Annotated in this window: 42 protein-coding genes (1 of these 42 cut by a window edge); 26 read left to right on the top strand and 16 right to left on the bottom strand. The window is 57.4% G+C overall.

Going from position 1 to position 44,572, the window contains the following annotated elements; translation table 11 throughout:
- Positions 1 to 158: 158 nt before the first annotated feature.
- The 8 genes from CLH62_RS20105 to CLH62_RS20070 all read right to left on the bottom strand — a co-directional run bounded on the left by CLH62_RS20105 (position 159) and on the right by CLH62_RS20070 (position 11,536).
- Positions 159 to 839 carry a sensor histidine kinase gene (locus CLH62_RS20105; protein WP_099619966.1) on the bottom strand — a complete coding sequence of 227 codons (681 nt, stop codon included), beginning with the start codon at positions 837 to 839 and terminating at the stop codon, positions 159 to 161.
- The gene (locus CLH62_RS20100; RefSeq protein ID WP_099619965.1) at positions 836 to 2,473 is read right to left on the bottom strand and encodes a tetratricopeptide repeat-containing response regulator; all 1,638 of its coding nucleotides are present in this window, start codon (positions 2,471 to 2,473) and stop codon (positions 836 to 838) included. The genes CLH62_RS20105 and CLH62_RS20100 overlap by 4 nt, the downstream gene beginning before the upstream one ends.
- Positions 2,470 to 5,988, bottom strand: coding sequence for a hybrid sensor histidine kinase/response regulator (locus CLH62_RS20095; RefSeq protein ID WP_099619964.1), 3,519 nt, complete (start codon positions 5,986 to 5,988; stop codon positions 2,470 to 2,472). The genes CLH62_RS20100 and CLH62_RS20095 overlap by 4 nt, the downstream gene beginning before the upstream one ends.
- 53 nt (positions 5,989 to 6,041) lie before the next feature.
- Positions 6,042 to 6,548, bottom strand: coding sequence for a hypothetical protein (locus CLH62_RS20090; RefSeq protein ID WP_099619963.1), 507 nt, complete (start codon positions 6,546 to 6,548; stop codon positions 6,042 to 6,044).
- A gap of 97 nt (positions 6,549 to 6,645) precedes the next feature.
- Positions 6,646 to 8,412 (bottom strand): sodium:solute symporter family protein, encoded by a 1,767-nt coding sequence (locus tag CLH62_RS20085; protein ID WP_099619962.1) that lies wholly within the window; start codon positions 8,410 to 8,412, stop codon positions 6,646 to 6,648.
- 6 nt (positions 8,413 to 8,418) lie between these two features.
- Positions 8,419 to 8,682, bottom strand: coding sequence for a DUF4212 domain-containing protein (locus CLH62_RS20080; protein WP_099619961.1), 264 nt, complete (start codon positions 8,680 to 8,682; stop codon positions 8,419 to 8,421).
- Between the two features lie 212 nt (positions 8,683 to 8,894).
- The gene (locus CLH62_RS20075) at positions 8,895 to 9,602 is read right to left on the bottom strand and encodes a 3'-5' exonuclease (protein WP_099619960.1); all 708 of its coding nucleotides are present in this window, start codon (positions 9,600 to 9,602) and stop codon (positions 8,895 to 8,897) included.
- A 17-nt stretch (positions 9,603 to 9,619) separates the two neighbouring features.
- On the bottom strand, positions 9,620 to 11,536 hold the full coding sequence (locus CLH62_RS20070) for a putative nucleotidyltransferase substrate binding domain-containing protein (protein WP_099619959.1): 1,917 nt from the start codon (positions 11,534 to 11,536) through the stop codon (positions 9,620 to 9,622).
- A 169-nt stretch (positions 11,537 to 11,705) separates the two neighbouring features.
- Here CLH62_RS20070 and smrA point away from each other — a divergent pair, with 169 nt between their 5' ends.
- The 9 genes from smrA to CLH62_RS20025 all read left to right on the top strand — a co-directional run bounded on the left by smrA (position 11,706) and on the right by CLH62_RS20025 (position 19,305).
- A complete protein-coding gene (gene smrA / locus CLH62_RS20065; RefSeq protein WP_099619973.1) occupies positions 11,706 to 12,287 on the top strand; it encodes a DNA endonuclease SmrA in 582 nt (193 codons plus the stop codon).
- 63 nt (positions 12,288 to 12,350) lie between these two features.
- Positions 12,351 to 12,542 (top strand): hypothetical protein, encoded by a 192-nt coding sequence (locus CLH62_RS20060; RefSeq protein ID WP_099619958.1) that lies wholly within the window; start codon positions 12,351 to 12,353, stop codon positions 12,540 to 12,542.
- Positions 12,543 to 12,619: 77 nt separating this feature from the next.
- Positions 12,620 to 13,093: a (2Fe-2S)-binding protein gene (locus CLH62_RS20055; RefSeq protein WP_099619957.1), complete on the top strand. Its 474-nt coding sequence runs from the start codon at positions 12,620 to 12,622 to the stop codon at positions 13,091 to 13,093.
- A 1-nt stretch (position 13,094) separates the two neighbouring features.
- Positions 13,095 to 15,299: a xanthine dehydrogenase family protein molybdopterin-binding subunit gene (locus tag CLH62_RS20050; RefSeq protein WP_099619956.1), complete on the top strand. Its 2,205-nt coding sequence runs from the start codon at positions 13,095 to 13,097 to the stop codon at positions 15,297 to 15,299.
- A 1-nt stretch (position 15,300) separates the two neighbouring features.
- A complete protein-coding gene (locus CLH62_RS20045; protein ID WP_228152912.1) occupies positions 15,301 to 16,290 on the top strand; it encodes an XdhC family protein in 990 nt (329 codons plus the stop codon).
- Between the two features lie 50 nt (positions 16,291 to 16,340).
- Positions 16,341 to 16,967, top strand: a complete 627-nt coding sequence (locus CLH62_RS20040; RefSeq protein WP_099619955.1) for a methylthioribulose 1-phosphate dehydratase — start codon at positions 16,341 to 16,343, stop codon at positions 16,965 to 16,967.
- Positions 16,964 to 17,524, top strand: a complete 561-nt coding sequence (locus tag CLH62_RS20035; protein ID WP_099619954.1) for a 1,2-dihydroxy-3-keto-5-methylthiopentene dioxygenase — start codon at positions 16,964 to 16,966, stop codon at positions 17,522 to 17,524. Before CLH62_RS20040 ends, CLH62_RS20035 begins: the two co-directional genes overlap by 4 nt.
- Positions 17,521 to 18,213, top strand: coding sequence for an acireductone synthase (gene mtnC, locus CLH62_RS20030; protein WP_099619953.1), 693 nt, complete (start codon positions 17,521 to 17,523; stop codon positions 18,211 to 18,213). The genes CLH62_RS20035 and mtnC overlap by 4 nt, the downstream gene beginning before the upstream one ends.
- 36 nt (positions 18,214 to 18,249) lie before the next feature.
- On the top strand, positions 18,250 to 19,305 hold the full coding sequence (locus tag CLH62_RS20025) for a DUF3080 domain-containing protein (protein WP_099619952.1): 1,056 nt from the start codon (positions 18,250 to 18,252) through the stop codon (positions 19,303 to 19,305).
- A gap of 6 nt (positions 19,306 to 19,311) precedes the next feature.
- Here the strand turns inward: CLH62_RS20025 and CLH62_RS20020 are convergent, their stop codons facing one another.
- Genes CLH62_RS20020 through arsC form a run of 4 tightly spaced genes read right to left on the bottom strand, consistent with a single transcriptional unit; the run spans position 19,312 to position 22,583 of the window.
- Complete coding sequence (locus CLH62_RS20020; RefSeq protein ID WP_099619951.1) at positions 19,312 to 21,129, bottom strand: type IV pilus assembly ATPase TfpB; 1,818 nt, start codon at positions 21,127 to 21,129, stop codon at positions 19,312 to 19,314.
- A 33-nt stretch (positions 21,130 to 21,162) separates the two neighbouring features.
- Positions 21,163 to 21,522, bottom strand: coding sequence for a DUF2069 domain-containing protein (locus CLH62_RS20015; RefSeq protein ID WP_099619950.1), 360 nt, complete (start codon positions 21,520 to 21,522; stop codon positions 21,163 to 21,165).
- Between the two features lie 58 nt (positions 21,523 to 21,580).
- Entirely contained in the window at positions 21,581 to 22,186 is a 606-nt protein-coding gene (gene wrbA / locus CLH62_RS20010; RefSeq protein WP_099619949.1) for an NAD(P)H:quinone oxidoreductase, read from the bottom strand.
- Between the two features lie 43 nt (positions 22,187 to 22,229).
- Positions 22,230 to 22,583 carry an arsenate reductase (glutaredoxin) gene (gene arsC / locus CLH62_RS20005; protein ID WP_099619948.1) on the bottom strand — a complete coding sequence of 118 codons (354 nt, stop codon included), beginning with the start codon at positions 22,581 to 22,583 and terminating at the stop codon, positions 22,230 to 22,232.
- 68 nt (positions 22,584 to 22,651) lie between these two features.
- Between arsC and CLH62_RS20000 the strand changes: the two genes are divergently transcribed.
- From CLH62_RS20000 to CLH62_RS19920, 17 genes are all read left to right on the top strand, one after another.
- Positions 22,652 to 23,119, top strand: coding sequence for a TlpA family protein disulfide reductase (locus CLH62_RS20000; protein WP_099619947.1), 468 nt, complete (start codon positions 22,652 to 22,654; stop codon positions 23,117 to 23,119).
- 46 nt (positions 23,120 to 23,165) lie between these two features.
- Entirely contained in the window at positions 23,166 to 26,648 is a 3,483-nt protein-coding gene (dnaE, locus tag CLH62_RS19995) for a DNA polymerase III subunit alpha (RefSeq protein ID WP_099619946.1), read from the top strand.
- Between the two features lie 141 nt (positions 26,649 to 26,789).
- Positions 26,790 to 27,743 carry an acetyl-CoA carboxylase carboxyl transferase subunit alpha gene (gene accA / locus CLH62_RS19990; protein WP_099619945.1) on the top strand — a complete coding sequence of 318 codons (954 nt, stop codon included), beginning with the start codon at positions 26,790 to 26,792 and terminating at the stop codon, positions 27,741 to 27,743.
- Positions 27,727 to 29,082: a tRNA lysidine(34) synthetase TilS gene (gene tilS / locus CLH62_RS19985; RefSeq protein ID WP_099619944.1), complete on the top strand. Its 1,356-nt coding sequence runs from the start codon at positions 27,727 to 27,729 to the stop codon at positions 29,080 to 29,082. Before accA ends, tilS begins: the two co-directional genes overlap by 17 nt.
- An 87-nt stretch (positions 29,083 to 29,169) precedes the next feature.
- Complete coding sequence (locus CLH62_RS19980) at positions 29,170 to 30,798, top strand: CTP synthase (protein ID WP_099619943.1); 1,629 nt, start codon at positions 29,170 to 29,172, stop codon at positions 30,796 to 30,798.
- A gap of 2 nt (positions 30,799 to 30,800) precedes the next feature.
- Positions 30,801 to 31,646 (top strand): 3-deoxy-8-phosphooctulonate synthase, encoded by an 846-nt coding sequence (kdsA, locus tag CLH62_RS19975; RefSeq protein ID WP_099619942.1) that lies wholly within the window; start codon positions 30,801 to 30,803, stop codon positions 31,644 to 31,646.
- 180 nt (positions 31,647 to 31,826) lie between these two features.
- On the top strand, positions 31,827 to 33,122 hold the full coding sequence (gene eno / locus CLH62_RS19970) for a phosphopyruvate hydratase (protein ID WP_099619941.1): 1,296 nt from the start codon (positions 31,827 to 31,829) through the stop codon (positions 33,120 to 33,122).
- 205 nt (positions 33,123 to 33,327) lie between these two features.
- Positions 33,328 to 33,600 carry a septum formation initiator family protein gene (locus tag CLH62_RS19965; protein WP_099619940.1) on the top strand — a complete coding sequence of 91 codons (273 nt, stop codon included), beginning with the start codon at positions 33,328 to 33,330 and terminating at the stop codon, positions 33,598 to 33,600.
- 6 nt (positions 33,601 to 33,606) lie between these two features.
- Complete coding sequence (ispD, locus tag CLH62_RS19960) at positions 33,607 to 34,308, top strand: 2-C-methyl-D-erythritol 4-phosphate cytidylyltransferase (protein ID WP_099619939.1); 702 nt, start codon at positions 33,607 to 33,609, stop codon at positions 34,306 to 34,308.
- Between the two features lie 25 nt (positions 34,309 to 34,333).
- The gene (gene ispF, locus CLH62_RS19955) at positions 34,334 to 34,813 is read left to right on the top strand and encodes a 2-C-methyl-D-erythritol 2,4-cyclodiphosphate synthase (protein ID WP_099619938.1); all 480 of its coding nucleotides are present in this window, start codon (positions 34,334 to 34,336) and stop codon (positions 34,811 to 34,813) included.
- On the top strand, positions 34,810 to 35,859 hold the full coding sequence (gene truD / locus CLH62_RS19950) for a tRNA pseudouridine(13) synthase TruD (RefSeq protein ID WP_099619937.1): 1,050 nt from the start codon (positions 34,810 to 34,812) through the stop codon (positions 35,857 to 35,859). The genes ispF and truD overlap by 4 nt, the downstream gene beginning before the upstream one ends.
- Before the next feature lie 11 nt (positions 35,860 to 35,870).
- Complete coding sequence (gene surE, locus CLH62_RS19945; RefSeq protein WP_099619936.1) at positions 35,871 to 36,629, top strand: 5'/3'-nucleotidase SurE; 759 nt, start codon at positions 35,871 to 35,873, stop codon at positions 36,627 to 36,629.
- Complete coding sequence (locus CLH62_RS19940) at positions 36,626 to 37,282, top strand: protein-L-isoaspartate(D-aspartate) O-methyltransferase (RefSeq protein WP_099619935.1); 657 nt, start codon at positions 36,626 to 36,628, stop codon at positions 37,280 to 37,282. Before surE ends, CLH62_RS19940 begins: the two co-directional genes overlap by 4 nt.
- A gap of 2 nt (positions 37,283 to 37,284) precedes the next feature.
- Positions 37,285 to 38,268 carry a polyprenyl-phosphate transporter gene (locus CLH62_RS19935; protein WP_099619934.1) on the top strand — a complete coding sequence of 328 codons (984 nt, stop codon included), beginning with the start codon at positions 37,285 to 37,287 and terminating at the stop codon, positions 38,266 to 38,268.
- A gap of 285 nt (positions 38,269 to 38,553) precedes the next feature.
- On the top strand, positions 38,554 to 39,369 hold the full coding sequence (locus CLH62_RS19930) for a peptidoglycan DD-metalloendopeptidase family protein (RefSeq protein ID WP_228152911.1): 816 nt from the start codon (positions 38,554 to 38,556) through the stop codon (positions 39,367 to 39,369).
- 199 nt (positions 39,370 to 39,568) lie between these two features.
- Entirely contained in the window at positions 39,569 to 40,564 is a 996-nt protein-coding gene (rpoS, locus tag CLH62_RS19925; RefSeq protein ID WP_099619933.1) for an RNA polymerase sigma factor RpoS, read from the top strand.
- A gap of 206 nt (positions 40,565 to 40,770) precedes the next feature.
- The gene (locus CLH62_RS19920) at positions 40,771 to 41,346 is read left to right on the top strand and encodes a chalcone isomerase family protein (RefSeq protein ID WP_099619932.1); all 576 of its coding nucleotides are present in this window, start codon (positions 40,771 to 40,773) and stop codon (positions 41,344 to 41,346) included.
- Between the two features lie 83 nt (positions 41,347 to 41,429).
- On the opposite strand, the gene nth is transcribed toward CLH62_RS19920, so the two are convergent.
- The 4 genes in view from nth to rsxD are tightly spaced (at most 43 nt apart) and all read right to left on the bottom strand, a layout consistent with a single transcriptional unit that may run on beyond the window.
- Complete coding sequence (gene nth / locus CLH62_RS19915) at positions 41,430 to 42,068, bottom strand: endonuclease III (protein ID WP_099619931.1); 639 nt, start codon at positions 42,066 to 42,068, stop codon at positions 41,430 to 41,432.
- A gap of 43 nt (positions 42,069 to 42,111) precedes the next feature.
- Positions 42,112 to 42,828 (bottom strand): electron transport complex subunit E, encoded by a 717-nt coding sequence (locus tag CLH62_RS19910; protein WP_099619930.1) that lies wholly within the window; start codon positions 42,826 to 42,828, stop codon positions 42,112 to 42,114.
- A 2-nt stretch (positions 42,829 to 42,830) separates the two neighbouring features.
- Positions 42,831 to 43,532, bottom strand: a complete 702-nt coding sequence (gene rsxG, locus CLH62_RS19905) for an electron transport complex subunit RsxG (RefSeq protein WP_099619929.1) — start codon at positions 43,530 to 43,532, stop codon at positions 42,831 to 42,833.
- A gap of 3 nt (positions 43,533 to 43,535) precedes the next feature.
- Positions 43,536 to 44,572, bottom strand: the 3' portion of a protein-coding gene (gene rsxD / locus CLH62_RS19900) for an electron transport complex subunit RsxD (protein ID WP_099619928.1). 13 nt of this gene lie beyond the right edge of the window; only the last 1,037 of its 1,050 coding nucleotides appear in the window; its start codon lies off the right edge, out of view; its stop codon occupies positions 43,536 to 43,538.

Raw genomic sequence — 44,572 nt, 5'->3', positions numbered from 1 at the left:
AGGCGTGCCACGCACGCCGCAGGACGCGGGAGCGCAGCGACGGCGGGGCCGAAGGCCGACAGGCCTGAGCAATGTAGGTCATCGTCAGGCGCCTAATACCGAAACCCCAGTATCAATCGATGCTGGGGTTTTTTATTGCCTGAAAAGGAGTGCTTATATCACGGCAGCCAGATCTCAAAAACACCCCCGCCAAAGCTGCCGCCATTGTGCAGTTTAATCGAACCGGTCTTCTCCCCTTCGCTGTGAAGCTTGGCAACGGAAGACGCAAAGAACAGACCGAGGCTGGTGCTGCCACTTTTGAAATCCAGGGATTTGAAACTCAGGGTGCCAGTGTGCTGCATGCTGTCCGGGTACCCCTCTCCGTCGTCTTCAACACCTATCACAAGATAGCCGTCCCTTTCGCCGGCGGTAAGGCGGATCTTACTCTTGGTGTAGCGTATGGCGTTATTGATGGTGTTATTGAGTGCGCCGGTCAAAAGATCCTCGTCAAAAAAGCCGTTAATCTCCTCAGCCTCTATCGAGAAATCAATTCCCAGACCATCGAGTAGCGGGGTGTGCCTGGCCAGGTGCTCGGAGAGGAAGTCGGGCACAAAGTGCTCCTCGATATGTGCCGACAGGTTGTTTTCTCCTAGCCGATAAATGCCCAGTAGCTGAACAAGGTCGTTATGCATGCGTTCGGCTTCGTACTGCAGGGTGTTGAATCGTGAAGATTCCCCCAGGGCTTTCTCATGTTCGGCTCGCAGTTCGTCCAGGGAATTCAGTAGCATGCCAAGGGAGTTCTTCATATCGTGAACAGCGGAAGCAAGCACCATTGAGAAATCGATATTCTGGTTGTTCATTCGGTAAGCCCCTTCAGCTTGCGTTGCAAGGCGATGTAGCGTCGGTGTTGGCGGTGTTGCTCTGGCAGGTTTGATAACCGGTCCAGGCAGGACTGGCAACGCCTGAGAAGGTCGGTTTTACCTGGGTTACCGTCGTATTCCTTCATCAGAACCTGCACCAGGTTCAGGTTCAGGGCGGCATGATCAGGAACGATTTCCAGAGCTTTGGTAAACGTGTCCGCCGCTTCATGCAGGTTCCCGGATTCAAACGCCCGGATGCCGTCGCGGTTAAGAGTGCGGGCCTTGATCTTCTGCCGGAAGCCAACCGGCTCGTCCAGGAGGCTTTCAATTTTCTGCAGAGTGTGGGGATCATCGCTGAAGCGTTCTGCCATTTCGGCCAGAAGCTGTTTCGCTTCCGCCTCATGGCTCATCCGGAACAGGGTTTTTGCATAATCCAGCCCGGTTTGGGCATCCAGAACTGCAGTGTTCTCGAGTTTTGATCGAATACTGTGGAGCATCTTTGCGGCTTGCTGATCCTGTTCCTGGCCGGCATATACGCGGCACTGAATGATCTGACTGCGCATAGTGATGCCTTCTTCATCCGCGAACCGCTTTTCCATTTTCTTCAGCACAGCCAGCGCTTCTTTGGCCCGCGCGGCGCCTTCTTCTTCCAGGTCGCCCTCACTGAGGTCTGACAGCGTTTGCCCGAGAGCAAGATAATGCTCAGAGTTGTCGTGAATTGAGTAGGTTCCGAGCTCAACGGTTCTGCGCCACGCATCCGACGCAGTGTCCATGTCCTGATTGGAGTCGGCCAGTTCCGCTAGATGCTTCTGTCTAAGCAGGGCATTAGGGGAGTGTTGTGAGGCTTGCTCCAGTATTTGCTGGGCCTTGGTCGGACGACCCTGTCGCTCCAGACCTTCCGCCAGGAGGTCATAGGCCTCCATATAGTCCGGATGTTTGGCGATAAGCTCACGAAGGCCATCAACTGCGGCGTCGAAGCTTCGTTTGGCAAGCAGAACTTTGCACCGGCCAAGCTTTGCCCATGAAAGCTCACGTTGGGCCAGCACATCGTCATAAACCTTGAGCGCGTGAGCCAGATCGCCCAGACGGAAATAGAGGTCTCCCAGGGTTTTCATCAACCAGGTTTTGTGGCGCGGCTGCCTGGGAAGCGACTGGAGGCACAGGGAGATGGCTTCCGGATAGTTCTCCCGGTCCATTTCCCGGTTAATGGGCATCAGCGCGTTACGCTGACTGATGAGACTGCCAAGCCTTTTCTCTAGCACTGCCCGGTTGATCGGCTTGGTCAGATAGGCATCGGGTTGATTTTCCCTTGCCCCCATGACCATTTCCTTGGATGTCTCCGCAGTGACCATCAGAAACAGGGAGGAGCGTTTCAGGAGCTTTTTATGGCGGAGCTCTTCCAGTATGTGCTGCCCGTTTTTACCTTCCCCAAGGTTGAAGTCACAGAGCACTACATCCACGTGGTTGTAGGTGCAGTATTGGATAGCCTGACTGGCATGGGCAACCAACTCGATTTTGTCTGCGCCGCAGCTGCGCAGCATCTGGCGTATGGACAACCGGAAGTTCTCGAAGTCGTCGATAATCAGGTATGTCAGTTTACCGAAAGGATTGAAATCGGCTTTTGAATCGGTCATGAGCGCTTCTGCTTGAGTAACTTGTTAACCAATGCGCGCAATGCAGCGGGTTTTACAGGCTTGTAGAGAATCTGGTAACCACGGTTCATGGCATCTTCCCGAACTTCGGGTGCCATATACCCTGTAATTAGTATCCCCGGGATGTCCTCGCTAAGCGCGTCACGGATACTATCCATGGCATCCAGACCATTCTTGTTATCATCAAGCTGGTAATCGGCAAGTATAATATCGGGTCTCTGGCCTTCCAGTTTTTCCATGGCGTCTTTAAGGCTTTCCGCGGCGGTCACGTCACACTTCCAGTTACCGAGCAGAGCCACCATGCCCTGAAGAATGGCAGGGTCATTGTCGATACACAGGAAGTGAAGGCCACCGAGGTTTGACACCCGTCGTGAGCTGGACGCCGATTTGGTGACAGCGGGTTCGCTCTGTTCCGGCGCGGCGACAGGGACGGTGATTCCGAATACGCTGCCACGGCCCTGAACCGAGTGTACGCTAACCGGATGGTTCAACATTCCACTGATCCGGTCGACGATGGCGAGTCCGAGCCCAAGCCCTTTCTTGTCACGGCCGTGCTGAAAGCGGCGGAATTCCTCGAAAATATGCGCCAACTGGTCTTCGGGTATCCCTGGCCCCGTGTCCCAGACTTCGATGCGGATATACCCTTTTAATCTTCGACAGCCGAGCAGAATCTTGCCCTCCGGTGTGTAGCGTATGGCATTGGACAGGAAGTTCTGGACCACACGGCGTAGCAACTTGGCATCCGATCGGATCCAGGCGCTGCTCGGCACAACGTGCAGTTTCAGGTCCTGATCCTTGGCGATGGCTGAAAAGTCGGTTGCAAGATGGCGCATGATCTCGTTGACCGGGAATACGCCGATGTCCGGCTCCAGGGCGCCTGCATCAAGCTTGGAGATATCAAGCAATGTGCTGATGATTTCTTCGGCGGCACCCAGGGAACTGTCAATATGGTCCACCAGCTCTTTCATTTCGGTGTCGTCGGCCTTTCCGGCCAAGGCAGAGGTAAACAGACGGGCCGCATTGAGGGGCTGCAACAGATCATGACTGGCGGATGCCAGAAACCGGGTCTTGCTCTGGTTCGCTTGTTCGGCAACGGATTTTGCTTTCAGCATCTGCTCGTTGATGACCTGAAGCTCTTGTGTACGCTCCTTTACCCGCTGCTCCAAGTAGATATTGGTTTCCTTCAGGGCCTGCTCGGTCCGCCGCATGGCGGTTATGTCCTGGAAGGTAGTGACATAGCCACCCCCGGGGATCGGGCTGCCATCTACCCGCAAGACGGTGCCATCCGGCCTCTGGCGCTCATAGGACATTGGACGCCCTTCCCGCATGCTGGTGCACCGGTCCGCGACCACTTCATCAATCCTGCGGGCTGAGAGGTTAGCGTTCGTCAGGTTATACCGCATCAGATCTTCCACCGGGCGACCAACCCTCACAAATCCCTTGGGGTAGGTGAACAGTTCAAGATAGCGGTGATTCCAGACCACCAGCTGTTGCTGATGGTTAACCACAGAGACGCCCAGACTGATGTTTTCAATGGCTGACTGCAGCAGTTCACGACTGAAGGTCATGGCCTGGGAGGCTTCATCGACAATGCTGACCACGTCCTCAATCTGCATGTCGCGACCGGTGAGCGTGGATTCCAGTACGACACGGGCAGTGGATGCCCCGATAACGGAAGCCAGCTGACGCTCAATATACTTCATAAGGTGAGCAGAGGCCGGGCGATGCGGATGCAGCCGGATGGCGTTTCGGCGCTCGTAATTCCGGAATATTGTTTCGGAACGCTCCTCACCCATGAAGCGGTCAGTAAGGGCCTGCAGGTCGGAGGTCAGAATTTCGCCCTGCCAGCTCTGGTGCTGGGCAGTTTCCGCCTTGGGTTGGGGATCATGAAAGAACGAGGCAATCTGGATCTTCTCGCGAACACGCTGACGAGTCAGCATTGAAAGCACGATGTAGACTACAGTGTTGATGCCCAGGCTCCAGATGATGCCATGGCTGGTCTGGTCCAGTTCTGAGCCGAACAACGCAGTGGGCCGGGTCCAGCTGAGGCCCCAGATGCCCTGGTCTATCAGGGTATCTGTCATCCATCCTGTGGTCGCCAGGGCCGGCAGGAGCAGGGTGTAACACCACATGAGAAAGCCCAGCCCAAGGCCCCAGACAGCCCCCATGTAATTGCCTCGCCGCCAGATGATACCGCCAACCAGCGCCGGACCGAACTGGGCGGCTGCCGCGAACGATAACAACCCGAAGGCGGTGAGGCTGTAATCCTCGCCCGCCATTCGATAGAAGCCGTATGCAGTCAGCAGAACAACGAATATGGCTACCCGGCGTATGCTGAGAAGCAGATAACTGAGGTCGGTGCGCCGGTTCATGCCTGGCCGGAAGAACTTGAGTAGGGCGGGCATGATGATCTCATTACTCACCATGGTGGCAATGGCTACCGAGCAGACGATAACCATGGCGGCAGCGGCTGAGCCACCCCCGAGAAAAGCCAGCACTGCCAGCCATTCCTCGCCGGCCATGATCGGCAACTGGAGGATCAGTGTGTCGGGGTTGCCCGCTGCCAGCTCAGGAGACAGGAGGCCAGCGGCGGCAATTGGAAGCACAAACGCGCTGGCAACGATCAGATAGATGGGCATGGCCCAGCGGGCAATCTCGAAATCCCGGTGATCGGTGTTCTCCACCACCATGACATGGAACTGCCGTGGCAAGCAGATGATCGCGAGCATCGCAATCAGAGTCTGGGTAATGAAGGCCGGAGCCTCGATGCCATCGGTGGTCAGGGTGCCGAGCAGGTCAGCATCCTTCGCCCGGGAAAACAGGTCTCCAAAACCGCCATACAGGCCGTAGCCCACAAAAAGGCCGACGGCGACAAATGCCACGAGCTTGATCAGTGATTCAAAGGCAACCGCCTGAATCATACCACGGTGATGTTCCGTGGATTCAAGGTGCCGGGTGCCGAAAAGCACGGTAAAGACTGCCAAGGCTAGTGTGATGTACCAGGCAGAATCGTTCCAGGCTGCCGAACTCAGCTCCCTATATCCTGGATCTGTCGCGGATAGCACGTTAAAGCCCATGGCAATCGCCTTGAGCTGCAAAGCGATGTAGGGAACGCTGCCAATCAGGGCAAACGTTGCGATCATCGCAGCTAGAAGCTGGGATTTTCCGTATCGGGAGGCGATGAAGTCGGCTATGGACGTACTGTTGTTGCGTTTGCTGATGTAAATGATCCGGCGCAGTAGGGGCGCGCCGAAAACAAAGACTAACAGGGGGCCGAGGTATATCGGAAGAAAGCCAAGACCCTCCTGTGTGGCGCGGCCAACGGCGCCATAGAAGGTCCAGGAGGTAAAGTAAACCGCCAGTGACAGGGCGTAGATATGGGTTCGTGCGAGGCGGCGGCGATATAGGGCCGGGTGTTTGTCGCCGGCCCAGGCGATCACAAACAGGATCGAGATGTAGGTGATGGATATAAGAACCAGCAGCCAGGCACTAATCATAGATACACATTCCCGTCGGGGTCGGAACGCTGGGGCGTAATGCTATTGATGCATCACTCCACGCAGACGGTTTGATACAGAGCGTCTCCAGGCTCCAGCACCTTCAGGTTATCAATGCGCGGGCTTCCGTCAGATCCCAGTGGTACCAGTTCCCGAGTCGCGCAATTGATGATGTGAATCCGGTGAGAAACAGCGTCCGCCAGCTTCTGTTCAAAGCGATAGAGAGTAAACCGGACGATGTCATCGCTGTTCGTGTCTCGGCTGATACTTTTTGTATCGACAGTCGAAAAAGCAGTGACATACGGGAAAACAAAGGTCCAGGGTCGCCAAAAGATGCCGTCAGTTTCAGTATTTACAACCACTGCTTCTTCCGGCAGCCGGGATTGTTTGTGGTCGTACCAGGTGTACTCGGTGTAGATCAGATAGCCGAGCATTCCAGCGCCGGCAAAAACGGGGATGATCCACTTCGGGGCTGTGTTGCGGGTAGCGGCTCTGATACCGAGAGCGATACCTGCTGCACCCAGGCCGCAGACTACAGTGGCAACGAATGTCCAGAACATAAAATATTTTCCTTAAAAAAGAACGGGCTCCCTCATTGAGGAAGCCCGTTCAGTATCAACCTGTCAATTCAATGACTGAATCAGGTTGAGATGTTGCTTAGTGGTCTTGAGCTTGACCGGAACCACGCGGGTAACGGACGCTTTCAACCAGTTCCTGAATCTCAACGGGCGGTTCTTCAGTTGCGTTGGATACAATGAAGGCTACCGCAAAGTTGACGATTGCACCAACCGCGCCGATAGACAGCGGGGAGATGCCCAGTACCCAGTTTTCCGGGGTATCCGGCAGGTTATTGGTGCCCGGGATGAACAGCCAGCCCTTGTACACGAAAATGTACGCCAGGGTGAAGCCCAGACCGGTCAGCATGCCTGCAATAGCGCCTGTGTTGTTCACACGCTTGGAGAAGATACCCATCATCAGCGCCGGGAACAGGGAAGCCGCTGCAATACCGAATGCAAGCGCAACCACCTGTGCCGCGAAGCCTGGGGGGTTTGCCCCAAGGTATGTGGCAACAACGATGGCCACCGCCATAGAGATACGGGCAGCGAGAAGCTCGCCTTTTTCCGATATGGCCGGGTTAATAGAGCCCTTGATAAGGTCGTGACTGACCGCCGACGAAATCGCGAGCAACAGACCGGCCGCTGTGGACAGCGCTGCTGCCAGACCACCCGCTGCGATCAGACCGATTACCCAGCCCGGCAGGTTGGCAATTTCCGGGTTAGCCAATACCAGGATGTCCCGGTTGACTACCAGCTCGTTACCGTTCCAGCCGCGGGCGTCAGCCTGTTCCTGGAATGCCGGTACGTCGTTGTAGAGCTGGATCCGACCATCTTCGTTCTTGTCGGTGAACTGGATAAGACCAGTTACTTCCCACTCTCTTACCCAGTTTGGACGCTCATCGTACTGGATCGGCTCAGCTGCTGTGCCGTCCGGGTAGATGGTGGTCATCAGGTTCAGACGTGCCATGGAAGCAACAGCCGGAGCGGTCAGGTACAGCAGGGCGATGAAGACCAGAGCCCAACCTGCTGACCAACGTGCGTCAGCAACCTTCGGTACGGTGAAGAAGCGGATGATTACGTGGGGCAGACCCGCTGTACCGATCATCAGCGACAGGGTAAACAGAACCATGTTCAGTTTGTTGTCGATGTCGGCGGTGTATTCGTTGAAGCCGAGGTCGGTGATGACCTGGTTCAGTTTGTCGAGGATCGGCATGCCGGAATCAATGTGAGTCGAGAACAGACCCAGCGGTGGAACCGGATTGCCAGTCAACTGCATGGAGATGAATACCGCAGGAATGGTGTAGGCGATGATCAGTACGCAGTACTGGGCTACCTGGGTGTAGGTGATACCCTTCATGCCACCGAGTACCGCGTAGATGAATACTACAACGGCCGCGATCATCAGGCCGACGGTTGATTCAACCTCCAGGAAGCGGGAGAAGGCAACACCGGCACCAGCCATCTGGCCGATTACGTAGGTTACAGATGCTACGATCAGACAGAGGACCGCCACCAGGCGGGCATTCTTGCTATAGAAACGATCGCCGATAAACTCGGGAACGGTGAACTTGCCGAACTTCCGCAGGTATGGAGCCAGCAGCATTGCAAGCAGAACATAACCACCGGTCCAACCCATCAGGAAGGTGGAGTTGGCGTAACCACCGGCGGCAATCAGGCCCGCCATTGAGATGAACGATGCCGCGGACATCCAGTCTGCGCCGATCGCCATACCGTTGGTGACCGGGTGAACGCCGCCGCCCGCAACGTAGAAGTCCTTGGTGCTACCGGCTTTCGCCCAGATAGCAATCAGGATATAGAGGAGGAACGAGCCCCCTACGAACATGATGTTGATTGCAAATTGGCTCATTCGTTCTTACTCCTCGTGCACGCCGAATTTTTCGTCGATCTTGTTCATGCGCCACGCGTAGTGGAAGATCAGAGCGATGAACGTAAGGATGGAACCTTGCTGGGCGAACCAGAAGCCAAGATCAGTACCACCAATCGGAATTCCCGCAAGCATCGGACGGAGCAGAATAGCAAAGCCGTAAGATACGAGGGCCCAGATAATCAGGCTCCCGAATATCAGGCGGAGGTTCGCCTTCCAGTACTTTTCAGAGTCGTAGCTATGACCTGACATAGGATCACTCCTGTTTTGTTTTTGTGGAGGTTGGGTGGGTTTTTGGTGAGGCACTTCGGTTAGAGAATTTATTATTCATATAAGTACTTCTCCGACTATTTGTCCCTAGTGACTTTACTGGCCAAGCGATTTATAGATATTGGCAAAAGGTCTAATTCTCAGTCATTTGCCGAATATTTCATCGAGTTCTGCGGATTCGTTCGTACTCAGAATCAAAAACGATGCATGTTTTGCAGTCGCCGGCGATAATGAAGCTTGTCATGGAGTCCCTTAAGGGTTTTTACACCTTCTTTTCGGGCCTTATTCAGAGCCACCAGAGTCAACTCGGCGGTCGCCAGGGCATCGGATGCGGCGTGGTGTCTTTCTGCCACCTCCAGGCCGAAATAGTCGGCCCAATGATCAAGGCCCTTGCCCCCCGTCTTTGCATTCGGAAAAAACGCTGGCATCAGGTCTGCAACGTCCATCCAAGTGTGGCTCTGAGTGTAGCCAAGCTGGGCCCGCAGGGTTTTCTCCAGGAACTTCTGGTCGAATGCCGAGTGATAAGCCAGTATCGGATCGCCGTTCATCCATTCCAGCAAATAAAGCAAGGCATCTTCGGTTTCGTGGCCCTGGGTAAGGGCTTCAGGGCCGATTCCGTGGATGAGCACGGTTTCCCGTATATCCAGTTCTGGTCGCCGCAGTATCAGATCAAACTGGTCACCGAGGTGGATAATGCCGCCCCGGATGGCCACGGCACCGATCGCGATGACCTCATCCCTGGAGGTGTTCAGCCCCGTGGTTTCAAGGTCAAGGACAATCAGGCGGCAATCGGAAAGCAGTTGCTCCCCCGGTGATTTGGGATGGGGCAGATTGTCTGGGTCGTGACTGCCAATCTTCCCGCCCCGGCGCTGCTCTATCCAATGTTTGATCTGTTCCAGCATGACGTGTTGCCTGACGGTCAGAGTTGGTAGGTTACTTCGAGTTTCTGCTGCAACCGCTGAGCCTGTCTGAAGGACTCCCGGAGGATGCGTCGATCCAATGGATTCAGATCGTCCGGATCAATGTAGTTGGTCAGTTCTTCACCCTTTGCAAGCATTTCCTGGTGAGCCCGCATCCGGATGGCCTGGATCAGGCTATAGCCTTCCTTCCAGGCATTGGCGTCCTTCGGGTCAAAGACACCTTTCTTTGCCAGCTGGTCCATTCGCTCCAGGGTGTTTGCCGTTTCTACTCCGTTGGCGAGGGCAAAGACCCTGACCGCTTCCACAAATGGGGCCAGCCCCTGGCGTTTGAGATCCAGTGCATGCTTTTTCCCATCCGAGACGTAGCGAAAATTCCGGAACATCGTTAGCGGGGGCTTTCTCTGGAATGCGTTGCCCGCAAGCATCTTCTGGAAAAGCGCGTTTTTCCGGATCCGCGACAGCACTTTATCGAGTAAATCATGCAACGGCTCGGTGGGGCCGAAAATTGCTCTCATATCGAGAAATATTGAGGAGTACACCAGGTTCTGGGGTGTCGAGGCATCAATAAAACGGATGAACCATTCGTCCCATTCCCGGTCGCTCAGGCACAGCTTGGGGTTGCTGGCCATGATGTTGCCTTTGCACAGTGTAAAGCCGCACTCCGCCAGCTCCTGGTTGACGGTTTGGGCAAACGGTAGCAGTTTCTCCCGGACCTGTTCTGCGGTCATGCCGTCCGGGGTCTGGAACAGAATGCCGTTGTCCTGATCGGTCAGCAGTGTCTGTTCCTGGCGGCCTTCGCTGCCAAAGGTGAGCCAGGTGAAGGGAATGCCAGGGTCATTTTTCTTGATGTTCAGTTCCAGCACCCGTCGAACGGTTACGTCGTTCAGGGTGGTGATGATCTTGACCACCTGCCCCGAGTCGGCGCCGTGGGCGAGCATGGCATCGACCAGGCGAGAGACATCTGCGCGCAGGCTGACCAGGGTGCGCAAGTGGGTGGCGGTGCCGATGGTGCGGGCAAGATTGACCAGGTCCACCCGTTGCAGGGAGAAAAGGTCCCGCTCCGATACCACACCAATAAGCTTGTGTTCATCATCGACCACGCACAAATGGGCAAAGTGGTGTTCCGCCATCAGCATGGCAGCCTCAAAGGCATCCGCATGAGACGGGAGGCAGCAGGGATCTTTGGTCATAACCTGCCGAACCGGCGTGTCCAGGGGGCCCTTTTCCTCTGCGATCATGGTGCGCAGATCCCGCAGCGTAAAAATGCCGGTAGGATGGCGGTTGTCGTCGGTAACGATAATGCTGCCGACGTTGTTTTCGTGCATGCGGGCCACGGCTTTGCGTACCGGAAGGTCCGGGGAGCAGACAATCGGGTTGCGCAGCGCATAGCGCTCAAGGGGAGTGTCCAGTGATGTGCTGGAGCCCATGGAAGCCATGGCGCTGGACTGGATTCGCCGGTTTACCTGATCAAGCAGGCTGCTGACACCGCGCAGACAGAAATCCCGAAACGGCTCACTCTCGGAGAACAGATTAATAAAGGCATCCTGTCCGATGCTGAGGCAGAAGGTGTCTCCCGCCGCCCGGTGTAGGGTTCTGGTGGGTCGCTCGCCAATAAGGGCTGCGAGTGGAAAACATTCACCCTGGCTGATTTCAAAGGTGGTTTCCGTCCGGTCTTCCTTTTCATTATGCCGCTCGCCACGAATCCGGCCCTGTTTGACCACGTAGAATCTTTTTACCACGCCCTGGTCTGGGGACAGAACAGCATCGCCGTCTGCATAGAACTGCAGAGATGCGTGCTCGGCAAAATGTGCGAGGTGTGAATCATCCATGCTGGAGAAAGGCGCATGTTCCCGCAGGAAGGTCATAATTGCGCGGATGTTCTGGGGAAGGTTGCTTTCCGGGTTTGCTGCGGCCATGTCCGTATCCACTCGCTCGTTATTATTTTCTGTTGGAAGTGTAGTTCAGCGAGTACGGTCGCTGCCCTACGATTTTCGTCGCAAACCGGCTGACGCACGTCAGTTTTCTTTAAGGGGAGGAGGTCGGGTGGTAAAGTTCCTCTCGAACCCGGTCATTAATTGTAATGTTATGACTACCAAAGACGAACGCCTCAGTTTCCTTGAGGAAATGAAAGATGTCCGGCGCATCCGCAAGCCCAACCGCGCCGAGGTATCGACACCCCGTGAACTGACGCCAGGTCATCTTGAGCGACAGCGGGCCGCCGTGGAAAGTCCAATCCGGGACAAAAACCCCCTGACCTCAGACATGGTCGAACCTCTCACTGCCCACGACGTTCTGAGCTGGCAGCGTCCGGGCATACAGCACGGGGTATTCCGCAAGCTACGGCTGGGGCAGTACCCCATTGAAGCCCGGCTCGATTTACACCGGATGACGGTGGAGCAGGCCCGGAGAGAAGTGTTTACGTTTGTCGGTGATTGCGTCCGCTATGGTCTGCGCTCGGTAATTATTCTCCACGGCAAGGGGGAGCGCAATCCGGATGGCATTGCCCAACTGAAAAGTTACCTTGCCAAGTGGTTACCCGAGCTGGCTGATGTCATGGCCTTCCACTCGGCCCAAAGACACCATGGTGGAACTGGAGCGGTTTATGTCATGGTGCGAAAAAGTGAGCGGGACAAACAGAACAATCGTGAGCTTCACGGAAGCCGCTAACGGCTTCATTTTCAGAGGTCTTCAAAATCTGGCCGTTCAAAGGGTCAAACGGAGGTTATTGTCGTGAAAAAATCAATATTGGTTGTGGCTGCAGTACTGGCGCTGGCCGGCTGCAAGGATCGCGTAATCTGGAACGATAACGGTAAGGTGGAAGAGGCAACCTCGGACCGGGAAGTCTGGGACTCCAATGGCCAGATGGAAACCGGGGAGCGCAAGATCTGGGTTAACAAGGACGGACAGGACGTCATCAAGTAAGGCCCGGTGATCTTCGGCACCCCCAAGAACGATAAATCCGGCGCGCAGAACCGGAAAGCCTTCAGGAGAGAGCAGGAATGGCATTGAGGCTGACAGTCAATGGTGAGCAGCATTCGCTGGATGTGGAGGGGGATACTCCCCTGTTGTGGGTAATCCGTGACGAGCTGGGTCTGAAAGGAACCAAGTTCGGCTGCGGTGCCGGACTCTGTGGCGCCTGCACGGTACATCTGAATGGCCAGCCTGTGCGCTCCTGCTCGACGCCTGTTGAGATGGCGGACGGTGGTCAAGTGGAGACGATTGAAGGGCTTGGAAGTGGTGGTCAACTCCACGCCCTACAGGAAGCCTGGATTAAGCATGGCGTTCCGCAATGCGGTTACTGCCAGTCGGGCCAAATTATGAGTGCAGCGCACTTGCTGGCCAACAACCCGGCACCCTCACGGGATGATATTGTCGCCGCCATGACTGGCAACCTGTGCCGTTGCGGAACCTACTCCCGGATTATTGCGGCGGTGGAATCCGTCGCCGGTTCATCGAACGGTCAGGAGGCCTGACATGGCGATGAATCGACGTGATTTTCTGAAGGTCAGCACTGGTGCCTCTGGTAGCCTCGTGGTCTCTCTGGCTTTGCCGGGTTGTGCCGGAGTCCAGGCCGGTTATGAGCCTCGATCCGGCGAATGGCGGCCGGATGCCTGGCTGGAATTGACTGAAAGCGATGAGGTGTTTTTCACCCTTGCCCGGGTCGAGATGGGGCAGGGCACCTACACCGGGCTGACCACCCTGATCGCTGAAGAACTGGAAATCGAGCCAGAGAGGATTACCCCTCGTTTCGCTCCGGTTGCGCCCGAGTATCGTAACCCCCTCTACAAATTGCAGCTCACCGGGGGCAGCACCAGTTTGGCAACCAGCTGGGAACCTCTGCGAATGGCGGGAGCTGAAGCCCGGCTGATGTTGATAATGGCGGCGGCACGGGTCTGGAATGTAGATGCTGCCGAGTGTCATGCGAGCGAAGGACGGGTGGTACACCCGAACGGCATTGATTCCATGGCCTATGGCACGCTGGTGGAGCTGGCTTCAAAAGAAGTTGTTCGCGGTGACATTGCCCTGAAGCCCCGTGAGCGATGGAAATACATTGGCAAGCAACGGGGCAGGCTGGATGCTCGGGCCAAATCCACTGGCACGGCTGTGTACGGTATCGATGTGGAGTTGCCAGGCATGGTCTACGGGGTGATTGCCCGACCGTCCAGGCACGGGGGTCGTGTGAGGCGTTTCAACGGCGATGAAGTCCGGGCCATGGCCGGCGTGCTTGAGGTCTTTGAAACCGGGCGCGGCGTCGCTGTGGTTGCCGACAAGTACTGGCGTGCCCGGAAGGCCCAGGAGGCCCTCAGCATCGAATGGGATTTTTCGGAGGCCTTGTCGGTATCCACGGATGATGTTTTTGAGTCTTATCGCACTGCGGCCGATGAAGATCCGGGCGAGTCCGAGCGCAGTGAAGGCAGCTTTGAGCGCGCGGTCGAGAGGGCAGAGCGAGTACTGGAGGCAGAGTATGCCCAGCCCTACCTTGCCCACGCGACCCTTGAGCCGATGAACGCAACGGCCTGGTACCGGGGGGGGCGGATGGAAGTCTGGGCGCCGACCCAGGCGCCGGACCTTGGCAGGATCGCGGTGGCAAGGGTGACAGATCTCGGGCCGGATGACGTCATCATCAATACCACCTTCCTCGGAGGCGGCTTTGGCCGTCGATTGACCCAGGATTATATTGAGGAAGCGGCTGCCATAGCGTACCGGATCAAGAGGCCGGTCAAAGTGATCTGGTCGCGGGAAGAGGATATCCGGCACGACCTGTATCGTCCGGCGATGCTGCATCGGATGAAAGCCAGCCTTGCTGGCGGCGATCTCACCGGCTGGCACCACCAGATTGTCGGTCCCCAGATTCTTGATTGGTATGTGCGAAATGCCGCGCCAGCCCAGTACCCCTGGGCGCCGAAGTTCATGTACGACACCCTGGGCAAGGTCGGCCTGATGGCCGAAGGCATTGCCACGCCTAAGGATATGTCCGCCATTGAGGGCGCCGTAGAGTACCCGTATCAGGTAGACAATATCGATATCCGCCATACCCACACGGACCCAGGTGTACCCATCACCTGGTGGCGATCGGTAGGCTATTCCCACAACGGTTTCGCGGTGGAAACGTTCATGGATGAACTTGCCCACGAAACCGGGGAGGATCCTTACCAATTCCGTCGCCGGCTGGTGTCCTCGGAGCCCCGGCATCTGGAAGTGCTCGATCGCGCTGCGCGCCTCGCCGACTGGGCCGCGCCAGCGCCTCAGGGCCGTGCCCGGGGCATCGCCCTGTTCCGGAGCTTTGGTACCTACGTTGCGCAGGTGGTAGAGGCGGGAATTGAGAACGGTGCGATTCGGGTTTACAAAGTCGCCTGCGCGGTAGACTGCGGCCAGGTGGTTAACCCCCATATCGTGGCGGACCAGATTGAAGGCGGTATCCTGTTCGGGCTGACCGCCGCGCTCTACGGAGAAATCACGCTGGAGAACGGACAGGTCCAGCAGAGCAATTTTCACGACTACCAGCTGATGGGGCAGTACGAACGCCCGGAAGTGCTGGTGGATATTGTGGACAGCGCCGAAGCGCCAACCGGTGTCGGCGAGCCAGGTGTACCGCCGGTGATCCCGGCTTTTGGCAATGCGCTGTTTGCCCTGACCGGTAAGCGTCAGCGCAGCCTGCCATTGAAAGCGGAAGCCTGATATGCCGTTTTCCTGGTCGTCGCTCGCTGCTGCTCATCGATCCGTGATTCGCGACATTACTGGCTGGCTTGAAAAGGGTGAGAGGGCTTGGTTGTGCACTATCGTGGAAACCTGGGGCTCCTCCCCAAGACCGGTGGGCTCCTGGCTGGCCATCGGCGAGTCCGGACAGTGGAGCGGGTCGGTATCCGGCGGCTGCCTGGAAGAGGACTTACTCAGGCGCACGGCTGAAAATGGCCCGGATCAACCGGTCCTGATTGACTACGGCATTACCGTCGACGACCGTGATCAGTTCCAGCTGCCCTGCGGCGGTCGAATCCGGCTTCTTGTCGAACCGCTATATAGTGCGGCGGGCTTTGACCACGTTCGGGCGCTGGCGGAGGCGCTGGGCAATCGTGAACCGGTTGCCCGGCGCGTTCCTCTTCAGGGCGTAGCGACACTTGAATACCGGCGATCCCATAACCGTACCTCGGTCGAATTTGACGGTGAGCAGCTGGTTCACTCTCTGCAGCCAGAATGCCGGCTACTGCTGATTGGTGCTGGAGAGGTGGCCCGATACGTAACCGAGTTCGCCACAGCGGCGGATTTCTCCGTGACCCTCTGTGAGCCCCGGGAGGCCTTCGCTCACGGATGGGGGTACCCGCACATTCTGCTCGACCGCCGCTTGCCCGATGATCTGGTGGCGGAAGACTTCAACGACGCCTTTTCCGGCGTTCTGGCCCTGGCCCATGACCCCCGGATTGACGATATGGGTCTGCTGGCGGCTTTGCAGACGAATGCGTTTTACATTGGCGCCATGGGCTCCCGAAAGACCTCGGCAGCAAGGCGTAAACGGTTAGCTTCCCTGGGACTGGAAGGGAAGGTTCTGGAACGCTTGCGGGCACCGATTGGCGTCGATATTCCAAGCAAGACGCCGGCCGAAATTGCCATCTCGGTGGTCGCGGATCTGATCTCGGCGAGACACCATTTGCGGGCCGCCTCTTCATCCCTATAATGACGGCAATGGAGCGCGTCTAAGGCGTTCCGAACCCCGGGAGAGAAACCGTGTTTGATGTAACCCGATACGCCGTGGCTGCCGACTCGATTGTCGAAGCCGGGCGATTCCTGTACCAGCGAGGCTGGTCGCCGGCGACCAGCAGCAATTATTCTGCGCGTATAGACGGGGAGCATATTGCCATCACCGTGTCTGGTCGCCACAAGGGGCAACTGGGCGCTGGCGATGTGATGGTGGTGGATCTGGCGGGCAATCCGGTTCAGAGCAACTGCAGCTCTTCCGCCGAAACCCGGCTGCACTCCGTGCTGTACGAAGCCTTCCCGGATGTTGGCGCGGTGCTTCATACCCACTCGGTCAAGGCGACTGTGCTTAGCCGGGTGCTGGCACCGGGCCGGTCGCTGGAGCTGGAAGGGTACGAACTCCAGAAGGCCTTTGCCGGCGTTGAAACCCACGAATCGGTATTAACCGTTCCGATATTCGACAATACCCAGGATATTGACGCTCTTGCGCAGGAGACCCGGGACTGGTTCCGGGCCCATCCGGAGCAGCCCGGCTACCTGATTCGGGGCCACGGCCTCTACACCTGGGGAAAGACCATGGCCGATTGCCTGCGCCATGTCGAGGCCTTTGAATTCCTGTTTGAATGTGAGCTTGAAACCATGAGGGTGCGCCCATGACTACCTTGAGTATTTTTGATCAGAGCCAGCCAGAGACGGCCCGCACGGTCACCGAAAACCCGGCCGAAATCCGCGATCTGCTGGCCGGGAAGGGGATACGCTTCGAGCAATGGCCGACCCGGGATCTTCCGGCGGACGCCTCCCAGGAGGAAATTCTGGAAGCCTACGGCGACGAAGTGGCACAGCTGAAAGCGGAGTGCGGGTTCCAGACTGCCGATGTGGTGAGCCTCAACCCCGACAACCCCCAGAAAGAGGCTTTCCGCCAAAAGTTTCTGGACGAGCACACCCACAGCGAGGACGAAGTCCGCTTCTTTGTCCGGGGGCAGGGCCTGTTTTACCTGCATTTCGGCGACGAAGTGTTTGCCGTGCTGTGCCAGAAGAACGACCTGATCAGCGTGCCGGATGGCACACCACACTGGTTTGATATGGGGCCGGAGCCGGAATTTACCTGCATTCGCCTGTTCTCCAATCCGGAGGGCTGGGTTGCCGACTTCACCGGCGAGGACATTGCCACCCGGTTGCCGCGCTATGAGGTACTGGCCGGAGCGGCGGGATGATCCGGGTGATTCTCACGGACATCGAGGGTACTACCAGTTCCATCTCGTTTGTCCATGATGTTCTGTTTCCCTATGCCAGCGAGCACCTGCCGGACTTCATTCGTGCCCAGCACCAAGAGAACCCCGCGGTGGCAGAGCAACTGAATGCGGTGGCCGAGAAATCGGGTGTGGCCCGTGAGGATGTCGATGGGCTGATCGAGGTCCTGCAGGGCTGGATCCGCGAAGACCGCAAGGAAACATCGCTTAAGGCATTGCAGGGGATGGTCTGGGAGCAGGGCTACCAGCAGGGTGAGCTTAAAGGCCATATCTACGCAGATGCAGCCGATTACCTCCAGCGCTGGCATGATCGGGGCCTGCGTTTGTTCGTATATTCGTCCGGTTCGGTCAAGGCCCAGAAACTGATTTTCGGTTTTACCACGGAGGGAGATTTCACGCCGTTTTTCTCTGGCTACTTTGACACCCGCATCGGCGGCAAGAAAGAAGCCGACTCCTACCGGAACATCCTGGCAGAGCTGGGTGTTGAGGCCAGCACCGTGTTGTTCCTCTCGGACGTGGAAGCCGAGCTTGAAGCAGCCGAAGAGGCCGGTATGAAAACCGCATGGCTGGTGCGCGAGGGGGACCTCCCGGAAGCCGGACGTTTTGTGGCCCGTGATTTTGCGGAGGTCGATACCCTGCTGCAGAAGCGGTAACCCCGTGACCGTGATCCATCACTGCAGGAGGAAGCCATGTTCGGCGCCGGATTATTCAGAATAGCCATTCCGGTTCTGGCTTCGCTTCTTGCGGGGTGTAACCCCTTCTCCGATGCGCGCCCCATGATGGATGAGTATGTGGAACGGGTAGCCAGGGTCCTTGAAACCGACCCCGCACTCTCCGGCATTGATGCCGCCAGTCAGCTTCCCCGTCGCAGGGACAGGGTGCTGACCATGCCCGATCTGGACATGGGAATGCTGGATTTCCTCTCGCTCTATGGCTGTCAGCTGCAATACGTTGTCGGCGAGAAAAACTCGGTGATGGGCCGGGTCATGCAGCCTCTGAATCGCCTGCGTTATGAGATCCGGTTTATCGAGGCGGCAAGGGAGTGTCTTCCTGAGATAGAAGATGAAACCCTCTCTGAAGAGTTGGGCGAGGCCATTGAGAGCAAACGGGAATCGCTGCCCATTGCCATCTGGAACGCCACCTGGGGCGTGGAAGAAGTTGAGAAGCTGTTTACCCTGGCCAAAGGCGACTATCCGGTTTCATCGGAAGGAAATCCAATCTCGGATCTGGCCCGCGATGTTGGCAGGCTCAACGCGACGGTTTCCAGATTGCTCTCGAACGATCTGTCGGTGTCACTGGATTTCGCCGGAGCGGTTCAGCAGCGTTGGCAGGCGGAGCACCGCGCAGGGCAACTGATCAATAGTGCGCTTCTGCTGACGGCGAGGTTGAAGGATGGCACCGCATTATTGAGGCAGCGGATTGAGGGCAGACCTCTTTGCCTGGACGGTAAGCCCAATAATCAGTCGGATATCCTGCAGAATATGTTTTTCAGCGTGTATATCGGTAAGGTGCAGCCCTACATGAGCGAGCTTGCGCGGGCCCGGACCGAGCTGATTGTGCCGTTTGAGCAACTGGCGAAGATGCAGGCCGATGTCATGCCCGAAAGCTTTCGGACATGGTATCAACGTCATCTGTCACAGGGTTCGCAGCCCAGTCTGTGGCGCCAACTGGACGTGGCCATGATGAACCACACCAGGGCCTGGCAAGACCTGCTCGAGCAGTGTGGTCTGCGCCCTGGAGCCTGAGCCTTATCAGCGCTGGCTTTCCGGCGTTACCCGCAGGATTTCTTCGACAGTGGTCTGGCCGGCTGCCACCTTCTGGGCGCCACTCAGGCGCAGCGATTTCATGCCTTCCTTATAGGCGTCCAGCCGGAGCTGTTCCAGCTCACAGTGATCGGTGATCTGCCGGAGCAATGGCCCAGAAAGGGTCATGATCTCATAAACTCCGGCACGGCCCAGATAACCGGTGTTGCGGCATTCCAGGCAGCCCACAGGCTGATAGAACTGCTTCGGAACTGGCGCCTTCCAGGGTCGGGTCAGAGTTTGCCACGCCTGTTCATCGGCGGGGCCGGGCGCCTTGCAGTGGGGGCACAGGGTTCGGGCAAGGCGTTGCGCCATCACGCCCAGCACCGTGGCCCGGATCAGATACGGGGGAATGCCCAGTTCCATCATCCGGGTAATCGCGCTCGGCGCGTCGTTGGTGTGCAGGGTGGAGAGCACCAGGTGGCCGGTGAGCGCCGCCTGCACCGCCATTTCAGCGGTCTGCAGATCGCGGATCTCGCCGATCATGATGATATCAGGATCCTGCCGAAGCAGCGCCCGCACACCGGCGGCGAAGGTCAGATCGATGTTGGTCTGAACCTGCATCTGGTTGAACGCCGGTTCCACCATTTCGATGGGGTCTTCGATGGTGCAGACATTCAGTTCGGGGGAAGCGATCTGCTTCAGGGTTGAATACAGGGTCGTGGTTTTGCCGGAGCCGGTGGGCCCGGTCACCAGAACAATGCCGTGGGGCCGGGCCGTAATTTCCTGCCACCGCTGGCGGTCCTCTCTGCCGAAACCAAGCTGCTCGTAGGATTTAAGCAGCACGTCCGGATCAAAGATCCGCATGACCATCTTCTCGCCGAACGCGGTCGGCATGGTGGCCAGGCGAAGCTCCACCTCGCTGTTATCGGGTTTGCGGGTCTTGATGCGACCGTCCTGAGGGCGGCGTTTCTCGGCCACATTCAGGCGGCCGAGAATCTTCAGGCGGCTGGTGACTGCCACGCCGACGTGTTCCGGAAATTCGTAAACGTTGTGAAGCACGCCGTCGATCCGGAAGCGAACCTGAGTGACGGAACGCCGGGGTTCAATATGAATGTCTGAAGCCCGCTGGTCGAAGGCGTATTGCAGCAGCCAGTCAACAATCTTGACCACATGCTGATCGTTGGCATCCGGGTGTTCGCTGGCGCCCAGATCGAGTAACTGCTCGAAATTCTGGTTGCCGGCAACTCCCGGAGGCTGGCCACCACTGGCCTTGCTGACGGAGTTGGCAAGCTGATAGAACTCAACCGTGTAACGGCGGATATCCTCAGGGTTGGCCACCACGCGCCGGATGTCCTTGCGAACGGCCTGCTGCAGGTTCTGCAGCCAGTCACTCTTGAAAGGCTCTGCGCTGGCAACCAGTACTTCCTCGGCCCCAATCTCCACCGCCAGGATGCCGTGGCGCTGGGCAAAGGCATAGGACATCACCCGGGCAATGGCCGGAGTATCAATCTTCAGCGGATCAATGTGGTAATAGGGCTGCCCGGCCCAATCGGCCAGCCAATGGGTTAGCCGATCCAGATCGAGGGTACGACCGCTTTTCTCACTGGTCAGGCTGGCAATGGCCGCCAGTTCGAGCGGATGGCGTTGTCCGGCCTGCCCGTTGCCGGTTGCAGTGCCAAGGTTTGCCGATAGTATCCGCTCAGCGTCTTTCTGGCTGACTTCACCGCTGGTCACCAGAGCGGTACAAACATCTCTCAGGGTCAGGGCGCTTCGGGACGGCGCGGGTGGCCGCTGCACGGTTCCGGAGGTGTCTGTGTCAGCCATAATCGCTCAGTTCCAGGTATCGATAAGTGTGTTTCAGTTCGCCACCGGCCGGTTCACTTTAAGGTGAATCATGGCAACAGTGAACAGCAGGAAGGTCAGAATCGTCAGAATGACCGGCCCGGGAGCGCCTTCGCTGAGCCAGGCTGAGACGACCGCCTGGGTAAAATAAAAGATCACCACGAACGACATCCAGATATAGCCCCGGTTGTTGGCCCGGAATACCGGTATGGCGAAGGCAAGCAGCGGAACCAGCTTCACCGACAGCATCAATGGAATCGACACGCCCTCAACCGGCGCCGGATAGAAGGTGGTAATCAATAACGTGGCCAGCACGCCGATGTATAGAGCCATGGTAGCCCGGGCAGTGTAACGGGCCTTGGGGTTGTTCAGCATAGTGTATTTCCGGCAAAAAGAAGTGGTTGAGACGTTACGTTCCAGACCAAAGCCTGTATCAGTCTTTGAGTTTCAGGGCAAACTTGGCAAGTCGCTCGCCAAACGCCTGGCACAGGGCTTTCTCGTGAGTACTGAGCGGTTGTTGTTCGCCGGTGCCGGACCAGTGGGTCGGACCGTAGGGCGTGCCGCCTGACTCCGTTTCATTCAGGCTTTTCTCCGAGTAGGGCAGGCCGCAAATAACCATTCCGTGGTGGAGTAGCGGCACCATCATTGTCATCAATGTGGCTTCCTGGCCACCGTGAAGGCTGCCAGTGGAAGTGAACGCACCGGCGGGTTTGCCTTCAAGGGCGCCACTGAGCCAGAGATCCCCGGTGGTGTCCAGGAAATGCTTAAGAGGCGCTGCCATATTTCCGAAGCGGGTCGGACTGCCGATGGCCAGCCCGGCGCAATGGGCGAGATCGGATTTGCTGGCGTAGGGTGCGCCGGAATCCGGCACCGGTGGCAGCGAGGCGTTGGTGTCCGGAGAAACCGTCGGTACCGATCGCAGCCTGGCTTCGATTCCGCTTACCCGCGCGACTCCCCGGCCAATCTGGCTGGCCAGCTCGGCAGTCTGCCCGTTACGGCTGTAAAAAAGTATGAGAATGTACGGCAGTTGCTCGGGCATCGTCAGCGATCCTTTTGGTCCGGCTCTTTGAAAACGGTCTGGCTCAGAGAATGGAAAGTACGTTTTCCGGTGGCCTGCCAAGGGCCGCTTTGCCGTTAGCGAGCACAATCGGCCGCTCGATCAATTTCGGAGTGGCAACCATGGCGGCGATTAACTGTTCACGGCTGAGGTCGGGATTATCGAGGCCCTGTTCCTTATACTCATTTTCCTTGGTGCGCATCAGATCACGGGGCTCCAGATTCAGTGCAGCAAGAATGTCCTCGAGCTGCTGCTCTGTCGGTGGCGTTTCAAGGTAGCGTATAATCTCCGGTTCAATGCCCTGTTCGGTAAGCAGTTCAAGGGCTTGGCGAGATTTTGAGCAGCGAGGGTTGTGGAAAATCCGGGTTGGTTCTGTCATCTTCGTGCCTGATTGTCTGAATGGATACCATGATTTCCGTGGCCGGTAGTCTAACAGGAGGTTTTCCAGTGCAGTACCCTGATTCGTTGCGTGCTCGTGCGCGGCTCGCCGCTGCCGGCCTTTTGCTGATGGTTATGGCCCTGGCGGGTTGCCAGAAAATTGAACTGGAGCGGGCTGGCGGTACAAAACTGAACTGGGACACCTTGCGTGGCCAATGGGTGCTGGTGAACTACTGGGCGGAATGGTGCAAGCCATGCCTGGAAGAAATCCCTGAGTTGAACGAGCTGGACAAGGCGCCTGATATCACTATTCTCGGCGTTAACTTTGATGGCATACGCGGAGAAGCGCTGGTGGAGCTCGGTGATCGGATGGGTATCGGTTTTACCATGCTGGCGGACGACCCGGGCCCCGAGTTTGGCTGGAAGTTACCCGTGGCTCTGCCGGCCACATTCATCGTTAACCCGGACGGCGATCTGGTTGAAGCCCGTTTTGGCCCGCAAACTGAAGAAGACATCCGGGCGCTGATTGGCGGTTGAAGGCCGTTGCCCTAATCGAATTTTACAGCAGGAATAACCTGACGTTATGTCGCAGACTTTTGTACACCTCCGTGTCCATTCCGAGTACTCCATGGTGGATGGCCTGGTACGGGTTAAGCCGCTGATCAACCGTGTTTCTGAGCTGGGTATGCCAGCGGTGGGACTGACTGAACAGTCCAACATGTGCTCGCTGGTGCGCTTTTACAAGGCGGCCATGGGGGCCGGGGTAAAGCCCATTATTGGCGCCGATCTCTGGCTTGAAAACCCGGATGAGCCGGAGAATCCGTTCCGGCTGACACTGCTGGCCCGGGACAACGACGGCTACCTGAATCTGACTGAAATCATCTCTCTCGGTTACACCGAAGGCCAGCGCTTCGGAAAACCGATCATACAGCGCAAATGGCTTGAGGCCCGGCCGAAGGGGCTTATTGCGCTCTCCGGTGGCAAAATGGGGGATGTCGGTAAGGCCCTGCTGGCGGGCAAACCGGAGTTGGCCCGTGAGCGCGCCGGTTACTGGATGGAGCTGTATCCGGAAAGCTATTACCTGGAATTGCAGCGCACCGGGCGCCCCGGGGACGAAGATTGCCTGCACCTGAGTGTTGAGCTGGCCCAGGCATTGCGCCTGCCGGTGGTGGCCACCAACGATGTCCACTTCCTGGATGCGGATGATTTCGAGGCACACGAAGCCCGGGTGTGTATCGGCGAGAGCCGAACCCTGGATGACCCCCGCCGTGATCGGCGCTTCAGCGACCAGCAGTACCTGCGTAGCGCCGAGGATATGATCGAGCTGTTCAGCGATATCCCGGAAGCGATTGAGAACACGGTGGAGATCGCCCGTCGCTGTTCGGTCAAGGTTCGCATGGGTGAATACTTCCTGCCGAACTACCCGATTCCCGACGGGATGACCATGGACGAATACTTCCGCAAGGTATCGGAAGAAGGCCTGGAAGAGCGGCTTGCCAAGACCCTGAGCAAAGATGACCCCGAATACGATGCCAAGCGCGAGGCCTACTACACGCGCCTGAATTTCGAGCTGGACATCATCATCCAGATGGGATTCCCGGGCTACTTCCTGATTGTGATGGACTTTATCAAGTGGGCCAAGAACAACGGCGTGCCCGTTGGTCCGGGGCGGGGCTCCGGTGCCGGTTCCCTGGTCGCCTACGCCCAACTGATTACCGATCTGGACCCACTTGAATACGACCTGCTGTTCGAGCGGTTCCTGAACCCGGAACGGGTCTCCATGCCCGATTTCGACGTCGACTTCTGTATGGAAGGTCGGGACCGGGTGATTGCCTATGTGGCCGAGAAGTACGGCCGAGAGGCCGTCTCCCAGATTATCACCTTCGGCACCATGGCGGCGAAGGCGGTGGTGCGTGACGTTGCCCGGGTGCAGGGCAAGTCCTACGGCCTGGCAGACAAACTTTCCAAGATGATTCCCTTTGAACCGGGGATGACCCTCGAAAAAGCCCTGATTCAAGAGCCCCAGCTCAAGGACTTCCTGGATCAGGACGAAGAGGCCCAGGAAATCTGGGAAATGGCCCTGAAGCTTGAAGGTGTCTGCCGGAACGCCGGTAAGCACGCCGGTGGTGTGGTTATTGCCCCCACCAAGATCACCGATTTCTCGCCGTTGTATTGCGACGACGAGGGCGGAAGCCTGGTCACCCAGTTTGATAAAGGCGACGTTGAAGAGGCCGGTCTCGTCAAGTTCGACTTCCTTGGGCTGCGGACGCTGACGATCATCGACTGGGCGCTGAAGATGATCAATCCGCGCCGGGAAAAGCGGGGATTGCCGGCACTGGATATCAACGAGATTCCGCTGGCGGATGTGCCCTCGTTCGACATGCTGAAAAAAGCGGAAACCACGGCGGTTTTCCAGCTGGAATCCCGGGGCATGAAAGATCTTATCCGTCGCCTCCAGCCAGATTCCCTGGAAGACATGATCGCCCTGGTGGCGCTGTTCCGCCCCGGGCCGCTGCAGTCGGGCATGGTGGATGACTTTATCGACCGGAAGCATGGCCGGCAGCCGATGTCGTTCCCGCACCCGGATTATCAGTACGAGGGCCTGAAACCCGTCCTGGAGCCGACCTACGGGGTCATCCTGTACCAGGAGCAGGTCATGCAGATCGCCCAGGTGATGGCTGGCTACACGCTCGGCAATGCCGACATGCTGCGCCGTGCCATGGGCAAGAAAAAACCGGAGGAAATGGCCAAACAGAAGCAGTTTTTTCTGGACGGCTGTGAACAGAATGGCATCAACAAGACCCTGGCTGAAAACATCTTTGACCTGGTGGAGAAGTTCGCCGGTTACGGTTTCAACAAATCTCACTCGGCCGCCTATGCCCTGGTGTCCTACCAGACCCTGTGGCTGAAGGCCCATTACCCGGCGGAGTTCATGGCTGCGGTACTCACTGCGGATATGCAGAATACCGACAAGGTGGTCACCCTGGTCGAAGAATGCCGGAACATGAAGCTGGATCTTCTGGTGCCGGATGTCAGCCGCTCGGAATATACCTTCACGGTTAACGATGAGGGCCAGATCGTCTATGGTCTGGGTGCCATCAAGGGGTTGGGTGAGGGGCCGATCCAGAGCATTGTGGAAGGGCGCGGAGATGGCGAGCCGTACCAGGATATTTTTGATTTCTGTCGGCGGGTAGACCTGAAAAAAGTCAATAAGCGGGCCATGGAGGCCCTGATCCGTTGCGGCGCCATGGACAAACTCGGCGCTGGCCGGGCCCAGCTGATGGCAAGCATCGAAAAGGCCGTGCAACAGGCTGGCCAGCAATCCCGCAACGAATCCGTCGGTATGACCGATATGTTCGGTGAAATGCTGGAAGCGGGCGAGGGTGGCGATCCCTATGAGGATGTTGCCGGCGTAAGGGAATGGCCCGAAAAGCAGCGGCTCAAGGGGGAGAAGGATACCCTTGGCCTTTACCTGACCGGTCATCCGTTTGATGAATATGAGAAAGAGGTACGGCGATTCGTAAGATCCTCCATTGCTGACCTGAAGCCCAACAAATCGCCTCAGCGCGTTGCAGGGCTCGTAGTCGCCCAGCGCACCATGAAAACCCGCACCGGTTCCACCATGTGTTTTATTACACTGGATGACCGGAGTGCCCGGATAGAGGCTACCCTTTTCTCGGAAGCGTTTTTTGAGAATCGGGAACTGCTGCAATCCGATCAGGTGATTGTTGTTGAGGGGCAGGTAAGCCACGATGACTACTCGGGTCAGATGAAGATGCGGGTGAGTTCGGTAATGGATGTGGCTACAGCGCGCCAGCAGTTCAGTCGCGGACTGAAACTGAACCTCCATGCCGACCAGTTGCAGAACGGTTTGCTCGAGAAACTCGATAGCACCTTGCGGCCCTTCCGCTGCGACGGCAGCCCGGTGTGGATCGAATACAGTAGCCCTGATGCTTCAACCCGGATTGAGCTGGGTGAATCCTGGCGGGTTCAGCCTGACGATAACCTGTTGCTGGAACTCCGGTACCTCGTAGGCGACCAGTCGGTAGAACTGGTCTATGATTGAGTAAGCCCGAAAATTAAAACTATGTCAGATTGCGGACTCATACCAAGGTCCGCTTTAGCCCTTGGCCGGGCGCTGCTATCTTTGTTTCAAATTCTGGTTTGGCGGAGCGTTGTCCCGCCTGGCAAAAAATGACGGAACATCATGAACCCTAATTATCTGGATTTCGAACAGCCAATTGCCGACCTGGAAGCCAAGATTGAAGAGCTTCGCATGGTCGGCAACGACACCGACATCAACATCTCCGACGAAATTACCCGGCTGAAGAAAAAAAGCGTCAGCCTGACGGAGAGTATTTTCTCCGACCTTCAGCCCTGGGACGTCTCCCGTCTGGCCAGGCATCCGCGCAGGCCATACACCCTCGATTACATCGAATCGATGTTCGAGGATTTTGACGAGCTGCACGGTGACCGCCGTTATGCCGATGACCTGGCCATTGTGGGCGGTACCGCCCGGCTGGATGACAAGCCGGTGATGGTCATCGGCCACCAGAAGGGCCGGGAAGTCCGTGACAAGGTCAAGCGTAACTTCGGCATGCCCCGCCCCGAGGGTTATCGTAAGGCCTTGCGGTTGATGGAAATGGCCGAGCGGTTCAGGATGCCGATCCTGACCTTTATCGATACGCCGGGGGCCTACCCGGGCATCGGTGCTGAGGAGCGGGGCCAGAGCGAGGCCATTGCGTTCAACCTGGCGGTGATGTCGCGCCTGAAAACGCCCATTATTTCAACGGTGATTGGTGAGGGCGGTTCCGGTGGTGCACTGGCCATCGGCGTTTGTGATCAGCTGAACATGCTCCAGTATTCCACCTACGCGGTTATTTCTCCGGAAGGTTGCGCCTCGATTCTCTGGAAGAGTGCCGAGTATGCAGCCCAGGCCGCAGAGGCCATGGGTGTCACCGCCGACCGCCTGAAACACCTTGGGCTGGCGGACAACGTTATCACCGAACCCCTGGGCGGCGCGCATCGCAATCCCGAGAAAATGTCAGAGTCTCTCAAGGAAGTTCTTGCAAAAGGTGTCGCTGAACTCAGTCGTCTGCCCCTGGATGAGCTGGTATCCCGCCGCTATGAGCGGCTGACTCGCTATGACACAGGGCGCTGAGCCCGACTCCGGATTCTGCTGGCCGGAGGCCCTGTGTGTCCCGGTCAGAGAACTCTCCGATTTCTCCCGCCTGTGGGTCGCCTTGAGTGGCGGTCTGGACTCGACATTGTTGTTGCATGTTGCAGCCCATTGCCATGGCCCCGCAGGAACCGTCAACGCTGTCCATATCAATCACCAGTTGCAACCGAACGCTTCGAAAACCGAGGCGTTCTGCCGGGCTCTGTGTGCAGATCTGAAGGTGCCGCTGGTCGTCGAGCGGGTGTCCGTCGAGGCCAGTAATGATCACGGAAGTTCCGGTGGCATCGAGGAGGCGGCCCGGAACGCCCGGTACGGGGTGTTGGAAGAACTGATGCGGCCCCGGGACATTCTGTTGATGGCCCATCACGCCGACGATCAGGCAGAAACCGTATTGTTCAGAATGCTCAGGGGAAGTGGCGTGGCCGGGCTGGCGGGTATGCCGGCCAGCCGCGCCTTGGGCGCCGGACGTCTGGTTCGGCCATTACTGCATCTGGAGCGGTCAGAGCTTGAGCGCTGGGCGCAGGTGGCCCGATTATCCTGGGTCAACGACCCCAGCAATACCGACGAGCGCTTCGACCGGAACTTTCTCCGGCACCGGGTGCTGCCGCTCGTGCGGTCCCGCTGGCCGGGGCTGAACCGCAGGCTGTGCCATACCGCCGGCGCCTGCGCCGAGAGCGAAACCCTGAACCGGAAATTGGCCGAGCTACAGTGGCAGTCTCTCGGCGGGGAGCGGGACCGCCTGTCGACAAGCGGTCTGAAGACTCTCTCGTTGGCGGAGCAGAGGAACCTGATTCGCTGGTGGATCCGGGAGCGTGGATTTCAGCCGCCTTCTGTCGGAAACTGGCAGCAGAGCCTGCATGACCTGCTTTTTGCAGGTGAGGACCGGGAGCCGGAATTGCGGGCCGAGGGCTTCAGCCTTCGACGATTTCAGGGGGATCTGTATCTGGTTACGAAGAAAATACCATTACCGCAAACGTCGGTGGTTCTCGAACCCGGTCCGGCCCAACGCTGGGGCGAGTGGTCCCTGAAGCTGGAGCCGGTCGCTATCCCGAAAAGCCCGCCGCCGCCAATACGGATATCTACGAGGCAGGGCGGCGAGCGAGTCCGTTTACATCCTGGCGGTCTGTCCCGATCGCTTAAGAAATGGCTTCAGGAGCTTAGGGTCCCACCCTGGGAGAGAGCCCGTCTGCCGCTGGTTTTTGCGGGCCCGGAGGGCTCTGGGGAGCTCGTCGCCGTTGGCGATTTGTGGTGTTCTGAACAATACTCGGGAGGCGCCCATGCCGCCGGCTGGCGGCTGGTTGTTGAACGGGAATGTGATTGAGTCAGTGGGGCCTTTCTGGTAGTCTGGCGTCCCATCTTGAGATGACAATCTCCCTCCTTCACCGAACCAGACAATCATGGAATCTGCATGACGCGTTATATTTTCGTCACCGGCGGTGTCGTGTCCTCCTTGGGGAAAGGTATCGCATCCGCTTCTCTGGCTGCGATCCTCGAGGCACGCGGCCTGAAGGTCACTATTCTCAAGCTGGACCCGTACATCAACGTGGATCCCGGCACCATGAGCCCGTTTCAGCACGGTGAGGTTTTTGTCACCGAAGATGGCGCGGAGACAGACCTGGACCTGGGCCACTACGAGCGCTTCATCCGCACCCCCATGAGCAAGCGCAATAACTTCACCACCGGCCGTGTCTACGAAGAAGTGATCCGCAAGGAACGCCGCGGTGATTATCTCGGCGGTACCGTCCAGGTGATTCCCCACATCACTGACGAAATCAAGCGTCGGGTTGTGGAAGGCGCGGCCGGTGCGGATGTGGCCCTGATCGAAATCGGTGGCACCGTGGGTGACATCGAATCCTTGCCGTTCCTTGAAGCCTGCCGTCAGTTGAAGGTAGAAGTCGGGCCCCAGCGCGCGATCTTCATGCACCTGACCCTGGTGCCTTACATCGCAACCGCAGGCGAGATCAAGACCAAGCCAACCCAGCACTCCGTCAAGGAAATGCGCTCCATCGGCCTGCAGCCGGATATTCTCCTGTGTCGTTCCGAGCATGAGGTAGACGCAAGCTCCCGCCGCAAGATTGCCCTGTTCACCAACGTGGAAGAGCGGGCGGTTATACCGCTGCAGGACGCCAAGTCCATTTATGCCATTCCGCGCATGCTCTACGAACATGGCCTGGATCAGTTGGTGATTGAACGCTTCAATCTCGACGCCCGCCCGGCGGACCTGAGTGAGTGGGACGAGGTTGTTGAATCCCTGATGAACCCGCAGCACGAAGTGACCATTGCCATGGTAGGCAAATACATGGAGCTTCTGGACGCCTACAAGTCCCTGATCGAATCCCTGCTGCACGCCGGCATCAAGACCCGCACCAAGGTCAATATCAATTACATCGATTCCGAGGATATTGAGCGCGACGGCACCGGCGTGCTGGCAGATGCCGACGCTATCCTCGTGCCCGGCGGTTTCGGTGAGCGCGGTGTGGAAGGCAAGATCCGCACGGTTCAGTATGCCCGAGAGAACAAGGTTCCGTATCTGGGCATCTGTCTGGGTATGCAGGTGGCGGTTATTGAATACGCCCGCAATGTGGCCGGCCTGAAAGACGCCCACAGCACCGAATTCCGCGAGCACACCCCTGAGCCGGTGGTCGGCTTGATCACCGAATGGCTGGATGCTACCGGTGAGCGCGAGGAGCGGACTGAAGAGTCGGATCTTGGCGGCACCATGCGGTTGGGCGCCCAGGACTGTGTGCTGAGCGATGATTCCACCATTGCCAGCTGTTATGGAAAGAAAACAATTCGTGAGCGCCACCGTCATCGTTATGAAGTGAACAACCATTTCCTGTCGAGGCTGGAAGAGGCGGGTCTCAAGATCGCAGGCCGATCTACCGACGGCAGGCTGGTGGAAGTGGTCGAGGCGCCGGATCATCCGTGGTTTGTGGCCTGTCAGTTCCACCCGGAATTCACCTCCACACCCCGCGACGGCCATCCGCTGTTCAAGGGCTTTGTTGAGGCAGCACTGGCCAACAAGAAAGGATCCTGAGTATGGCGCAGAGCACCGTAAACGTTTCGGGAATCGAGGTCGCCAACGACAAGCCGTTTGTGCTGTTCGGCGGTATGAACGTCCTCGAATCTCCGGAACTGGCCATGGAGGTGGCGCAGGCTTATGTTGAGGCCACCGGCAAACTTGGTATCCCCTACGTTTTCAAGGCGTCTTTCGACAAGGCCAACCGTTCTTCCGTGCATTCCTTCCGGGGCCCCGGTCTTGAGAAGGGGCTGCAGATCCTGGCGGACATCAAGAGCAAATTCGGTGTTCCCATTATCTCCGACGTCCACGAGCCGGCACAGGCCGCACCCGCAGCGGAGGTATGTGACATCATCCAGCTGCCTGCCTTCCTGAGCCGGCAGACTGATCTCGTGGTAGCGATGGCCGAAACCGGTGCGGTTATCAACATCAAGAAAGCCCAGTTCCTGGCGCCCCAGGAAATGAAGCACATTATTAAAAAGTGCGAGGAAGCCGGCAACGACAAGGTGATCCTGTGTGAGCGGGGGAGCAGCTTCGGTTACAACAACCTGGTCGTCGATATGCTGGGCTTTGGCATCATGAAAGCCATGAATGTGCCGGTGATGTTTGATGTGACTCATTCGCTGCAAATGCCGGGTGGTCGCGCCGATTCTGCCGGTGGCCGTCGTGCGCAGGTGACAGATCTCGCGCTAGCCGGAATGTCTCAGGGCCTGGCGGGTTTGTTCCTGGAGGCTCACCCCGATCCCGATCAGGCCAAGTGCGATGGTCCCTGTGCCCTTCGCCTCAGTCAGCTGGAGCCTTTCCTGCAGCGGGCAAAGGCGGTGGATGATCTGGTAAAAAGTTTTAAACCTATCGACACCGCCTGACTGGCGGTGTTGGCGTTTTACGCGGACTATGGGAGTGAGCGGGAACGGCCCTGCGAAAATGTAGAGGGCCATGGATGGCCCGAAACAAGCGCACAGGGATGTGCTTGTAGCGGTTTTCGCAGGGCCGTTCCCGCTCGCTCTGACTCCCGAATTTGAACATGAACTTGGAGACAGAGAAGAATGACCAAGATTGCCAACATCAAAGGCCGTGAGGTTCTGGATTCCCGCGGTAACCCAACTGTTGAAGCAGACGTTATCCTCGAAGACGGTACCGTCGGTAGTGCCTGCGCGCCATCCGGTGCCTCCACCGGTTCCCGCGAAGCTCTGGAGCTGCGTGATGGTGACGCCTCCCGTTACCTTGGCAAAGGTGTTCTTAAAGCGGTTGAAACTGTAAACACCAGGATTCGTAATGCGCTTGTGGGTAAAGACGCCGCCGATCAGCGTGGTCTGGACAACGTCATGCTGGAACTGGACGGCACTGAGAACAAGGCCAACCTGGGTGCCAACGCCATTCTGGCAGTTTCCCTGGCAGCAGCGAAAGCGGCGGCGATTTCTCTGGGTAAGCCGTTGTACGAGCACATTGCCGACATCAATGGCACATCCGGTAAGTTTTCCATGCCGGTACCGATGATGAACATCCTGAACGGTGGCGAGCACGCCGATAATAACGTCGATATCCAGGAGTTCATGGTTCAGCCTGTGGCGGCCAAGAGCTTTGCTGAGGCGCTGCGTATCGGTGCCGAGATTTTCCACAGCCTGAAGAAAGTGCTTAAGGCTCAGGGTCTGAATACCGCTGTGGGTGACGAGGGTGGTTTTGCCCCGAATCTGCCGTCTAACGAAGCGGCGCTGGCGGTTATTCAGGAAGCGGTTGAGAAGGCCGGTTATAAGCTGGGTACCGATGTGACTCTGGCTCTGGACTGTGCGTCTTCCGAGTTCTACAAAGACGGCCAGTATCAGCTTTCTGGTGAAGGCAAGAGCTTTGACTCTGAAGGCTTTGCCGATTACCTGGCAGGATTGTGCGAGCGCTACCCGATCGTGTCTATCGAAGATGGCATGGACGAGAGCGACTGGGACGGTTGGAAGGTTCTGACCGATAAACTGGGCAGCAAGATTCAGCTGGTCGGTGATGACCTATTTGTAACCAACACCAAGATCCTGAAGCAGGGTATCGACAAGGGCGTTGGCAATTCCATTCTGATCAAGTTCAACCAGATTGGCAGCCTGAGCGAAACCCTCGATGCCATCAAAATGGCTCAGGATGCCGGCTTTACAGCCGTGATTTCGCATCGTTCCGGTGAGACCGAGGACACCACCATTGCTGATCTGGCGGTGGCGACCTGTGCCGGTCAGATCAAGACCGGCTCCCTGTGCCGTTCAGACCGGGTTGCCAAGTACAACCAGCTGCTACGTATTGAGGAAGCCCTGGACGGTAAGGCTCCGTATCGCGGCCTGAGCGAGATCAAGGGGCAGGGCTGATCGACTGATCTGACCAGTTTTGGCTTGGTGTCAGGCCGGCTGCTAGCGAAAAACTGTTAAGGCCATCGTGTTCTGAGCGAAAGCTTGAGTACGATGGCCTTTTTACACAGGCAGTTAGAAGTATTTGTTGCTAATCTACTCTAAGGTCTATACTCAACGTCCGACGTTGTAAATTTGATTGATTAATTTTTGAACGGAATCGGCAATGAAGTTGCTCTGGGCCCTTATGGTTGTTGTGATTCTCCTGCTTCAGGTGCGCCTGTGGGTTGGAGAGGGCAGCTTTGCGCAGGTTTGGGCTCTTGAGAAGTCCATTGCCGAGCAACGTGAAGAAAATGCCGAGCTGGCGACCCGTAATGAACGTCTTTACGCCGAGGTGCGGAACCTTCGCAACGAGCAGGGCGCTGTCGAAGAGCGCGCCAGAATGAACCTCGGCCTGATAAGGGAAGACGAGACCTTTTTTCTCGTTGTCGAAAACTGATTGTCTATGACTGCACCGAGACTTTGGCTGATTGTTCCTGCCGCCGGCATCGGCCAGCGCATGCAGGCGGATCATCCAAAGCAGTATTTCCGGATCGATCAACGTTTTATTCTGGACATCACTCTTTCCCGCCTGATGGACTCTGCCCCTTTTGCCGGCTGCATGGTGCCACTTCACCCCGCCGATCACTGGTGGCCGGATACGGAAGCCAGCCAGGATAGCCGTATTCAAACCTGTACCGGCGGTTCCGAGAGGGCCTGTTCGGTGTTGTCCGCGCTGCACGCGCTGGCAGAGCAGGTCCGGGATGACGACTGGGTCCTCGTTCATGACGCGGCCAGGCCCTGCATCCATACCAGGGATCTTGCCAACCTGATTGACCGGCTTTACACCCACCCCGTGGGAGGTCTGCTTGCATCGCCGGTCGCAGATACCCTCAAAAAGGCCGACCAGGGAGAACTTCCCGAGGTCTCCGAAACCGTTGACCGGGGTTCACTCTGGCGGGCCTTGACGCCGCAGATGTTCCGGTACCGGTTGTTGGTTGAATCTCTGGAGAGCGCCCTTGAAGCGGGCCTTCCGGTTACTGATGAGTCCTCTGCCATGGAGTTTTCCGGTAACATGCCGGTTCTGGTTGAGGGCCGGCCTGACAACATTAAAATTACGGTACCTGCGGATCTGGCGCTCGCAGGTTTCATCCTGAGCCGGTTCTGATTTCCCGAGCTTCCCGGAGCAAATTATGCGTATTGGTCAGGGCTTTGATGTCCATGCCTTCTGTGAAGGCGACTCTGTCATTATCGGTGGTGTAAACATTCCGCATTCCCAGGGGCTGAAGGCCCACTCCGATGGCGACGTACTGCTGCACGCACTGTCTGATGCACTTCTGGGTGCAGTGGCCCTTGGCGATATTGGCCATTTTTTTCCGGACACCAGTGACGAATGGGCGGGGGCAGACAGTCGTGATTTGCTGCGCCGGGTGATGGTCCGTGTGCGTGATGAGGGGTTCAGTGTGGTTAACGTCGATACCACGGTAATCGCCCAGGCACCGAAAATGGCACCTCATATCGATGCTATCCGGCTGAACATTGCTGAGGATCTGGGTGTTCCCGCCAGCCGTGTCAGCGTCAAGGCAACAACAACGGAAAAACTTGGTTTCACCGGCCGTGGTGAGGGCATTGCCTGTCAAGCCATTTGCCTGCTTGAAGCGGTGGATTCGTGAGCCACTGGAGGCTCGACTGGCCAACCTCAGGTGGCGCGCGTGTGGCGCATGCCCAACTCAAGTCGGCACCCGGGGATTTCTTCGTGGACGAGTTTTTGGAGTTGGCCGAACCGCTGACCGCTTCGGAGTCAACGGAGGTCACGGGCAGCGGCGAGCACCTCTGCCTGAGGCTGGAGAAAGTTGGCGACAATACCGAGTTTGTCGCCCGTGAATTGTCGCGCCTGGCTAACTGCCGTAGCTTTGACGTGGGTTTTTGTGGCCTCAAGGATCGTCATGCGGTCACCCGTCAGTGGTTCAGCCTCTATCGCCCGGGCCGTGAGGCTGAGGATGCGGATCTCATTCACGAGGTGTCCTCTCGCTGGCCGGTTGTATCCGCCTTTCGGGACGCACGGAAATTGCGTCGCGGTGACCACCGGGGTAACCGTTTCGTGATTACCCTGAGGGATGTTTCCGGGGACAGGCAGGCTATCGATGACGCCCTGCGGCGGCTGGCCACGCTCGGCGCTCCCAACTATTTTGGTCCCCAGCGCTTTGGCAGAGATGGCGCCAACCTGGAGCGGGCTCTCCATATCGATCCGTCAGCGTTGAACCGGCGTAGCCGATCGGGTGGAAAAGGTCGCGGAAGTAAAAAGCGCGCTGGAAGCGAGGGCGCTAAAAACGTATTGTATTTTTCGGCGGCGCGCTCTTGGCTGTTCAATGAGGTGCTTGCCGCCCGCGTCCAGGATGGCAGCTGGGCTGAGGCTTCGGCAACCGGGCCCCTGTGGGGCGACGGCGGTACCACGGCCACCGGCCTGCTGGAAACCCTGGAGCGGGATATAGTGGCGCAGACGCCCGGGCTGGCGGATCTGTTCTCGGTTACCCGTATGAAACCCGAGCGCAGGCCCCTTGCGGCAAGGCCGGAAGATCTTGCTTGGCGCTGGCAGGGTGACGACTGTCTGGAGTTGGCGTTCTTCCTTTCGCCCGGGCAATACGCCACGACGATTCTGAACGATATTTTCGAGCTTGAGGACATGAGCCTCGGCCGACATAACGAACAACAAGGCTAGCGGAGAACACTGTGCGTATTCTGTTGTCGAATGATGACGGCGTTCATTCACCGGGGCTGATTGCCCTCTACGAGGGATTGAAGGGGCTTGGTGAGCTTGAGGTAGTGGCGCCTGACCGCGATCACAGCGGTGCCAGTAACGCGTTGACCCTGAATCGCCCCCTGACCGTGGAAGAACATCCGAACGGATTTCGTTCCGTCGATGGAACGCCGACGGACTGTGTCCACCTGGCAGTAAACGGCCTGTTCCGGCAACCGTTTGACCGAGTGGTTTCAGGTATCAATACCCACGCCAACCTTGGCGATGACATTATTTATTCCGGTACCGTTGCTGCGGCCACCGAAGGGCGCCATCTCGGGCTGCCCGCCATTGCCGTTTCGCTGGTTAACGACGGCCATTTTCATTACCAGACGGCGGCCAGGGTTGTCCGGATGCTCCTTGAGAGCGAGCGCCCCCTGGTTCTTGGGCCGCGCTCCATCCTCAATGTAAATGTCCCGGATGTGCCTTGGGAGCAGCTGGCCGGTATCCGTGTCACCAGGCTTGGTCATCGTGAACGGGCCGAAGGTGCGGTTCCGATGACCTGCCCCCGGGGCAAGGAGCGGTACTGGATCGGCGCCGCCGGGGTGGGTGGTGATGCTGGCCCTGGAACAGATTTCCACGCCGTTCGCGAAGGTTACGTGTCGGTAACGCCCGTTCACATTGACATGACCCGTCATGAGGCACTGGTTCCGCTCAGGGAGTGGGTGGATGCGCTGGAGGGCCGTGGATGACCGCTCAGATCGAAGGCATCGGGATGACCTCCCGTCGCACCCGGATGCGCCTGGTTCAGCGCCTTAGGGAAGCCGGCATTGAATCAGACCGAGTACTCGAGATTATGGGGGAGGTGCCCCGGCACATTTTCCTGGATGAAGCCCTTTCCCATCGGGCTTACGAAGATACGTCGCTGCCAATTGGCTACGGGCAGACCCTTTCCCAGCCTTACATTGTGGCTCGAATGACAGAACTGATGCTGGCCCACGGCCCATCAAGGGTTTTGGAGCTTGGCACCGGGTCCGGCTACCAGACCTCTGTGCTCTCGCGCCTGTTCTCTGAAATCTACAGTGTGGAGCGTATCAAACCGCTTCAGGACCGTGCCCGGGAACGTTTGCGACAGCTGAAGGCCAGAAATGTATTTCTCAAACATGCCGATGGCGGCATGGGCTGGCCCGAGCGTGGCCCGTTCGAGGGCATAATCGTGACTGCCGCACCGATTGAGATACCTGGTGAGTTACTTGCCCAACTGGCAGACGGAGGAGTTCTGATTGCCCCGGTCGGGGAGGAACGTCAGGTGCTGGTGGAAGTAATCCGTCGAGGCGACCGTTTTGACCACAAGGAGCTAGAGCCTGTCCGGTTTGTTCCTCTGCTCGGAGGGGTTGTCCGATAGTTATGGATAGTCCCGTATCCAGCAATGCCGGCCCCGAGTCGTCCCGAAGCCATCATCCAGCGGCGGTCTTTCTTCGTGGTATCGCCATGGGCGCGGCCGATATTGTGCCAGGCGTGTCCGGCGGCACCATCGCATTTATTACCGGCATCTACTTCCGGTTGCTGGAAGCCATCAATGCTGCGCCCGTTGCAGTTTTCCGGCACCTGTTTCGGGGCAATTTCAGGGCGTTCTGGCACGCCTGCGACGGCACCTTTCTGGTATGCCTGCTGGCGGGCATTCTCATCAGTATTGCGACCCTGGCTTCTGCAATCAGTTATGTATTGGTGGAATACCCCATCCTCATCTGGAGCTTTTTCTTTGGCCTGATCGTTGCCTCGGTGTGGCATGTGGGCCGCCAGGTGCGACACTACAAAGTGGCGCTTCTGGTTCCGCTGTTGGCCGGTATTGTGGTTGCCTGGTGGATTACCACCCTGTCTGCGGGGCAGGTTTCACCGTCTGGCCTGGCGTTCTTCGGTGCCGGGGCACTTGCCATCTGTGCCATGATTCTTCCCGGCATTTCCGGCAGCTTTATTCTGGTGATTATCGGGATGTATTCGCCTGTGCTGGCGGCTATCAAGTCTCTGGATCTGGGTATTTTGCTGATCTTCATGGCGGGCTGTGCAGTCGGTCTGTTATCGATTGCGCGCCTGATCACCTGGGCGTTTCACCACTTTCATGATCTGGTGCTGGCTTTGCTGACAGGATTCATGATCGGCGCCCTCAATAAAGTCTGGCCCTGGAAAGAAACTCTCAGCTGGCGCACCAACAGTGCCGGTGAACAAGTTCCCCTTAATGAGGCGAGCATCTGGCCCTGGACATTCGCCGAACAGGCCGGGCAAGATCCTCAGATAGTATTGGCAGTGTTGATGGCACTGGCCGGATTCGGGCTTGTTTTGCTGGTTGAATGGATCGGCTTTCGCAGCCGGAACGTTGCTCAGGCAGGGTAGCGGTGGGGCAAAACTGTGCGAAAGTGTTACCTAATGCACAAAACAGGTGTTTCGACAGGTAACAGGGATGGCTGGTTAGTAACTTGGTTTCCATCGGGAAATATGCAATATATTAGCAAGTTACTATTAAAACTTTAGGATTTGCTTCTACAGGCTGGGTGGTTTATACGGATTTTTCATAACTGGATCATTTTTATTCCTGTGAGATTTTTGCGTGGGTTACTCAATGCCGGTCTTCAGGCGTTGCCGCGGCTCCCTTCCGGTGCCTGTGAACCTTCTCGCCCTTTGAAAGAAAAACCACTGGCGGCCGCTGCCCTGTTTCCACTGATTGCATTGCTGCTGCTTTCCGGTTGTAACACCTCGGCCCTTTACCAGGATGATCTCTACAACCCTCCGGTCTATTGGGGCCGTCACGTGGTCCAACCGGGTGAGACCCTATACAGCATCGCCTGGCGGTATGGACGGGATTATCGTGAACTTGGCAGTGCCAACGGCATACGCCCTCCCTGGAACCTGAAAGCGGGGCAGGTGCTTCGCCTTGATCTTCGCGGAACTGTAACTTCTGGCAGTCAGACTGGTTCTGCAAGCAGGCCTGCGGCATCAGCATCCAAAACTCAAGGCCGGGTTTCAACGCCGAGACAGACAACGGCTACCGCTCCGAAACCGTTGGTCACCAGGGCGCCTCGCGAGGATGCGCCGCTGGGATCCCAGACCCAGACTGTCGCCCGCATTGAATGGCGCTGGCCGCATGTTGGCACCGTAATTGCTGGATATTCAACATCCGGAAAAGTCAATAAAGGTATTGATATCGCAGGGCAAGCCGGGGATGCTGTAAGAGCCGCAGCCACGGGAAATGTGGTTTACGCCGGCAACGGGTTGCTCGGATACGGCAACCTGATTATCGTGAATCACAACGAGCACTATTTAAGTGCTTACGCTCACAACCGGAAGATTCTGGTGCAGGAAGGGGAGGATGTGAAAGCCGGGCAGGTGATTGCAGAGCTCGGTAGCAGTGGTGCTGAACGACCCGTATTGCATTTTGAGATCCGAAAAAATGGCAACCCGGTTGATCCAGCCCATTATCTGCCACCGCGCCAGTGAATCGAGCAGATAGCAGGCTGCCTGATCACATACCCCGGCACTGACAAACAAACCGCGTTCGCAAAAAAACAAAAAGGGTAAAGGCCGTAACAGGCCGACCAACATAATGTCCTGAAGAAAAACATGAAGACGAAGACGTCCGCAATAACAAGAAGTATCGGGCGAACATCCAGGATTATTGAGAGGCGGGGCAAGACAAATGTCAGCAGAGCAAGAAGACATCATCATGGATCGTGTGTCAGATATTGATGACTCAGAAGATCAGCTGTTAGCCGAAGAAAAAGTCGACAAGGAGGTAACCGAAGAGGTTGCGGAGGTCGAAGAGGATTTTCCTACCAAGGGGCGTTATTTCACCAGCCAGAAGCAGCTGGATGCCACTCAGCTTTATCTCAACGAAATCGGTTTTTCACCACTCCTGACTCCTGAAGAAGAAGTCTATTTTGCCCGCCTGGCGCGCAAGGGAGAGGAATCCGGCCGCAAGCGGATGATTGAAAGTAATCTGCGGCTGGTGGTCAAGATTGCCCGCCGTTACGTGAACCGCGGCCTGACCCTGCTGGACCTGATTGAAGAAGGCAACCTGGGCTTGATCCGGGCCGTTGAAAAGTTCGATCCGGAGCGTGGGTTCCGCTTTTCTACTTACGCAACCTGGTGGATTCGTCAGACTATTGAGCGGGCCATCATGAACCAGACCCGCACCATTCGTCTGCCGATTCATGTTGTTAAGGAACTGAACCTCTACCTGCGGGCAGCCCGGGAGCTGACCCAGAAACTGGACCATGAGCCATCGGCGGAAGAAATCGCGAAGATGGTGGACAAACCGGTTGCTGACGTGAAACGAATGCTGGGTCTCAACGAGCGCGTGGCGTCAATGGATACGCCTATTGGCAGCGGAGGCGAGAAATCTCTGCTGGACACAGTGGCGGACGAGGGCGCGTCTGATCCGGCCGATCTCCTGCAGGACAACAACATGTGTTCCTGCCTGGAAAAATGGATTGATCAGCTTAGCGACAAACAGCAGGAAGTGCTTTCCCGCCGGTTTGGTCTGCGAGGCTACCCGGTGAGCACACTGGAAGAAGTCGGGCAGGAAATAGGGCTGACCCGAGAGCGTGTTCGCCAGATTCAGGTTGAGGCGCTCCGCCGTCTCCGGGAAATCCTGGAGAAGGAAGGTCTGTCCGGGAACCTCCTGTTCAAATAGTTCCTTTTTGAGTGTTCGATTGCAAAAAGCCGGTCCGGGTAAGCCTGACCGGCTTTTGTGTTTCAGGATCGCTGCAAATGAGAACCAGGTTGCGCCTTCCCAGCCAGTCTCGTTGATAGAATGCCGGGACCGGGCGGGGATAAGGGTGTCGAAACCCGGTGCACGAATGAAACACGTCAATAATAACGATCGAAAAGGAAAGGACTATGAAGAAGGCTCTTGCAACTGGCTTTGCCTCCCTAATGATGACAGCCGTGCTGTCCGCACCGGCCTCTGCACTGACCGTTGAAGGTGTTGATGTCCCGGACACCTACTCGGCGATGGATACCGAACTGAAGCTGAACGGTGCAGGCACCCGTTCCAAGTGGTTCATGGATCTGTATGTGGGGGGCCTTTACGTACCGGAGACCATTAACGACGGTCAGGCGGTTATCAATGCGGATGAGCCACAGGCCATCACTTTGCACATAATCTCTGGCATGATCACCAGCGACCGCATGACAGAGGCAACGCTGGAAGGGTTTGAAGCATCAACCGACGGAGATATGTCCGCCATCCAGGGCAATGTTGATCGCTTCATGGCGGTGTTCGAGGAAGAGATCACCGAGGGTGATGTGTTCGATCTGGTTTACTTGCCGGGCGAAGGCGTAAAGGTCCTCAAGAACGGTGAGCACAAGGACACTGTGGGTGGCCTCGCTTTCAAAAAAGCCCTGTTCGGAATCTGGCTCTCGGATAAGCCCGCCCAGAAGGATCTGAAGGAGAAGATGCTGGGGCTGCGTTAAGGTATTATCGCATCCCCCACAGGTAAGACAAAGCCGGCTCTGTGCCGGCTTTTTTGCGTCTGCTGGCGAATTTCAGCGCTGGTTTAAAGGTAGTCGCGTTTCTGCCTGAACTCGCAGAGGTCTTCGATGATGCAGGCCCCGCATCTGGGCTTCCGGGCGGTACAGGTATAACGCCCATGAAGAATCAGCCAGTGATGGGCGTCCAGCAGAAACTCCTTCGGCACCAGCCGCATCAACCGTTGCTCCACTTCCAGAACGTTCTTACCCGGCGCGATGCCGGTACGGTTCGAGACCCGGAAGATATGGGTGTCCACGGCCATTGCCATGTGACCAAAGGCCGTATTCAGAACCACATTCGCTGTTTTTCGGCCAACCCCTGGCAGAGCCTCCAGATCTTCCCGGCTTTCAGGCACCTGGCTACCGTGCTTCTCAATCAGAATGCGACAGGTCTTGATGACGTTTTCGGCCTTGCTGTTAAAAAGACCAATCGTTTTTATGTACTCCTTGAGGCCGTCAACGCCCAGGGCCAGTATCGCCTCTGGTGTGTTGGCCACTGGGAACAGTCTATCGGTGGCCTTGTTCACGCCAACGTCAGTTGCCTGGGCAGACAAAATGACTGCAATCAGTAACTCGAACGGGCTTGAGTAGTTCAGCTCGGTGGTCGGGTTCGGGTTGGCGTCCCGCAGCCGGGTAAAGATCTCAATGCGTTTCTGTTTGTTCATCAGAGCTCAATCAACTGCCGTAAGTAGTCGTCCGGTGAAATAGTCAGGAGACATTCCCGGTAACCCGGACCCGCTTGCTCCCGGCCGCTACCGGAGCCGGTTCACTGGCTTTGCGGCGCTCCTTCAGATGGTTGTCGATGCCGTTCTTGAGTGCAATCAGCACTCCAAGGCCAATAAAGGCGCCGGGTGGGAGGATCATGAACAGCATGTCCGGGTAGTCCTCGAACGGGCGGACGACCCAGTCAGCAGCGGCGGGGCCGAGCAGCAGGTCCATGTCCACAAACAGGCTACCCTGGCCGATGAGCTCCCGCATGCCACCCAGAACCACCAGGACTGCGAGAAAACCAGTTCCCATCATGGCGCCGTCCAGCAGGGCAGGGACTGGCGGGTTTCTGGAGGCAAAGGCATCGGCCCGGCCCAGAATCGAGCAGTTGGTCACGATCAGCGGTATGAAAATGCCCAGTATCTGGTAGAGCTCGTAGGTGAACGCCTGCATCAACAGTTCGGCGCAGGTTACGAAAGAGGCGATGATCATGACAAAAGCCGGCAAGCGCACGGACTCACTGACAAAGTTGCGAATCAGTGAAACGGCAAGGTTGGAGCCCATAAGCACCATCAGTGTTGCTACGCCAAGACCAATGGCATTGACAACGGTACTGGTAACGGCCAGCAAAGGGCACAGGCCGAGAACCTGCACCAGTGCAGGGTTATTGTCCCAGAGGCCGTCGCGGATAATTTCGCTGGAAGATTTGGTCGCCATGATCAGGAATGCTCCGTGTTGGACAATTCGCTGGCAATCGCTTCCGGTTTGAGGGCTTCGCTCCTTGGAGACGGCGTCTCATTGAGACGCTGCCGAATAACCTGGCGATTCTCTCGAAAATAGATCAGTGCTTTCTGAACAGCCTTTACCACGGCTCGCGGAGTGATCGTGGCACCGGTGAACTGGTCAAATTCGCCGCCGTTCTTTTTTACGTTCCACTCCCTGTGGGGTGGCTGGCCCAGGGAGCGACCTTCGAAGCTTTTGATCCAGTTCGATTTTTTGGTCTCGATACGGTCACCCAACCCTGGGGTCTCCCGGTGGCTGGTTACCCGGACGCCAAGGATGGTCCCCTGCATATCCACACCAACCAGCAGACGGATTTTCCCGGAATAACCGTCGGGCGCAACAATGGGCATGATCATTCCGACTGGCTGGCCATCCTTCCGGGCAACCCAGACTGTCAGAGCGCCGGGCTGGGCCAGCCGCTTACTGGCCGGAAGCTGTACGGTATCCTTGAGCAGGTCATTGGTGTGCCGACTTTCGGGAATGATCTCGAACAATGCCTGTGCTTCGGCCTGCGCTGCCTGCTCTTTAATTCGTTCTTCAGTGGCTACCTGAGTCACTGCAATGGTGCCACCGGTGATGATAGCGAACAAGCCGAGGCCGATGGCACTGCGACGCATGGACTGTGCTATGGCGGCCATGGATTACCCCTGATTGCCCGGTACACCCCGGCGGGCCTTGTGATGGCCGTAAGTCCGCGGTGGTGTGTAGTGATCAATAAATGGCACGGCAAAGTTCATCAGCAGAACGCTGAAAGCAACGGCGTCGGGATAGTTGCCCCAGGTACGGATCAGATAGATCAGAATACCGATTCCCGCCCCGTAAATCAGTTTTCCCTGATGGCTGGTAGCCGCAGAGACCGGGTCGGTGGCAATAAAAAAGGCACCGAGCATGGTACCGCCAGCCAGCAGGTGAAGTGATACCGGCGCATACAGGTCTGCATTGTTGCCAAACGCCAGGCTCATGACGATAAGGCCGCCCAGAAATCCGGCTGGAATGTGCCAACTGATAATTCGAAGGCCGATCAGTAAGAGGCCGCCAGCGAGAAAGGCGGCATTCACCCATTCCCAGCCCTTGGCTATGCCGTCACCAAAGGTAGGGTGGGTCAGCACCTCGGCCGAGGTGTGGCTGGCGATCTTGTGTTTGTACTCATCAAGGGGTGTTGCCATAGTCCAGCCATCTACAGCTGTTTGCTGGCCCGAGGCGATGGTTGCCAGGGTTTCGCTGAAGCCCGGAGCGCCGTCCCAGAGCATGGCTGGTTCTGCCCAGTTGGTGGTCATGGCCACCGGAAACGACACCAGTACCAGCGCATAACCGACCATGGCTGGGTTGAACGGGTTAGAACCAAGCCCGCCGTAAAGCTGCTTGGCGACAACAATGGCGGAAATGACAGCCACCATTGAAACCCACCAGGGGGCAAACTGGGGCAAGGAGAGGCCAAGTAATAAACCGGTTACCGCCGCCGTGTTGTCCCTGATAACGAAGGCCACCGGTTTTTTCCGGAGCCGGAGCAGGGCGGCTTCGGAAAGAACGGCGATTGTGATGCAGAAGACCACATTAATGAGGTTGCCCCAGCCGAAAAACAGGGTCTGGGCAAACAGACCGGGCAACGCCGCAACCATCACCCACAACATCACGCGGGATGTCGGTCGGGCCTTGTGGGCATGGGGTGAAGACTGCT

It is taken from the genome of Marinobacter guineae (genome assembly GCF_002744735.1).
Taxonomy (GTDB): domain Bacteria; phylum Pseudomonadota; class Gammaproteobacteria; order Pseudomonadales; family Oleiphilaceae; genus Marinobacter; species Marinobacter guineae.
This window is presented reverse-complemented; position numbering and strand designations above follow the sequence as displayed.

Excerpts from the sequence above, each read along its gene's own strand:
- CLH62_RS20105 (WP_099619966.1), bottom strand. The coding sequence starts at position 839 with ATGAACAACCAGAATATCGATTTCTCAATGGTGCTTGCTTCCGCTGTT.
- CLH62_RS20100 (WP_099619965.1), bottom strand. The coding sequence starts at position 2,473 with ATGACCGATTCAAAAGCCGATTTCAATCCTTTCGGTAAACTGACATAC.
- CLH62_RS20095 (WP_099619964.1), bottom strand. The coding sequence starts at position 5,988 with ATGATTAGTGCCTGGCTGCTGGTTCTTATATCCATCACCTACATCTCG.
- CLH62_RS20090 (WP_099619963.1), bottom strand. The coding sequence starts at position 6,548 with ATGTTCTGGACATTCGTTGCCACTGTAGTCTGCGGCCTGGGTGCAGCA.
- CLH62_RS20085 (WP_099619962.1), bottom strand. The coding sequence starts at position 8,412 with ATGAGCCAATTTGCAATCAACATCATGTTCGTAGGGGGCTCGTTCCTC.
- CLH62_RS20080 (WP_099619961.1), bottom strand. The coding sequence starts at position 8,682 with ATGTCAGGTCATAGCTACGACTCTGAAAAGTACTGGAAGGCGAACCTC.
- CLH62_RS20075 (WP_099619960.1), bottom strand. The coding sequence starts at position 9,602 with ATGCTGGAACAGATCAAACATTGGATAGAGCAGCGCCGGGGCGGGAAG.
- CLH62_RS20070 (WP_099619959.1), bottom strand. The coding sequence starts at position 11,536 with ATGGCCGCAGCAAACCCGGAAAGCAACCTTCCCCAGAACATCCGCGCA.
- smrA (WP_099619973.1), top strand. The coding sequence starts at position 11,706 with ATGACTACCAAAGACGAACGCCTCAGTTTCCTTGAGGAAATGAAAGAT.
- CLH62_RS20055 (WP_099619957.1), top strand. The coding sequence starts at position 12,620 with ATGGCATTGAGGCTGACAGTCAATGGTGAGCAGCATTCGCTGGATGTG.
- CLH62_RS20050 (WP_099619956.1), top strand. The coding sequence starts at position 13,095 with ATGGCGATGAATCGACGTGATTTTCTGAAGGTCAGCACTGGTGCCTCT.
- CLH62_RS20045 (WP_228152912.1), top strand. The coding sequence starts at position 15,301 with ATGCCGTTTTCCTGGTCGTCGCTCGCTGCTGCTCATCGATCCGTGATT.
- CLH62_RS20035 (WP_099619954.1), top strand. The coding sequence starts at position 16,964 with ATGACTACCTTGAGTATTTTTGATCAGAGCCAGCCAGAGACGGCCCGC.
- mtnC (WP_099619953.1), top strand. The coding sequence starts at position 17,521 with ATGATCCGGGTGATTCTCACGGACATCGAGGGTACTACCAGTTCCATC.
- CLH62_RS20025 (WP_099619952.1), top strand. The coding sequence starts at position 18,250 with ATGTTCGGCGCCGGATTATTCAGAATAGCCATTCCGGTTCTGGCTTCG.
- CLH62_RS20020 (WP_099619951.1), bottom strand. The coding sequence starts at position 21,129 with ATGGCTGACACAGACACCTCCGGAACCGTGCAGCGGCCACCCGCGCCG.
- CLH62_RS20015 (WP_099619950.1), bottom strand. The coding sequence starts at position 21,522 with ATGCTGAACAACCCCAAGGCCCGTTACACTGCCCGGGCTACCATGGCT.
- wrbA (WP_099619949.1), bottom strand. The coding sequence starts at position 22,186 with ATGCCCGAGCAACTGCCGTACATTCTCATACTTTTTTACAGCCGTAAC.
- arsC (WP_099619948.1), bottom strand. The coding sequence starts at position 22,583 with ATGACAGAACCAACCCGGATTTTCCACAACCCTCGCTGCTCAAAATCT.
- dnaE (WP_099619946.1), top strand. The coding sequence starts at position 23,166 with ATGTCGCAGACTTTTGTACACCTCCGTGTCCATTCCGAGTACTCCATG.
- accA (WP_099619945.1), top strand. The coding sequence starts at position 26,790 with ATGAACCCTAATTATCTGGATTTCGAACAGCCAATTGCCGACCTGGAA.
- tilS (WP_099619944.1), top strand. The coding sequence starts at position 27,727 with ATGACACAGGGCGCTGAGCCCGACTCCGGATTCTGCTGGCCGGAGGCC.
- CLH62_RS19980 (WP_099619943.1), top strand. The coding sequence starts at position 29,170 with ATGACGCGTTATATTTTCGTCACCGGCGGTGTCGTGTCCTCCTTGGGG.
- kdsA (WP_099619942.1), top strand. The coding sequence starts at position 30,801 with ATGGCGCAGAGCACCGTAAACGTTTCGGGAATCGAGGTCGCCAACGAC.
- eno (WP_099619941.1), top strand. The coding sequence starts at position 31,827 with ATGACCAAGATTGCCAACATCAAAGGCCGTGAGGTTCTGGATTCCCGC.
- CLH62_RS19965 (WP_099619940.1), top strand. The coding sequence starts at position 33,328 with ATGAAGTTGCTCTGGGCCCTTATGGTTGTTGTGATTCTCCTGCTTCAG.
- ispD (WP_099619939.1), top strand. The coding sequence starts at position 33,607 with ATGACTGCACCGAGACTTTGGCTGATTGTTCCTGCCGCCGGCATCGGC.
- ispF (WP_099619938.1), top strand. The coding sequence starts at position 34,334 with ATGCGTATTGGTCAGGGCTTTGATGTCCATGCCTTCTGTGAAGGCGAC.
- CLH62_RS19940 (WP_099619935.1), top strand. The coding sequence starts at position 36,626 with ATGACCGCTCAGATCGAAGGCATCGGGATGACCTCCCGTCGCACCCGG.
- CLH62_RS19935 (WP_099619934.1), top strand. The coding sequence starts at position 37,285 with ATGGATAGTCCCGTATCCAGCAATGCCGGCCCCGAGTCGTCCCGAAGC.
- rpoS (WP_099619933.1), top strand. The coding sequence starts at position 39,569 with ATGTCAGCAGAGCAAGAAGACATCATCATGGATCGTGTGTCAGATATT.
- CLH62_RS19920 (WP_099619932.1), top strand. The coding sequence starts at position 40,771 with ATGAAGAAGGCTCTTGCAACTGGCTTTGCCTCCCTAATGATGACAGCC.
- nth (WP_099619931.1), bottom strand. The coding sequence starts at position 42,068 with ATGAACAAACAGAAACGCATTGAGATCTTTACCCGGCTGCGGGACGCC.
- CLH62_RS19910 (WP_099619930.1), bottom strand. The coding sequence starts at position 42,828 with ATGGCGACCAAATCTTCCAGCGAAATTATCCGCGACGGCCTCTGGGAC.
- rsxG (WP_099619929.1), bottom strand. The coding sequence starts at position 43,532 with ATGGCCGCCATAGCACAGTCCATGCGTCGCAGTGCCATCGGCCTCGGC.